This is a genomic window from Streptomyces sp. SID13666 (assembly GCF_010548325.1).
GTDB lineage: Bacteria > Actinomycetota > Actinomycetes > Streptomycetales > Streptomycetaceae > Actinacidiphila > Actinacidiphila fildesensis.
In genome coordinates this window covers 1-55,892 of the sequence record NZ_JAAGLX010000016.1, presented here as the reverse complement: position 1 = coordinate 55,892, position 55,892 = coordinate 1, and the positions used below count along the sequence as shown (strand labels likewise).

Annotated in this window: 59 protein-coding genes and 2 pseudogenes (1 of these 61 running past the window's edge); 24 read left to right on the top strand and 37 right to left on the bottom strand. The window is 69.1% G+C overall.

Going from position 1 to position 55,892, the window contains the following annotated elements; genetic code table 11:
• From leuS to G3I60_RS21430, 4 genes are all read right to left on the bottom strand, one after another.
• On the bottom strand, positions 1 to 2,207 hold the 5' portion of the coding sequence (gene leuS, locus G3I60_RS21445) for a leucine--tRNA ligase (RefSeq protein ID WP_164295036.1). 259 nt of this gene lie to the left of the window's left edge; the window shows 2,207 of its 2,466 coding nt (coding positions 1-2,207); the start codon lies at positions 2,205 to 2,207; its stop codon lies beyond the left edge, outside the window.
• A 54-nt stretch (positions 2,208 to 2,261) separates the two neighbouring features.
• Positions 2,262 to 3,347: a hypothetical protein gene (locus G3I60_RS21440; protein WP_164295035.1), complete on the bottom strand. Its 1,086-nt coding sequence runs from the start codon at positions 3,345 to 3,347 to the stop codon at positions 2,262 to 2,264.
• Positions 3,344 to 4,093 carry a class I SAM-dependent methyltransferase gene (locus G3I60_RS21435; protein ID WP_164295034.1) on the bottom strand — a complete coding sequence of 250 codons (750 nt, stop codon included), beginning with the start codon at positions 4,091 to 4,093 and terminating at the stop codon, positions 3,344 to 3,346. Before G3I60_RS21435 ends, G3I60_RS21440 begins: the two co-directional genes overlap by 4 nt.
• A 79-nt stretch (positions 4,094 to 4,172) precedes the next feature.
• Positions 4,173 to 5,618 (bottom strand): radical SAM protein, encoded by a 1,446-nt coding sequence (locus G3I60_RS21430; RefSeq protein WP_164295033.1) that lies wholly within the window; start codon positions 5,616 to 5,618, stop codon positions 4,173 to 4,175.
• 719 nt (positions 5,619 to 6,337) lie between these two features.
• Between G3I60_RS21430 and G3I60_RS21425 the strand changes: the two genes are divergently transcribed.
• The 12 genes from G3I60_RS21425 to G3I60_RS21370 all read left to right on the top strand — a co-directional run bounded on the left by G3I60_RS21425 (position 6,338) and on the right by G3I60_RS21370 (position 20,330).
• On the top strand, positions 6,338 to 7,594 hold the full coding sequence (locus G3I60_RS21425) for a helix-turn-helix transcriptional regulator (protein WP_343241250.1): 1,257 nt from the start codon (positions 6,338 to 6,340) through the stop codon (positions 7,592 to 7,594).
• 1,014 nt (positions 7,595 to 8,608) lie between these two features.
• Positions 8,609 to 8,803, top strand: coding sequence for a hypothetical protein (locus G3I60_RS21420; protein ID WP_164295032.1), 195 nt, complete (start codon positions 8,609 to 8,611; stop codon positions 8,801 to 8,803).
• Positions 8,804 to 9,205: 402 nt separating this feature from the next.
• Positions 9,206 to 10,132: a hypothetical protein gene (locus G3I60_RS21415; protein WP_343241249.1), complete on the top strand. Its 927-nt coding sequence runs from the start codon at positions 9,206 to 9,208 to the stop codon at positions 10,130 to 10,132.
• Positions 10,133 to 10,240: 108 nt separating this feature from the next.
• On the top strand, positions 10,241 to 11,758 hold the full coding sequence (locus G3I60_RS21410; protein ID WP_164295030.1) for an amino acid permease: 1,518 nt from the start codon (positions 10,241 to 10,243) through the stop codon (positions 11,756 to 11,758).
• Positions 11,758 to 13,185, top strand: coding sequence for a glutamine synthetase family protein (locus G3I60_RS21405; protein ID WP_164295029.1), 1,428 nt, complete (start codon positions 11,758 to 11,760; stop codon positions 13,183 to 13,185). Before G3I60_RS21410 ends, G3I60_RS21405 begins: the two co-directional genes overlap by 1 nt.
• Before the next feature lie 109 nt (positions 13,186 to 13,294).
• Positions 13,295 to 13,462 (top strand): hypothetical protein, encoded by a 168-nt coding sequence (locus G3I60_RS21400; RefSeq protein ID WP_164295028.1) that lies wholly within the window; start codon positions 13,295 to 13,297, stop codon positions 13,460 to 13,462.
• A 51-nt stretch (positions 13,463 to 13,513) separates the two neighbouring features.
• Positions 13,514 to 14,404, top strand: coding sequence for an aminoglycoside phosphotransferase family protein (locus G3I60_RS21395; protein ID WP_239070089.1), 891 nt, complete (start codon positions 13,514 to 13,516; stop codon positions 14,402 to 14,404).
• A complete protein-coding gene (locus tag G3I60_RS21390) occupies positions 14,401 to 15,192 on the top strand; it encodes a class I SAM-dependent methyltransferase (protein ID WP_343241248.1) in 792 nt (263 codons plus the stop codon). The genes G3I60_RS21395 and G3I60_RS21390 overlap by 4 nt, the downstream gene beginning before the upstream one ends.
• Before the next feature lie 46 nt (positions 15,193 to 15,238).
• The gene (locus tag G3I60_RS21385) at positions 15,239 to 15,679 is read left to right on the top strand and encodes an NUDIX domain-containing protein (RefSeq protein ID WP_164295026.1); all 441 of its coding nucleotides are present in this window, start codon (positions 15,239 to 15,241) and stop codon (positions 15,677 to 15,679) included.
• 359 nt (positions 15,680 to 16,038) lie between these two features.
• Positions 16,039 to 17,112, top strand: coding sequence for a phosphotransferase (locus G3I60_RS21380; protein ID WP_164295025.1), 1,074 nt, complete (start codon positions 16,039 to 16,041; stop codon positions 17,110 to 17,112).
• 322 nt (positions 17,113 to 17,434) lie between these two features.
• A complete protein-coding gene (locus G3I60_RS21375; RefSeq protein ID WP_164607645.1) occupies positions 17,435 to 19,330 on the top strand; it encodes an ABC transporter ATP-binding protein in 1,896 nt (631 codons plus the stop codon).
• 34 nt (positions 19,331 to 19,364) lie between these two features.
• On the top strand, positions 19,365 to 20,330 hold the full coding sequence (locus tag G3I60_RS21370) for an aminoglycoside phosphotransferase family protein (RefSeq protein ID WP_164295024.1): 966 nt from the start codon (positions 19,365 to 19,367) through the stop codon (positions 20,328 to 20,330).
• A 25-nt stretch (positions 20,331 to 20,355) separates the two neighbouring features.
• Here the strand turns inward: G3I60_RS21370 and G3I60_RS21365 are convergent, their stop codons facing one another.
• Complete coding sequence (locus tag G3I60_RS21365) at positions 20,356 to 21,738, bottom strand: helix-turn-helix domain-containing protein (RefSeq protein WP_164295023.1); 1,383 nt, start codon at positions 21,736 to 21,738, stop codon at positions 20,356 to 20,358.
• A gap of 901 nt (positions 21,739 to 22,639) precedes the next feature.
• Here G3I60_RS21365 and G3I60_RS21360 point away from each other — a divergent pair.
• From G3I60_RS21360 to G3I60_RS21320, 9 genes are all read left to right on the top strand, one after another.
• Positions 22,640 to 22,972 carry a transcriptional regulator gene (locus G3I60_RS21360; RefSeq protein WP_164295022.1) on the top strand — a complete coding sequence of 111 codons (333 nt, stop codon included), beginning with the start codon at positions 22,640 to 22,642 and terminating at the stop codon, positions 22,970 to 22,972.
• A gap of 1 nt (position 22,973) precedes the next feature.
• A complete protein-coding gene (locus G3I60_RS21355) occupies positions 22,974 to 23,993 on the top strand; it encodes a hypothetical protein (RefSeq protein WP_164295021.1) in 1,020 nt (339 codons plus the stop codon).
• On the top strand, positions 23,993 to 24,691 hold the full coding sequence (locus tag G3I60_RS21350) for an ATP-binding protein (protein ID WP_164295020.1): 699 nt from the start codon (positions 23,993 to 23,995) through the stop codon (positions 24,689 to 24,691). Before G3I60_RS21355 ends, G3I60_RS21350 begins: the two co-directional genes overlap by 1 nt.
• Before the next feature lie 119 nt (positions 24,692 to 24,810).
• Entirely contained in the window at positions 24,811 to 25,377 is a 567-nt protein-coding gene (locus tag G3I60_RS21345) for a WhiB family transcriptional regulator (protein WP_164295019.1), read from the top strand.
• A complete protein-coding gene (locus G3I60_RS21340; RefSeq protein ID WP_164295018.1) occupies positions 25,374 to 26,441 on the top strand; it encodes a DUF2637 domain-containing protein in 1,068 nt (355 codons plus the stop codon). Before G3I60_RS21345 ends, G3I60_RS21340 begins: the two co-directional genes overlap by 4 nt.
• A 103-nt stretch (positions 26,442 to 26,544) precedes the next feature.
• Complete coding sequence (locus tag G3I60_RS21335; protein ID WP_164295091.1) at positions 26,545 to 26,769, top strand: hypothetical protein; 225 nt, start codon at positions 26,545 to 26,547, stop codon at positions 26,767 to 26,769.
• Positions 26,766 to 27,431: a plasmid mobilization relaxosome protein MobC gene (mobC, locus tag G3I60_RS46840; RefSeq protein WP_164295017.1), complete on the top strand. Its 666-nt coding sequence runs from the start codon at positions 26,766 to 26,768 to the stop codon at positions 27,429 to 27,431. The genes G3I60_RS21335 and mobC overlap by 4 nt, the downstream gene beginning before the upstream one ends.
• A complete protein-coding gene (locus G3I60_RS21325) occupies positions 27,431 to 29,182 on the top strand; it encodes a mobilization protein (RefSeq protein ID WP_164295016.1) in 1,752 nt (583 codons plus the stop codon). The genes mobC and G3I60_RS21325 overlap by 1 nt, the downstream gene beginning before the upstream one ends.
• Positions 29,183 to 29,367: 185 nt before the next feature.
• Positions 29,368 to 29,691, top strand: a complete 324-nt coding sequence (locus tag G3I60_RS21320) for a hypothetical protein (protein ID WP_239070066.1) — start codon at positions 29,368 to 29,370, stop codon at positions 29,689 to 29,691.
• A gap of 100 nt (positions 29,692 to 29,791) precedes the next feature.
• On the opposite strand, the gene G3I60_RS21315 is transcribed toward G3I60_RS21320, so the two are convergent.
• The 7 genes from G3I60_RS21315 to G3I60_RS44635 form a co-directional block, all read right to left on the bottom strand.
• On the bottom strand, positions 29,792 to 30,022 hold the full coding sequence (locus G3I60_RS21315) for a hypothetical protein (protein WP_164295015.1): 231 nt from the start codon (positions 30,020 to 30,022) through the stop codon (positions 29,792 to 29,794).
• Positions 30,023 to 30,057: 35 nt separating this feature from the next.
• On the bottom strand, positions 30,058 to 30,294 hold the full coding sequence (locus G3I60_RS21310) for a MarR family transcriptional regulator (RefSeq protein WP_164295014.1): 237 nt from the start codon (positions 30,292 to 30,294) through the stop codon (positions 30,058 to 30,060).
• Positions 30,295 to 30,421: 127 nt separating this feature from the next.
• A complete protein-coding gene (locus G3I60_RS21305; RefSeq protein WP_164295013.1) occupies positions 30,422 to 30,751 on the bottom strand; it encodes an esterase in 330 nt (109 codons plus the stop codon).
• 92 nt (positions 30,752 to 30,843) lie between these two features.
• Entirely contained in the window at positions 30,844 to 31,056 is a 213-nt protein-coding gene (locus tag G3I60_RS21300) for a hypothetical protein (RefSeq protein ID WP_164295012.1), read from the bottom strand.
• A gap of 52 nt (positions 31,057 to 31,108) precedes the next feature.
• Complete coding sequence (locus tag G3I60_RS21295) at positions 31,109 to 31,378, bottom strand: hypothetical protein (RefSeq protein ID WP_164295011.1); 270 nt, start codon at positions 31,376 to 31,378, stop codon at positions 31,109 to 31,111.
• Between the two features lie 79 nt (positions 31,379 to 31,457).
• Positions 31,458 to 31,829, bottom strand: a complete 372-nt coding sequence (locus G3I60_RS21290) for a helix-turn-helix domain-containing protein (protein ID WP_164295010.1) — start codon at positions 31,827 to 31,829, stop codon at positions 31,458 to 31,460.
• 119 nt (positions 31,830 to 31,948) lie between these two features.
• On the bottom strand, positions 31,949 to 32,296 hold the full coding sequence (locus G3I60_RS44635; protein WP_164295009.1) for a DUF317 domain-containing protein: 348 nt from the start codon (positions 32,294 to 32,296) through the stop codon (positions 31,949 to 31,951).
• A 219-nt stretch (positions 32,297 to 32,515) separates the two neighbouring features.
• Here G3I60_RS44635 and G3I60_RS21280 point away from each other — a divergent pair, with 219 nt between their 5' ends.
• A complete protein-coding gene (locus G3I60_RS21280; protein WP_164295008.1) occupies positions 32,516 to 32,782 on the top strand; it encodes a hypothetical protein in 267 nt (88 codons plus the stop codon).
• Positions 32,783 to 32,900: 118 nt separating this feature from the next.
• On the opposite strand, the gene G3I60_RS21275 is transcribed toward G3I60_RS21280, so the two are convergent.
• From G3I60_RS21275 to G3I60_RS21165, 25 genes and pseudogenes are all read right to left on the bottom strand, one after another.
• The gene (locus G3I60_RS21275) at positions 32,901 to 33,275 is read right to left on the bottom strand and encodes a hypothetical protein (RefSeq protein WP_239070065.1); all 375 of its coding nucleotides are present in this window, start codon (positions 33,273 to 33,275) and stop codon (positions 32,901 to 32,903) included.
• A gap of 30 nt (positions 33,276 to 33,305) precedes the next feature.
• Positions 33,306 to 34,166: a DUF317 domain-containing protein gene (locus G3I60_RS21270; protein ID WP_164295007.1), complete on the bottom strand. Its 861-nt coding sequence runs from the start codon at positions 34,164 to 34,166 to the stop codon at positions 33,306 to 33,308.
• A gap of 21 nt (positions 34,167 to 34,187) precedes the next feature.
• Positions 34,188 to 35,042 carry a DUF317 domain-containing protein gene (locus G3I60_RS21265; RefSeq protein WP_164295006.1) on the bottom strand — a complete coding sequence of 285 codons (855 nt, stop codon included), beginning with the start codon at positions 35,040 to 35,042 and terminating at the stop codon, positions 34,188 to 34,190.
• A gap of 119 nt (positions 35,043 to 35,161) precedes the next feature.
• Positions 35,162 to 35,992: a helix-turn-helix domain-containing protein gene (locus G3I60_RS21260; RefSeq protein ID WP_164295005.1), complete on the bottom strand. Its 831-nt coding sequence runs from the start codon at positions 35,990 to 35,992 to the stop codon at positions 35,162 to 35,164.
• Between the two features lie 57 nt (positions 35,993 to 36,049).
• Entirely contained in the window at positions 36,050 to 36,589 is a 540-nt protein-coding gene (locus G3I60_RS21255) for a hypothetical protein (RefSeq protein WP_164295004.1), read from the bottom strand.
• A gap of 22 nt (positions 36,590 to 36,611) precedes the next feature.
• The gene (locus tag G3I60_RS21250; RefSeq protein ID WP_164295003.1) at positions 36,612 to 37,448 is read right to left on the bottom strand and encodes a large ATP-binding protein; all 837 of its coding nucleotides are present in this window, start codon (positions 37,446 to 37,448) and stop codon (positions 36,612 to 36,614) included.
• On the bottom strand, positions 37,445 to 38,113 hold the full coding sequence (locus G3I60_RS21245) for a hypothetical protein (protein WP_164295002.1): 669 nt from the start codon (positions 38,111 to 38,113) through the stop codon (positions 37,445 to 37,447). The genes G3I60_RS21250 and G3I60_RS21245 overlap by 4 nt, the downstream gene beginning before the upstream one ends.
• On the bottom strand, positions 38,110 to 38,598 hold the full coding sequence (locus G3I60_RS21240) for a hypothetical protein (RefSeq protein ID WP_164295001.1): 489 nt from the start codon (positions 38,596 to 38,598) through the stop codon (positions 38,110 to 38,112). The genes G3I60_RS21245 and G3I60_RS21240 overlap by 4 nt, the downstream gene beginning before the upstream one ends.
• Complete coding sequence (locus G3I60_RS21235; RefSeq protein ID WP_164295000.1) at positions 38,595 to 39,359, bottom strand: glycosyl hydrolase; 765 nt, start codon at positions 39,357 to 39,359, stop codon at positions 38,595 to 38,597. The genes G3I60_RS21240 and G3I60_RS21235 overlap by 4 nt, the downstream gene beginning before the upstream one ends.
• On the bottom strand, positions 39,356 to 39,961 hold the full coding sequence (locus G3I60_RS21230) for a DUF4913 domain-containing protein (protein ID WP_164294999.1): 606 nt from the start codon (positions 39,959 to 39,961) through the stop codon (positions 39,356 to 39,358). Before G3I60_RS21230 ends, G3I60_RS21235 begins: the two co-directional genes overlap by 4 nt.
• Before the next feature lie 158 nt (positions 39,962 to 40,119).
• A pseudogene (locus G3I60_RS44630) lies at positions 40,120 to 41,019 on the bottom strand (DNA cytosine methyltransferase); the annotation flags it as partial.
• Positions 41,020 to 41,140: 121 nt separating this feature from the next.
• A pseudogene (locus G3I60_RS46470) lies at positions 41,141 to 41,320 on the bottom strand (hypothetical protein); the annotation flags it as partial.
• A gap of 1 nt (position 41,321) precedes the next feature.
• Complete coding sequence (locus G3I60_RS21220; RefSeq protein ID WP_164294997.1) at positions 41,322 to 41,900, bottom strand: hypothetical protein; 579 nt, start codon at positions 41,898 to 41,900, stop codon at positions 41,322 to 41,324.
• A 72-nt stretch (positions 41,901 to 41,972) separates the two neighbouring features.
• Positions 41,973 to 43,145, bottom strand: coding sequence for a DnaB-like helicase N-terminal domain-containing protein (locus G3I60_RS21215; RefSeq protein WP_164294996.1), 1,173 nt, complete (start codon positions 43,143 to 43,145; stop codon positions 41,973 to 41,975).
• Complete coding sequence (locus G3I60_RS21210) at positions 43,142 to 43,387, bottom strand: hypothetical protein (protein WP_164294995.1); 246 nt, start codon at positions 43,385 to 43,387, stop codon at positions 43,142 to 43,144. Before G3I60_RS21210 ends, G3I60_RS21215 begins: the two co-directional genes overlap by 4 nt.
• Positions 43,388 to 43,424: 37 nt before the next feature.
• A complete protein-coding gene (locus G3I60_RS21205) occupies positions 43,425 to 43,697 on the bottom strand; it encodes a hypothetical protein (RefSeq protein ID WP_164294994.1) in 273 nt (90 codons plus the stop codon).
• 36 nt (positions 43,698 to 43,733) lie between these two features.
• A complete protein-coding gene (locus G3I60_RS46465) occupies positions 43,734 to 43,862 on the bottom strand; it encodes a hypothetical protein (RefSeq protein WP_275405946.1) in 129 nt (42 codons plus the stop codon).
• Complete coding sequence (locus G3I60_RS21200) at positions 43,859 to 45,646, bottom strand: type IV secretory system conjugative DNA transfer family protein (protein WP_164607643.1); 1,788 nt, start codon at positions 45,644 to 45,646, stop codon at positions 43,859 to 43,861. Before G3I60_RS21200 ends, G3I60_RS46465 begins: the two co-directional genes overlap by 4 nt.
• A gap of 139 nt (positions 45,647 to 45,785) precedes the next feature.
• Entirely contained in the window at positions 45,786 to 47,033 is a 1,248-nt protein-coding gene (locus G3I60_RS21195) for an ATP-grasp domain-containing protein (protein WP_164299324.1), read from the bottom strand.
• A 77-nt stretch (positions 47,034 to 47,110) separates the two neighbouring features.
• Entirely contained in the window at positions 47,111 to 48,385 is a 1,275-nt protein-coding gene (locus tag G3I60_RS21190) for an MFS transporter (protein ID WP_239070064.1), read from the bottom strand.
• Between the two features lie 6 nt (positions 48,386 to 48,391).
• Positions 48,392 to 49,144, bottom strand: a complete 753-nt coding sequence (locus G3I60_RS21185) for a hypothetical protein (protein ID WP_164299326.1) — start codon at positions 49,142 to 49,144, stop codon at positions 48,392 to 48,394.
• A 739-nt stretch (positions 49,145 to 49,883) separates the two neighbouring features.
• Complete coding sequence (locus tag G3I60_RS21180) at positions 49,884 to 50,381, bottom strand: hypothetical protein (protein ID WP_164299328.1); 498 nt, start codon at positions 50,379 to 50,381, stop codon at positions 49,884 to 49,886.
• Positions 50,382 to 50,409: 28 nt separating this feature from the next.
• A complete protein-coding gene (locus G3I60_RS21175) occupies positions 50,410 to 51,180 on the bottom strand; it encodes a hypothetical protein (protein WP_164299330.1) in 771 nt (256 codons plus the stop codon).
• A gap of 193 nt (positions 51,181 to 51,373) precedes the next feature.
• Positions 51,374 to 52,390, bottom strand: a complete 1,017-nt coding sequence (locus G3I60_RS45585; protein WP_239070063.1) for a hypothetical protein — start codon at positions 52,388 to 52,390, stop codon at positions 51,374 to 51,376.
• A gap of 350 nt (positions 52,391 to 52,740) precedes the next feature.
• Positions 52,741 to 53,901 carry an ISAs1 family transposase gene (locus G3I60_RS21165; RefSeq protein ID WP_203673445.1) on the bottom strand — a complete coding sequence of 387 codons (1,161 nt, stop codon included), beginning with the start codon at positions 53,899 to 53,901 and terminating at the stop codon, positions 52,741 to 52,743.
• A 237-nt stretch (positions 53,902 to 54,138) separates the two neighbouring features.
• Between G3I60_RS21165 and G3I60_RS21160 the strand changes: the two genes are divergently transcribed.
• A complete protein-coding gene (locus G3I60_RS21160; protein ID WP_164299333.1) occupies positions 54,139 to 54,561 on the top strand; it encodes a hypothetical protein in 423 nt (140 codons plus the stop codon).
• 208 nt (positions 54,562 to 54,769) lie between these two features.
• Positions 54,770 to 55,867, top strand: coding sequence for a site-specific integrase (locus G3I60_RS21155; RefSeq protein WP_164607637.1), 1,098 nt, complete (start codon positions 54,770 to 54,772; stop codon positions 55,865 to 55,867).
• Positions 55,868 to 55,892 lie beyond the last annotated feature (25 nt).

The following is a 55,892-nucleotide window of genomic DNA, read 5'->3' as shown; positions in this document are numbered from 1 at the left end:
TGGTAGACCTCACTGGAAACGTGGGGTGCGAAGGGCAGCAGGAGCGACGCTAGGGTGCTGACCGCCTCGGTCACCGTCTTCTTCGCGATGCCGTCCTGCAGGGCCCGACTGCAGTCGTTGGACAGCGCCATCAGCGCGGCGATGGCGGTATTGAAAGCGAACCGCCCGGACATGTCCTCGGTGACCTTCTGAATCGCCCAGGCTGTCTTCCGTCGCAGAGCGAGATCGCGTTCAGCGTCAAGCGCCTTCCCGATCAGGTCGGAGTTGGCGCTCGTGATCTCGTCGGTGTACCTCCAGATCCGCTTGAAGAATCTGTGAACGCCGTCCAAGCCTTCATCAGCCCAATCCGCGCCGTGCTCTGGTGGACCCATGAACAGGACGTAGCAGCGTGCCGTGTCAGCGCCGTACTTCTCGACGATCGACCGTGGCGAGACGGTGTTGCCCTTCGATTTGGACATCTTCGCGCCGTCTTTGGTGATCATCCCTTGGGTAAAAAGCGTCCCGAAGGGCTCCTGCACGGGGAGAAAGTCGAGGTCAGCGAGGGCCTTGCACAGGAAGCGTGAGTACAGGAGGTGCAAGATGGCGTGCTCGACCCCACCGATGTACTGGTCGACCGGCATCCACGCGCGCGCTGCCTCTTTGCTCCACGGCGCGCTTGTGTTGTCCGGGTCGCAGTACCGCAGGTAGTACCAGGACGAGTCGACGAACGTGTCCATGGTGTCCGTCTCGCGACGTCCTGGGCCGCCGCATTTCGGGCACTCGGTGTGGACCCAATCCTCGGCGGTGGCCAGGGGGGACTTGCCCTTTGGGGCGTAGTCCTCGACGTCGGGCAGCGGGACAGGAAGCTGGTCTTCAGGGACAGGTACCAGTCCGCATCCGTCGCAGTACACGATCGGGATGGGGCAGCCCCAGTACCGCTGTCGGGACAGGAGCCAGTCACGGAGCTTATAGCTGACGACTGCCTCGCCCAGCCTGAGATCGCCGAGCTTGGCGGTGACCCCGGCGCCTGCCTCTCGGCTGGGCACCCCGTCGAACTCCGCGGAGTTGATGGCGACACCTTCCCCTACGTAGGGGAGTTCAGGGGTCGTTCCGTCAGCAAGGCCGATGACGGGCTGGATCGGAAGGTTGAGCGCCTTGGCGAATTCGAAGTCACGATCATCGTGTGCGGGCACACCCATGATCGCGCCGGTTCCGTACTCCATGAGTACGTAGTCGGTCACCACGATGGGGATCTTGTTTCCGGTGAGCGGGTGGATCGCATGCCGGCCAGTGATGACGCCGGTCTTCGGCCGCTCATCACCCCCACGGTCACTGTGTCCCGCACGGCGAGCCGCGTTGGCGTACTCGCGGACCGCGGCTTCCTGCGGTGTCCCGCCGGTGAGACGCTCTAGGTCGGGGTGCTCTGGGGACAGCGCGATGAACGTGGCCCCGTACAGAGTGTCGGGCCGCGTCGTGAAGACCTGGATCTCGTGTTCTACCTCGGCGCCGCGGAAGGTGACGCTGGCGCCTTCCGAGCGTCCGATCCAGGCGCGTTGCATGGTCTTGACGTGCGCGGGCCAGTTGAGGCCATCAAGGTCGTTCAGTAGCCGCTCGGCGTAGTCGGTGATCCGGAAGAACCACTGCTCAAGCTGCTTGAGTTCGACGAGGCTGCCACACCTCTCGCATTGCCCGTCGACTACCTGTTCGTTCGCCAGCACCGTTGCATCGGACGGGCACCAGTTGACAGCGGACCGCTTGCGGTACGCCAGCCCGGCTTTGAAGAGCTGCAGGAAGATCCACTGCGTCCAGCGATAGTAGGTGGGCTGATGCGTGCTGATCTCCCGACTCCAGTCGATGGAGATGCCCCACTGCTTGAACTGCTCGCGGAAGGAGGCGATCGACTCGTCTGTGGAGACCCGCGGGTGCTTCCCTGTGCGGATCGCGTGGTTTTCTGCCGGTAGCCCGAATGCGTCGTAGCCCATCGGATGCAGCACGTAGTAGCCCTGCCTGCGCAGGAAGTGGGCTACCGCGTCGCCGACCGCGTAGTTCTTGAGGTGGCCTACGTGCGGTTCCCCGCTCGTGTAGGGCAACATCTCAAGGACGTACGCCCTCTTGTCGGCAGCAGACGTGTTCGACACTTCCCACGTCCGCTCCTCCCGCCATAGTGTCTGCCAACGCTCTTCGATCGCACGAGGATCGAACTGCGGCGATGGGTTGAGCTCGGTCATTGGAATCCTATTCCGCGACGAACCTACCGGGCTATATAGGTGGCGCGCATTCTATCACATCTGAGCAATGAGCGTCCGCAATAAGAGTGCCCCAAACATCCGGGCTCGATATTCGGTTACCGGCACGCCCTGGACAACCGCATTGGGATACTCGATGGTTAGCGCGATACGCGTATCCTTCCGGCTCCGGAGCCAAGCCGAGCAGCACCGTTGAGAGAGAGAAGAGGCGGAGTTCCAGTCGTGATCGAAGAGGAGTACTTCAGGCGCCTTGAAGTCACACCCGCCATGGAGAGAATTGAACGTTCCCAGGAACCCCTGGGCTGTTTCGTAATCTCCAGGATCCCCGGAGGAGACCACATAAGATACTTCTTCCATGGGTCCGCGCAGGCCAGGCGTATGAAGGTCCAGCGCGTACGTGTTTCGGCCGTCCGCCGCGAGTCTGTTGCGTAGCGCGGATACCGATCGGTACGTGCTCGAAACGCCGTAGTCTCGATTGTGATCCCACGGTTTTCGAGCCTTTCCTTGATCGCCGCGAGTGACGCCATCCATGTCCATGATGGGCGCCGCCATCAGTTCACAGCGAGAGACGGAAGGGTCACGTGCTCGCCTCAATTCAATGAACTCTTGGACTGCTCCTTCCAGGACATACGAGGCCATGGCCTCGCAGGCATGGTGCCGGGCAGTGAGCAACACAAGGTTCTCCGCTTTCGGATGGGGAACTATGATCACGGGGACATCGCTGCCGCCTTCACTGCCCGTCAGGGATTGCCACACCACCGATTCTCCCAACTTGGCACGGAACGCCTCAAGTTCCTGCAGCCCGTATGCCATGGTTGCGGAGAGCCCAACCGTCGTCCGGCCGGGCAGAGGGACGTCGAAAGCGGTGTCGGGTCCCGGTGACGCCCAGAGCCAATCACGTGTTCCGGCCCTGCTGACAACAGGTCCGAACTGGCCGATCAGCAGTGGGCGTGCCAGGCGAATCCGCACAAGGGCGTCGCGTTCCGCATGCAGCCGTACGTGCCAGTACCAGCGGTCCCCTGTGGAATCTCGTAAATCACGATCGACGACGAACTCATACGTCCCGACCTGGCTGATGAGCCCGTTCCCGGTAGGGAATTCTGAGCTAATCCACGGCGTCACGAACTTGGATCTTCATTAGCCGTGGCGACAAATATGAGATGGCCTTTCCCCAGCGGTGACGGATTCACCTTTTGGAAGCTTCCATATTCCTCGGTGACCGAGAGGCCAGCGTCCTTTAATAGCTGGCGAAGTTCCGGGGCCGTCAGCGCCAGCTGGTCGAAGAAGTTGTCGTACATTGAGACCTGCCCATTCTTCTCTCGAACAAGAATGGTTTCCTCGTGTCGCCAGTTAGCGGTGTGCGCATTCACCGCATGTCGGATGAGTCGAGTGATCAGGATTCCGTCGCTCCGGTGGTGGGCGACGATATACGGCTGGTAGTTGTCGACGAAGTTCAGCATGTGGCCGATGTCGACAACGAATCGACCGCCCGGCCGTAACCATTCGCGAGCCTTGGTCAGTAGCCTTCCGAGTTCGTCACGCTTGAGATAGTTGAGGGTGACGAATACGGCGTAGATGAGGTCGAATTTCCCCTCCGTCTCGTAGTCGGCGGCGCGGCAGTGGATGTACTGGATATTGCCGCCGGACTCTTTGGCGAACTCTATGAAGTTTTCGCTTTGATCCACGCCTGTGCAGGTGTACCCAAGGTTGCGGAGGGCGCGGAGGTTGGTTCCAGTTCCGCAGCCGAGATCCAGGACGCGGCCACCCGCCGGCAGGTAGGAAGCGAAGAAGGAGCTCTCTGCCTCCAGGTTGCGGAAGTCCTGCCTGATGATCTCGTAGTACTTGCCTGGGAATTCAAAGCTTGCCATCGTCTTCTCCTTACGCGGGGAGCCGCTGGCCCGGCGGGACGTGCCGTCCGGGCCAGCGACGAGGACAGCGGCTTCGGACCTACATGAACTCGTGGCTCGACCTCAGGAGCCGGTAGTCGAGGCTGTGGATGCGGCCACCACCGCCAAGCTCTCGCAACTGCGCCAGGTTCGGACTGTTGTCCCAGATGTGCGCGAGGGCGTTGTCCTGCAGGTTGTAGCCACCTGAGAAGTCAGAACCCTTCAGCTTTCCTGCGGTGTAGGAAGAACCTGTCGGGTCAAGGCGCATGCGGCTGAAGGGCCATTCCGTCAGGTACGGCAGCTTGTCGACGAGATCCGTCAAGTCAGCGAAGGGCTGGTTAGCCTGCCCGCGGCGGACGTAGTGGCTGTGGGACGGGGTGTAGTCGCCAGAACGTACGCCCTGGAGGTAGAGGTCGAGGCTGGCCCGGATCTCTCCATCGTCGAGGACGAGGTCACGAAGGTTGACGCCTCGGCCGACCGGCGAAAGGAAGCCGATGTCGAACCACTTCGCGCCGAACTCGGTTATCCGCCGTCCGATTTCCCGGACAGTGGTGTGGTTGTTCTTGTGGAGGGTGGCTCCTGCGGCCACCGGGATGCCGGCTGCGGCGAGGATGCCCACCCGCTCGCGCAGCATGTCGAAGGCTCCGCGGCCGCGCATCCAGTCGTGCGTCTGAGCGTCCGCGCCGTCGATGCTCGTACCGACGTGCCACAGGCCACGGAGCGCCTTGAGCCTTTCCACGCTCTGCATGTTCAACGCTGCCGTATCGCTGCGGATGTAGACGCTCAGCCCGGCCGCATCGGCTGCCTCCACGATGTCGAAGGAGTCGTCTCGGAACAAGGGGTCTCCCCCGGTGAGCTGAACGATCAGCACTCCGGCCTCAGCGAGCTTGCCGAAGATCGCGCCCCATTGCGGAGCGGTGAGCTCTCCTGGAATCCTCGCTTCAGGCGAGGACTCATAGGCGCAGTGGCGGCAAGCGCGGAAGCAGCCGTACGTGACCTCGACCTCGACGATGATGGGACTCTGCAGGTAGTTGAGCGAAAGATCGCGGGCTGCGAAGTGCTCGACGCTCGTGTCCGTGTCCGTGTCCCGTGGCCCCAGCAGGTTGTTCTGGAGCAAAGACCCGAGGGTCTGCCGCACTTCCGACGCATCGTTTGTGTGGTCGGCGAAGTCCAGCAGTTCTCGTCCGGTCCTGCGTCCCTGGGCCGCCTCGCGAAGGATTCCGTAGGCCGTGTGATCCACCATGAAGTGCCGGTGCTGATCGCGGTCAAACAGGATCCCGCCGAAGAACTCCTCCCGCAGCTTCGCGTTGAACGGGACACTGAGCGGGACGTCCAGGCCGGCGTCGATGTCGTTGCCCGCAGCCTTGTACGTCGCGAACTCAGGGGCGCAGGCGCAGTCCAGCATCGGGTGGAGGTCCCGGCTCAGGAAGAACGGTCCAGACCTCTCGAAGTTCTCCCGGATGATCTTTTCCTGGATGTTTGCCAAGCCTTCAGTTGTGACTGTCATGCTTGCTCTCCTTCCAGAGGCTTCGCCTCAACGTCCGGCTCGCCGTGTGATGCGGTACGGGATTGCGGTGACGACGTTGAGGGGGAGCACCCGGCCAGTAAGCCGTGTGCAGGAATCCGCCGAAGAGTGTGCGAAGTGCCCTCTGGGAGTGGCCACCGTTCTCTTCGTCGGCAGGACGCGTGCTGATCTGCGGGCTCGTTAGTACGGCGTTCTTCCAACTACAGATGGCTACGCGAGCCATGTCTTCGAGGCGCCAGGTCGCACAGGCGCAACCCCATCGAGAGTGATTGGGTGTGACCCTCTCGCAACTGGGTGTGAGGAGACCCTTCCATTGCGCGCGCTCTGTGAGCGGACATCTTGTCCGTAGGTTCCTTCGCGCGACTCCTTGACAGATCGGTGAGATGTGCTAAATGCGGACCGTCTCGATCTCAGGACGTTGATTCAGTTGAGTGGTCTCGTATTCGAGTGCGCGGCGAATGGTGCAGTGCCTTCAGCGGGCAGCTGGAGCAGCGCGCGGTGTGTGCCGACACAGTGCGTGTCCGTGAGCTCCACAAGGCCAGGACAACGCGGCGACGGAACGCAGGTGCCCGCGTGTCAGCACGCTGGTCAGCGGGCCGTGGGCGTTCCGCGTGGCGGAGGAGCCCCAACTGATGACCGGTTCCGTTAACACTTGGCGACCAGCTCGGCGGGACTGGACATCGTCCGTACCCTGAGCGTGAGTGCTCTATCGCGAAGGGAACGATCCGTCGATGAGTGAAACCTTGACGCTGGGAGACCGGCTCCGCATAGCCCGTCGGACGCGCAAGCTGTCGGCTGCACAACTGGCGCAAAAAGTGGCGATCTCGCCGAGCTATGTCCAGAAGCTGGAGTCAGGTGCCCGGAAGGCGACGCCGTCCCTGGTGCTAGCCCTCGCAGGGGCGCTGCACTTCGGTCCGGAGGTTCTGACCGGACAGCCGTACTACGGTGAACCGGAGGCTGAGGACGGGGTGCACGCGGTCATCCCCGAACTGCGTCGCTTGCTGCTGTGCTACGACATCCCCGAAGAGTTGGAAATCCCCCCGCGGTCCTTGGCCGTGCTCGCTTCGGAGGTCGACCAGGTCTCAGCACTGCGCCGCGACGCGCGCTACGCACCAATGGGTCCGTTGCTGCCCCCGATCATCAGTGAGCTGACACACGTGGCGCTCGATTCGCGCGATGCGGATCAACGTAAGGCGTTCTGGCACCTGGCTCGCGCCTACCGGGCCGTGAACTCTTTGGCTCACAAGATGGGCCACCACGACCTGTCCAACACGGCTCTGGACCGGGTGCATTGGGCTGCCGATCGATCCGGTGACCCCCTGATGCAGGTAACCGCCGCGTACCTCACGGCAGGGGCGATGCTTCGACAAGGGGCGTACGCGCCGGCCCGCCGGAAGCTGCTGGCCCTGCGCGAGGAGCTGGAACGGCTGCAGCCGGAGCGGTCCTTCACCCAAGATGCGCTCGCAGTCGACGGGGCGCTGCTGCTCAAGCTGGCCGTGGTGGAGTCGCGGGAGAACAACCCTGAGGCTGCCAACGCGTATCTGCGTGAGGCTGAGGATGTGGCTCGGATGGCAGGTAACCGTGACTCCCTGGCGTACGAGACGTCGTTCGGACCGACAAACATCAAGATCCACGAAGTGCACGCCATGATTGACCTGGGTGATAGCGAACAGGCGCTCGCCAGGCTTGCGGAATGGTCCCCGTCCAGCGGCGAGTGGTCACCGCCGATGTCGACGGTCGGCGAGCGGTCAAGCCATCACCACATCGACGTGGCGTCGGCGAAGCTGACAGTTGGCGATCGGCCCGGAGCCTTCGCCGATCTCCAGCGGGCGAGAAAGCTCGCGCCGAACCACACCCGGTTCCATCCGTCCGTGCGTGACACCGCCGCAGCACTGCTGCGCATGGACAGCCATCCATCCAACGAGCTGGCTTCGTTCGGGAATTGGGCTGGCGTCTAGCACAATCTGACTAGACGTCAAGGAACTTGGTCGGAGATTCCTGCGGACAGTCTGTCCGCTCACGGCGCTTGCACAATGGAATGGTCTCCTCACAGCCAGTCGTGAGGAGACCATTTCTATGACTTCCGAAGCCCGGCCGACCCCTGTAGCGCAACCGCCGAGGTGGATGCCCATTGGCGATGCTCCCGATGTCTGTACCGCAGGCCAGTGGTGGGACGCGATCCGAGTACCGGAAGCCATCGGTCGCCGCGCCATCGAACTGATCGAACAGAGCAGCAACCGGGTCGGCCCAGTGATTCTCGACCCCGATGGCCTCGAACCGAGGATGTACTTCCTCGTCCCGCCGCGAACCGCAGACAGCTGGGAAGAACCCGAAACCGTTGCGCTGGGCAAGAAGTGCCACGTCGTCGTACCGCCGGCGGATAGGACTTCCCCGCCCGGGTCGCATTGGCACCATTTCCCGCACGCCTCCCGGATTCTCACCTCCGCTGACGTCTTACGGCGCACCCTCGCCAAGGTGCGCAGAGAACGGCGTGGTCCCGCAGAGGCCCCAGAACCTGGTTCCTAGACGTCCTAGAACGGGGCGCGCAGGGGCGTTGACCTTCGGTGAATCTTCGGGCTTTGAGGGCTCGCTCATAGCTGAATGCCGATGGTGCCCCATATACCGCCCTGCTGCGTATGGTCCTCCGGCGAGTTGTGTTGTCGTCGCGCGGGCTCGCTGCGGGGTGCTTGACCGCCTTCCTCCTGATGGGGGAGGCGGAGGGACGCAGGTCTTGGGCGCTTCCCCGGCGCCTACCCCTGTAAGACCTGCCCCCTTCCGGCCGTCCCGTGACCCGCACTCTGTGGGGAAGCCCGGGTGCGGGGCGGCTATCCATGTGCCTGCCAGGTTTCGCGGGTTCCAGCACTCACCCCGCGCCCTGGCAGGTCTACGGCCCGGGTCTCGGCCTTGCGATCGTCCGCACGCCCCAACTCGTCCTGGGGCCGCTGATTGTGTACCCGGAAGGAGGCGCTCTTGTGGCGCTGAGCGTCTCGCTGGTCATTCTGTTGCTGATCGTTGTCGTCCTGCTGATCCGGCAGAAGGCCGTGAAGCCGGTAACCGCCGTGGTGTGCGTACTGCTCGGCTTCGAATTGGCCAGTTCCAGGGCTGCGCCGGCGATCACGAAGGGCGTCGCGAACCTCGCGAGCGTGATCGCCGGCCTGCACTTCTAGACCGGCCGCCCCCGGTGGGCCGGGCGCTCAATTGCTGGTGCACCCCCACGGCAGTAGTTGAGCGTTCGCCCCCGGGGACGGCCCCCTTTCTCCCCGACACCGTCTATCCGAGGACCCTCTGATGATGCAGATTCCGCAGCTTCTGGCTGCGTGCCAGACCAGCAGCTCGGCGGCGGGCGTGGCTGCGGCCTGTCTTGTGGACGGCGTTCGCGGACGGGTAACAGCACCCAGGACTTCGTGCTCCTCGTCCCGCTGGTTACGGCGAGTCGCCTCTGGCTGGGTGGGCTGATGCGGGGCGGAGGTGCGTCATCCGGCCGGGGTGAGTTCCGGCCGGTGTATCACCCGGCGGGCCATGATGCCGAGCTGCGGGTGGCGCTGGAGGAGGTAGGGACGGGTCGGTGGATGGCGATACGGGATCTGCTGGCGCGAACCGGGACCCAGTGGCCGTTGCGGACGTCGCGTTCCCAGGTGCTGGCGGCGGCAGCGGCGCGGTCGGGTGTGGTGCAGGCGTGGCTGGTCGAGGAGCCGGGGAGCGTGGACGCGCAGGTGATGCGGGCCCGGGTCGCGGTGGAGCGGGCCTTGCACGCGGGCCGGGCCGGCCATGGCAGCACCGACGCGCTGGCAAGGGAAGCGCGGGAGGCGTCCGTGATCGCGGCCGATCTGGCGCAGGCTGATCCGGTGCCATGGGTATGTCTGCTGGCTTTGGCGCAGCTGGATCGGGGGCTGCGGCGGGTGGAGCACCGGGTTCGGCCCACGGAGCCCATGCTGCCGCTGGGGCCGTGGCGTCTACTCGATCAGGTCAATGCCCGTGACCCGTGCAGTCGTGAGGCGTACCACCGGGTGCTGCAATTCCTGCACGCCCAGGCCGTGGGCTCGCAGGCAGTGGCGCTGGATTTCGCCCGCTGGGTGGGTTCATGGGCCCCGCCGGGGACCGCGCTGTCGGTTCTGCCGCTGTACGCCTATGCCGAGAACTACCGCAGCCAGCGGGCGCGTGGTGCGGAGGATCGGCTGATGCGCCGGCAGTGGGCCCAGGAACCCATCGCCCTCGATGTCCAGCGGGCCCTGAACGGCTGGTTCCGCCACCCGGTACCCGTGGCCCGGTCGGTGCTTGACCTCAACTACCTCGCCCATGCGCTATGGGCGTCGCACCAGTTCACCGACGCCGCAGAGGTGTTCACCGCGCTGGGATCGTACGCCGCCCGGCTGCCGTGGGCGTACGTCACCGATGACCCGGGCCGCCCGGATCTGGCGGAGGCGGAGTTCGTCCGAGCCCGCGGCCAGGCGCTGGCCGCCACTGGAGGCGCGGCCCGCGCCGGACCACACCGCTGACCCGCCGCCCGCCGTAAGCACGACCGCACCCCGATCGCCCCAGCTCAGCGCCTCTTCTCTCCCTATTTTCGTCACCACTCTTGTTCCGGAGGTCCTTCCATGTCCCGCATGCCACGATCCGGCCCTGCCCGGTTGTCGGATGATGACGCCCTGTTGCGCGATCTCGGCTACGAACCGGTCCTGACCCGGCGGATGGGTGCGTTCGGCAATTTCGCCATCTCCTTCTCCGTCATCTCGGTGCTGTCCGGGTGCATGACGCTGTACGGGTTCGGGATGGGCGCGGGCGGCCCGGCGGTGATGCTGTGGGGCTGGATCGCGGTCGGCGCGATGGTGATGTTCGTCGGCGCCGCGCTGGCCGAGGTCACCTCCGCCTACCCGACCTCCGGCGCCCTGTACTACATGGCGGACCAGCTCGGCGGCCGCCGTTGGGGCTGGTACACCGGCTGGCTCAATCTCCTCGGGCTGCTCGGGGCGATCGCCGGGATCGACTACGGGTGCGCGTTGTTCATGGGGGCGTTCGCGAACCTGCAGTGGGGCTTCGAGCCCACCCCGCGGTCGATCATGGTGATCTACCTGGTGATCCTGGCCCTGCACGCGACGCTGAACCTGTTCGGGGTCCGGCTGGTCAGCGTCCTGAACTCCATCAGCGTGTGGTGGCATCTGGCCGGTGTCGGGGTGATCGTCACCGCGTTGACGCTGGTGCCCGCCCACCACCAGTCGGCGCACTTCGTGTTCACGACGTTCGTCAACGGCACCGGCTGGCACTCCAACCTGTACGTGGTGATGATCGGGCTACTCCTGGCGCAGTACACCTTCTGCGGCTACGACGCCTCCGCGCACCTGTCGGAGGAGACCACCGATGCCCAGACCAGCGCCCCGCGCGGCATCGTCCGCTCGATCGCCTGGTCCTGGCTGGCCGGGTTCGTGCTGCTGGCCGGTCTGACATTCGCCATCCAGGACTACGCCGGCACCCAAGGCTCGGCGACCGGGGTGCCGCCCGCGCAGATCTTCCTCGACGCCCTGGGCACCTCCGGCGCCAAGGGCCTGCTGCTGATCGTCATCGTGGCCCAGCTGTTCTGCGGAAACGCCGAGGTCGCCGCCTGCTCCCGGATGGTCTTCGCGTTCTCCCGCGACGGCGCCCTGCCCGGCTCCCGGCACTGGCGGCGGGTGAGCTCCCGTACCGGGACCCCTACCCGGGCGGTGCTGCTGTCGGTGACCGTCGCCGCGCTGCTCGCCCTGCCCGCCTTGTACAGCACGGTCGCGTACGGGGCCGTGACCGCGATCAACGTCATCGGCATCACCCCCGCCTACGCCATCCCCATCTACCTGCGGCTGCGCGCCGGTCGCCGCTTCGCGCCCGGCCCGTGGAACCTGGGCCGCTGGGGGGTGTTGGTCGGCTGGGTCGCCGTGATCTGGGTGGTCTTCGTGACCCTGCTGTTCTGCCTGCCCCAGACCCGCCCCGAGCACGGCCTGGTCTCGGTGGCCTCCTTCAACTACGCGCCCATCGCGTTGGTGGTCGTCCTGGTCCTGGCCGCGATCTGGTGGCGCATTGCCGGGCGCAGCTACGAGGTTCCTACCGTGGCTGCGGACCGGGAGATGGCGAAACTGGAAGCGGAGATCGTCTGATGGCCGGCACCACCGCGCGCACCGGCCCCGCCTCCCGCCCCGACCTTCTGCCCCAGACGGCGGGCGGGCGCCGCCCGACCGGCCAGCTCACCCTGACTCAACTGCACGACCACGTGGCATCGGGCCGGATCGACACCGTACTGCTCGCCCTGCCCGACCTGCAGGGCCGACTGAAAGGCAAGCGATACCACGCGCGACACTTCATCGACCGCGTTGCCGAGGGCGGCGCGGAGGTCTGCGCCTACGTGCTGGCCACCGACATCACCATGACCCCGGTCGAAGGGTTCGAGCTGGCCTCCTGGCAGACCGGCTACCAGGACCTGCGAGTCATCCCCGACCCGTCCACCGTGCGGGTCCTGCCCTGGATGCCGGGCACCGCGCTGGTCCTGGCCGATGCCGTCGACCCCGACGGGCAGCCCGTCGAGGTCTCCCCGCGCCGGATGCTGCGCCGCCAGCTGGCGCGGCTGGCTTCCTACGGTCTGCACGTCAAGACTGGCCTGGAGAGCGAGTTCGTCCTCTACCAGGGCAACTATGCGCAGGCCGCCGCGTCCGGCCACCATGATCTCCAGCCGATCACGCCGGAGAACCTGGACTATGCCCTCGACCACGACCCGGGAACCGACCGGTTCTTCCGGCGCCTCCAGGCCGCCCTGGCCGGTGCCGGCCTGCCGGTCGAGGCGATCAAGACCGAGGGGGCCGCAGGGCAGGTTGAGGTCACCTTCCCCTACGGCGACGCGCTCTCGGCGTGCGATGGGCACCTGGTGTTCAAGCACGCTGTGCGGCTGATGGGCCAGCGCGCCGGCATGGCGCCGACCTTCATGGCCGCCCCCGCCACCGGCACCGCCAGCGGTCTCCACCTGCATGTTTCCCTGTGGACGGACGGTAATGCGGTATTGGCCGGCTCCGACGGCAACCTGTCGCCGCTGGCGGAGCAGGCCATCACCGGGCTGCTCGACGCGCTGCCCGCGCTCGCACCGCTGTACGCGCCGAACGCCAACTCCTACAAACGGTTCGCACCACGCTCCTTCGCCCCGACCCGCTTCACGTGGGGCATCGACAACCGCACCTGCGCGGTGCGCGTCGTCGGCCACGGCGACGGCCTACACCTGGAGATCCGCCTGCCCGGCGCGGACGCCAACCCCTACCTTGCCCTCGCCGCCGCCCTGGCCGGCATCACCCACGGCCTCGACCACGAGCGGAAGCCCCCGCCGGCGTGCACCGGCAACGCCTACGACGCCACCGATGCGCCGCCGGTCCCCACCACCCTCGATCGCGCGGTGACCGCCTTTCGCCACAGCCCGGTCGCCCAGCGGGCGTTCGGCGCTGACGTCGTCGAGCACTATGCCCGCCTGGGACAGATCGAAGCCGCAGCCCACCGCTTCGCCGTCACCGACACCGACCGGCACCGCTGGTTCACCCGCGCCTGAGCAGGCGCACCGCCGTAATACCACCCCAGCGTCGTTGCCACGAGCAGCGTAGGAAACCGATCCCCATGTCTGGATCTCCCAGCACGCATCGCACGAAGGAGGTTGATGAGTGAGCCGTGCTGAGGTCACCGCGGTGGTTTCCAGCGTCGCGTTCGCCGCTCTGGCGCTCTTCGCCACTGTCAGCTACTTCGCCCAGGACCCCGGCCCTCCCACACCGCCCGCCGAGGACTCCGGCGGCGAGCAGACCCACCCGTCGGAAGACGGCCCACCCCCATGAGTACTACCCCGCCCCTCCACCCCTCATCGACCAAGGACCCTTGTGACCGACATGCCAGATCCGGTGCGACGATTCGTCGGCTCCGCCATCGGATCGTTCACGATCACCGCCGAGCACTCCTGGGCCGGACCGGGTCGGCCGGCGGTGTGGGAAGTCGAAGCCGCCGGCAACCGCCGCCTGTTCGTGAAACACCATGCCGGCCCGAAGGGCTACAGCCGGGAAACCTTCTCCTATCAGTACTGGACGGCAGCCCTCGGCGCGGGCCGGGCCCCGACCCAGTTGGCCGCCGACCCCGTTACCCGGGCCATCGTCCTGACCCCCGTCCCCGGTCGCAGCCTCCACGACCATCCGCTGGGGCTGGACATCGAGTGGGTGGCCTACCGGCAAGCCGGAGAACTCCTCGCCCGGCTCCACACCGTCGCCCTGCCCGCACCGGCCGCCCGCGCAACCCAGGCCGGTTGGGATGCGGAGGCGGCCACGATGCTCCGCAACGCGGCGCTGATCCTGCCCCCGCACGACGTCGCCATGCTGCGCGCCCTCACCCAGCAGCCACCGCTGGCCCTGCCCAAGGTCGTGGCCCACGCGGACTACATGCCCCGCAACTGGCTCTGGGACGAGCGCACCGAACGCCTGCACATCATCGACTTCGAGCGGACCGGCATCGAGAGCGCCGCCCGCCGGGATCTTTCGCGGCTGGAGTACCGGGTCTTCGGCCGGCGACCGGATCTGCGCTTCGCGTTCTACCAGGGCTACGGGCGGGCGCTGAGCGACGGCGAGCGCCGGGCGTGCTCCGCGTACGCCGCCCTGGACGCCGTGAGCGCCCTGCGCTGGGGCCTGGATCATCACGATGATGAAGTCGTCCAGCAGGCCCGGACCATGCTCGACACTCTGCGCGCCGAGCACACCGCCAGCGGCAGCGAGGGGGAGGTGACCTGCGGGTGAATGTCTTCGAAGGCACCGCTGGGTACTACGGCCGCTACCGGCCGGGCCTGCCAGCCGAGGCCATCGCCCTGCTGGCGGGGGCGGGCTCCCCTACTTCCCGGCCGCGACGGCTCCTGGACATCGGCACCGGCACGGGGCTGGTGGTGAAGGCCCTGCTGGACCGGTTCGACGACATCATCGCCCTGGATGCCGACGCGGAGATGCTGGTGGTCGCCGAGACGGATCTGCGGCCACGCCTTCCCCCCGGCGTCCGCCTGTCCCTGCGCCACGGTGCAGCCGAGGAGTTCATGCCGCCGCAGGGTTGGCGGGCCGACCTGGTGACGTTCTGCCGCGTCTTCCACTGGCTCGACCGACCCGCCGTCCTGGCCCGCCTCAACCAGCATGTGGCGCCGCACGGGGCGGTGGCTGTTCTGGCCGACCGCAGCCTGTGGACGTCCACCAACCCCTGGCAGCAGGCCGTCCGCAGCGTGGTCCAGGACTTCCTCGGAACACAACGACGCGCCGGCAACGGCGCTTTCCCCGCGACGTCGGAGCCATTCGGGCAGACACTGCGGGCCTCAGCGTTCAGCGACGTCACCGAGACCTACGTGCCGGTGCGCCGCGCCTGGTCCGCCGACAGTGTCCTGGGCTATCTGTACTCCACCTCCTTCGCCGCGCCGCACCTGTTCGGCGATCGGCGCGACCGGTTCGAGGCGGCGGTGAAACAGATCCTGGCCTACTTCAGCGACACCGACACCTTCGTCGAGGACAACACCTTCGTCATTCACCTCGGCCGCCGACCGGCCTGAGCGGCCCTCGCCACGGCAACGACCCACCACAGGAAGTAGGGAAGCGATGGTTCACCGCACCACGATCCGCGTCCACCTGATGATGATCCACGCCAACAGGGTGCTGCTCGGCCGCCGCACGGCGACCAGCGGGGAAGACGGCAGCTGGCACGCGCCCGCCGGGCACTTGGAGCGGGGCGAGTCCGTACTGGCGGGCATGGCCCGGGAAGCCAAAGAAGAACTCGGCATTGTGATCGCCGAGAAGGACCTCAACCTGGTCCAGACCCTGCACCTCTGCGACGCCGAGGACGGGCAGGGCCGATTGCAGCTCTTCTTCCAGCCACAACGCTACGAGGGCAAAGCGGCCAATGCCGAGCAGCACAAGTGCGCAGAGCTGCGATTCTGGCCCCTGGACGCGCTGCCCGTCCCAATCGTTCCGTGCACGGCCGTGGCATTGGCTGCGATCCAGGGCGGACGGTCTCTGTCCGTGGCCGGGTGGCAGGGATGAGCGACTACGCCGACGACCAGCAGCAGTTGGTGGAGATGCTCGCAACCCGGTACGGAGTGCGGGCTGGTCCCGGTGATCGGGAGAGAGGCGCTCGCACTCGCGTGCAGCATCGCCTTGGTCGGCCTCGGGCTGCATGCCGTGCTGCGCTCGTTTGGTACCGGCCGCGACAGGATTCCGCCGGGCGAGGACGAGCGGCAACCACGGCCGTAGCAACCAGCTTCGGTCGAACGCCCGGGGCTTACGCCGCCATGCCAACCTTCCCCCCACCCTTCGGAGGCACCATCGATGACCCAGACTCTGCCCGAGCGCATTTCGAGGACGGCGATCTTCCCCGACACCGCCCAGGTCGGGTGGCGGCCGTGAGTGACTTCGCCGAGCGGGTGACACGGATGCTGGCCGCCCGCTACAACGTGCTGGCAGCAGGTGTGGAGCCGGTCGCGGAGGGGACGGAGACCCGCAACGGGCGCGCCACCCTTAGCGGGGGCAGCCGGGTTTTCGTCAAGGGCTACCTGCCTGACGCCGACACGATCGCGGTGCGCAGCGCGCTGTCGCTGGCGGCGTACTGCCGTGATGGTGGAGTCCCGACACCGGAGCTGTGGGTTGATCTGGACGGGGAGGTCGTGACCTGGCATGACGGTGTGCCCTGGTGCGTGATGGACGAGGCCGATGGTCACCCCTCGGACAGCATCACCGCCGTGCAGGCGGAGAGCATCGGTACCGCGCTGGGGCTGCTGCACCGAGTGACTGCGGACTATGCCGGACCGCTACGACGGCGCACTACCGGGTGGCGTACTGGCGACCCACACGCGGTCGTTGACCGCTGCGACGGCCTACTGGACCGGATCCGCTCCGAACAGGGAACTGAATGGGAGCTGCGCCGGGAGCAGCTGTTCCAGCGCCGTCGTGATCTCCTCGCTCATGCCCGCCGGGTGCAGCAGGGCCTGCCGGCAGTGCTGGCGGACCAGCCACTGCATGGCGACTGCACCCGCCCGAACATCCTCATCGCCGGGGACCGGGTGAGCGGCATCGTTGACTTCCAAGCACTGGCCGGTGTGCCTGCCTGGGAATTGGCCAGAATCGCGTTCGACCCCCACACCACTGCCCGCAGCGACACGTGGCAGCACACCACTCTGACGATGATCAGCGCCTACCGCGCGGAGAACCCGAACGTCCCCACCGCAGACCTGAACGCCACCGCGCGCATCGCGTTGCTCTATCTGTTGTTCAGCACCTTCGGGGCGGTACCCGGTGATCTCGACCGGCCGCACGAGGCCCACGCCTCGATGACCGAGTACTGGAACGACAAGAACCTGGCCATCGCCCGGCTCCTCGATGCATTCGACGACATCGAGACATCCCTGCGCGATCTCCTCACCCCGCACAGCCCACGCACGACCACCGCGCTCCCACCACTGCCGGAGGCCACAGGATGATCAACCGCAACGCGTCACCCGAGCCGACGGCAGACACCTACCAATCCGCCGTGGATAGGCCGGGCAGTCCTTTCGAGCCACCCGAGCCCCAGATCCAGGGACCGCCGCAGCAGTTACCCGAAGAACTGGGCCTGGGCGATGTGCCGGTCCGGGCGCCTCGTGCCGAGACGACGCTTCGGCTGATCAACGGCGTACCCCATACATCCGTGGGGACCCGGACGGGGGTGACCCGGTGAGGCAGTGGCTTCGGCGTCCGCGGTCGGTCGAGACGACGGTGTCGGACAGTGAACGCGAGCTGTTCGGCGGACCGTTGCGTTATGACATGGGCTGGAACCGGCACGAGGGCGCGGTACTGAAGCTTTCGCCCTGGTCGATGGCGCGCTCCGCGCCGCAGCTGGTAGGCAGTACGGTGCGCTTGGCTTGGCGGGCCGACCGGCCGGCGCTGCTGACCGTGACGGTGTGCGAGATCGGTCAGGCCATCGCACACGCCATCGGCCTGCTGGTCACCAACAGCATCCTGGGCGCACTGTTCGGCGGTGGGGATACCGTTGCCCGCCTGCACTCCGCCCTCCCCGCCCTGATCGCCGCCACCGTGATCGCGGTGCTCTCCGCGCTGCTGGCGTCACTGTCGACGGCAGCCACCGGGCGGCTGGAGCCACGGGTGGAGCGGGCAGCGATCCAGCTGTATGTGGAGCGGGCCGCGCGGGTGGAACTGGAGGCGGTCGAGGACGGCGACTACCGCAAGCTGCTGGACTCGGCGCAGTACGGAGCGGAATCCGCACGGCAAATGATCGGCGCCTGCGTGGGCGCGCTGAACGGCTTGTTCTCCCTCATCGCCGCCGCCAGCGTGCTGACCGTGCTGCACCCCATCCTGCTGCTCTTGCTGATGCTGATCTGCGCCCCGCGTGGCTGGGGCGCCTTGCAAGTCGCGCAGCGCCGGTACGTGTCCCGGATGAACATGATCGAGCACGAGCGCGCCAGCCGCCTGGTCCGTGGTCTGATCACCGACCGCGCTGCCGCCCAGGAGGTCCGCGCCCATGGCGTCGGCCCGTTCCTGATCAGCCACTTCGAGCAGATGGCCCAAACAGCTGAGACGGAGCAGACCCGGCTGGCCAAGGACAAGGCCGGAACCGAACTGCTGGCCGCCGCTCTGTCGGGTGTGGCGACGCTGCTGGCGTATGCGGCGCTGGGCTGGCTGCTGCTGACCGGGCGGATGAGCATGGCGGTCGCCGGGACCGCGGTGATGGCCGTGCGCACAGGGTCGGCCACGCTCGGCGCGCTGGTGCAGGCGATCAACCGGCTCCACGAAGAGAGCTTGTATGTGCAGGATCTGGACCGGCACAACGAGGAGGCCACCCGCCGCGCCATCCCCACCGGCGGCGCAGCGGTGCCCGAACATCCGGCCGAGATCCGCCTGGAGCAGGTGACCTTCGGCTACCCGGATAGGGACGCACCCGCCCTGCAGGACGTGTCCTTGTCGATTCCGGCCGGGACGGTGGTGGCCCTGGTCGGAGAGAACGGCAGCGGCAAATCCACCCTGGTCAAACTCATCTCCGGCCTGCACCTCCCCGATTCAGGCCGCGTCCTATGGGGCGGCATCGATCTCGCCGAGGCGGACCGCGACCAGATCTTCGACAAGGTCTCCCTGCTCAATCAAGACTTCCAGAAGTGGCCGTTCTCCGCCGAGACGAACCTGGTGATCGGCCGACCCGGCGTGGCTGCCGATGCGGACCAGTTGGCCTCGGCCGCCGCGTTCGCCGGCACCGATACCGTCATCGACGGCCTGCCCCGCGGTTGGCAGACACTCCTGGCCCGGCACTTTCGCGGCGGCTCGGAACTGTCCGGAGGGCAGTGGCAGAAAGTGGGCCTGAGCCGCACCCACTACCGCCGCGCCCCGCTGGTCATCGTGGACGAGCCGACCAGCGCCCTGGACCCAGCCGCGGAAATCGCCGCCTTCGCGCGGATCCGTGAACTCGCCTCCCCGGACACCGCCGTGGTGCTCGTTACCCACCGGATGGCGGCCGTCCAGCACGCCGACCACATCTACGTCCTCCACGAAGGCCGCCTGGTGGAATCCGGCAACCACTCAAAACTGCTCGCTGCTGAAGGCCGCTACAGCCGCATGTTCCAGATGCAGGCCGACCAATACGCGCCGCTCATCCCCGCCCAAACCGCCAGCGACGACGCCGCCGCGCACCAGGACGCCGTCCTGTTCTGAGCCCATCCGCCACTGCCGCAGGAAGCCGATCACGGTGAACCGCAACAACTCGAACCCGACGACTTACGCGGACAGCAGCGTGCTGCCGCCGGACCTGGCCACGTTCGCCGAGCAGGCACTCGGCCCGCTCAAGGACGCCTGCGACACCTCGGGGTCGCGAGAGAACTCCAGCGTCTGGCGCATCACCACCCGCAGTGGAGCCGCCTGGTACCTCAAACGGCACCCGTCGGTGAAATTCCACACCCGGGAGGTCACCGCCTACGCCCAGTGGACACCCGCGCTGGGGCCCGGCCGGACACCGGAACTGGTGGCCGCGGACCCGGCACTGTCCGCGGTCATCCTCACTGCCCTGCCTGGCAACAGCCCCTCCGACCGACCACTTCCACGAGACCAGGAGCGGGAGGTCCATCGGCAGCTCGGACTACTGCTGAGCCGCTTCCATGCCAGCGACCCGCCGCGCCCTCCGGTGGGCGCGGGTGCCGCGACGAGCACCGTCGAGCGGAATCTGGCCGTCGCCCGACTCCACCTGGTACCGGGCGACGAGACCCTCATCCGGCAGCTCGCCACCCGCCTCACCGCGCTGCCACACCTGCCGCAGGTACCCACCCACGGCGACGCCCAACTCCACAACACCGTATGGAATGCCGAAACCAGGACTCTGGGCATCGTCGACTTCGAAAGGGCCGAGTACGGACCTGCAACCCGCGATCTCATCCGCCTGGAATACGGCCCATGGGACGGCCGCCCCGACCTCCGAGCCGCCTTCTTCACCGGCTACGGGCAGGGCCTGACAAGGCTGGAGACAAACGTGCTGAACGCGATGACCGCCTTGGACGCACTGAGCGGAATCGCTTTCGGCATCACCGCCGGTGACACCGAAGTCATCGAACGCGCCCACCGCACCCTGCAGCGGCTGCGTAGGGAGAGCGCGGCCTGTGACCCGTCCGCCGACAACGAGAGGCCGAGCGTGGGACGGCGCGATCTGCCTCACCGCAGGTAGCCGACCAGGCGATTTGCTGATGGGCTCAGCTTCGCATGGGGCCGCCGCCGATTTCGTCGACCGGATCCCAGACGTAGTCCACGGACTCGGGATTCTCTTCCCATAGGTCGCGCCTGGTCTGTTGCAGGGCTTCGAGCCGCCGCGACAGCTGCAGGGTGAGTTTGTCGCATTCCTTGGCGGCTTCCGCCGGGTCCGGAGGAAGGACGGCCCGGATGAGAGACCGGTATTCGAGGCGGGCGCCCTCGACGACTGAGCCGTGCGGGATTCTGACGATGACAGCGTAGGGGTCCAGTACCGATATGCCCCAGCGGCCGTCGTCCTGCTGGACCGCCCAAATGACGCTCTGCGTGGAGGGGGAGATCGTCAGTCGGCACTGTTTCCCGACCAGTTCACTCAGCAGGGGGAGTGGAATGGCATCGGGGCCGGCGAGCGCGGTGGCTTCTTCCAAGCTTTCGACGGACAGGTGCTGGCTGAGCTGACGCGCTACAGCTTCTCGCCTGCGGGACTCCATCGGCGCCGCCGACTCGGTCTCCTGCCCACGGGCGATGGCTCCGGTGCCGGTGTCACTGTGTTGTGGGTGGATCTCCGGCTCGGTGTCGTCGCGCAGCCAGGTGATGACAGTGAGACGGCAGTCGGGGAGGCTTGCTGGGTACAGAACGTGGCTGACCACTTCGATGATCTCGAACTTCAGCGCGGGCAGGGCCACGCGGAAATGGGCGCCGTCCCGGTTTTCGGACATGCTGACGCCGTCGTCCCAGATGCGGGCACATTCTGGGTCGCGCCGTACGTCGGCGATCAGCGCGGCCAGCTCGGTGTCGTGGGGGTGCCGGGCGCTGGCGAAACGCAACAGTTTGAGGTACTCGGCCGCGTGCAGGGGCCAATCGACGAACTGGGTGCGGGCTTCCTTGGTGAGGCAGGCCCAGCGGATGAGGTTCGCGCCCGGTTCCATGACCCAAGGCCACCAGGCGGCCATCGCGGGGTTGTACCCGATGATGTTCCACCTCGCGTCGGTGAGGTAGGTCGGGCTGGGCATCTGGTGATCGAGCAGCAGCTGCAGCATGCGCCGGGTGGGGTCGTCCGCCCGCGGTGCCGGAATCGTGGGCAGAGCGCCATCGACCGCGTAGAGCAGGAGGGCCTGACGTTCGTCGCGGCCGAGCAGTAGGGCATCGGCCAGGGCGTCGAGGACGGGCCTGTCGAGCTTGGGCTTCGCTCCGCTTTCCAGTTGCTGGTACCAGCGCAGGCTGCGTTTGCCGCCGACCGCGCTGACGACCTCTGCCTGGGACATGGACCGGCCGAGGCCGCGTTTCTCGCCGGCCACGGCGCGCCAGGCGCGCAGAAGGCCGGCGAGGCCCATCAGCTGGCCGGGAGTGAGTGGCTCGTCTGCGGGTCCAGGCATTGCGGTGCCCATAGTTCTGAGGTCCCTCCGTCTGTTTCATAGCGACCCGACTGTGGCCAGGTGCGAAGGACCGGCGCGGCTTGCCGCCGCCTTACCCGAGAAGTCCCGTATGTCGACTTTACCAGTCGCGATTGTGCCCCTCTGGAGGTTCGCGGTCACTCTGTGGGTGACTTGGGTCCCAATCTGTTTGTACATGATTCAACTTTATGGCCCGCGACGGCTGGAGCAGAAGGCTCGAACGAGTCGAAGAAGGGCAAAGCGGGCCGCACTTTTCTGCGTATGGACCTGATATGCATTTTTTTGCGGCTCCCAATTTCGACACCGGATTGGCGACTCGGGCTCAAGGTAGCCGCCCGTAAGCCAATGATTACAAGATCTTTAAAGGGTGGGATCGGCGGGCAACTTCCTTATGGGACAACGGCTTTCGCGTTCTGTTGGCCGACGTGCGTTTGGCCTCCCTGGGGTCTCTGAACAGCAGGTTTGTGCAGTTCCCAGTTAATTGACGAAGTGATGCTGTCCGGCTTAGATCACTGAGGTCGCAATTCGTTCCGCCCCGAGAAGAGTCACGAGACGTGAGAAGGGGCCGGGGACGTTCGCCGCGTCTGAGATGCGCGCGAAGGTGCAGGTCGCACCCTGCTTCAGTCAGAGGGAAAAGGTCTGGAGGCGGGGGTGGATCTTCGCCGGGGGTTTGCATATGTTGCTGGTCGCTCGGCGCGCAGCCGACCGACCGGGAGCGCAGAGAGGGGGGAATGCGGAACGGATCGCCCTAGAGGCGCAAATGGGACCGGCGTCCGGGAGCTGCGAACTCCTGGACGCCGGGCTGGCACCCCGAAGGGGCCAATTCACACCGCGGGCGGCTGGACTTTTCCACGAGGACAGCCGCACCGCGCTCCTACAAGCAACGGAGTATCGCATGCCTGCCATGCCCAGCGACACCCCCGCCTGCCCGGATACAGCAGACCGCCAACACCGTCTGGCAGCCCTGCTCGCCGACATGATCCCGGGCGCGGCCACCATCCGCGTCAGCCTCAACGATCCGAAGCAGGAGTGGCCCCACCCGCACACCGTCGTCAAGGACGAGGGCGGGGAGACGATGGAGCTGGGTCGGACGACCGCCAGGGTTGCAGCCCGCTGGATCCTGCGGGTCTGGCCGGACGCGGACTGGAACCGGCCCCACACCTTCGACCTCGCCGACGCGACCCTCACCCCGAGGGACAACCTCACCGCCGCCGGTCGGGGCCGCTGACATGGCACGGATACGAACCATCAAGCCGGAAGCGTTCGTCTCCGAATCGCTTGCCGAGGTGAGCGTCGAGGCCGAGCGGACCTTCTTCGGGCTGCTCACCCAGGCCGACGACCACGGCCGCCACCGCGACAACGCCGCCATCATCGCGGGGCTGCTCTGGCCGCTTCGGGCCCAGCACACCTCGGTGCACGTCGAGGACGACCTCCAGCAGCTCGCGAACGCGGGCCTGATTTGCCGGTACACCGGCTGCGACGGCCGCCGCTACCTCCACATCGTGACCTGGTCCGAGCATCAGAAGATCGACAAGCCGAGCCAGTCCCGCCTGCCTTCCTGCCAGCACCACCACGCGGCCGACCGGTGCGCCCCCTGCAAGGGCACCTGTGCCAAGCAAGCCGAGGAGTCGCCAACCCCTACCCGAGGGCTCGCCGAGGGTTCGCCGAACGCTCCCCGAGCCCTCGATCTGCCCGCGCAGCCCGCTGCGAGGCCTCCCGCCCACCGAAGCGCGCCTGCGGCCGCCCAGCAGGACACCCTCGACAGCATGGCCGGCACCCTTAGCCACGTGCACAAGAAAACCGCAGGTCAGGGCGCATTCGCCGAGGGCTCCCCGAACCTTCCACGAAGCCTCGGCGAGGGCTCGGCGCCTGGATCTAGGATCTTGGATCCTGGATCTTCTTTCCCTACGGGGCGCACAGCGCCCGCAGCCACCGTCTCCGCCAACCAACTCGTCGGCGAGTACGTCGCTGCCTGCGACGAGCGCCCGCCCAGCGACGTGATCGGACACCTGGGGCGGATCGCCAAGAAGCTCCTGGGCGAGGGCATCGCCCCGGAGCACATCCGGGCCGGGCTGCAGCACTTCGCCGCCAACCCCAAGCACCCGAGCGTGCTGACCAGCATGGTCAACGAGGCGATGAACGCCCCCTCCATCGGTTTGGCGCGGCCGGGAATCCGGCCTAACGTGCCCGCTCACACCGCGTGGACCAACCCGGTCGATGCTGCCGCCGCCTACGCCGAGGAGCTGTGATGCGCACCCGTGAACCGCAGACCCTCGGCGGCGGGGGCACCTTGGACCGGATGACCCGGATCCTGGCTGCCCGCAACATCGACCCGGCAGCCGTCGGCCCGCTGGCCGCCGAGCCCGAGCCGTACTCGGCGCTGGACACTCTGATGGCCGGGCTGCCACCCCGCTACCGGGATGCGGTGGCGGACCATCCGCAGGTCCTGGCCTGGGCCCGGGACGTTGCCCGCCAAGCCGTTGCCCCGAGCCTCGGCGCTCGGCGGCAGGTCACCTGCGGCCCGAGCCTGCTGATGGCCGGGGTGGTCGGTGCGGGCAAGACCCACCAGGCGTACGGGGGGATCCGCGCCCTCGTTGAGGCTGGCATCGGGGTGCGCTGGCGTGCGACCACTGCCGCCGACCTGTACGCCGACCTGCGCCCCCGGGCCGGGGTGGACAGCGAGCGGGAGCTGGCGGCCGTCAGCCGGTGCCCGCTGCTGATCATCGACGACCTCGGGGCGGCCAAGTCCAGCGAGTGGGTCGAAGAGGTGACCTACCGGCTGATCAACCGCCGGTACAACCACATGCTCCCGACGCTGGTCACCACCAACCTGGCGATCAAGGACCTGAAGAGCTACCTAGGCGACCGGGTCACCTCCCGGCTGGCCCAGATGACCACCCGGGTCGAGTTCGAACCCGTTGACCGCAGACGCCTGCGCGCCGCCTGACCAGCAGCAGGCCGCCCCGCCGGGCCGCGCCTCCAGCGCGCCGCCCCAAGCAACACCCGACCCAGTGCACCTCTCCGCCGCCGCCAACCGCGCGCGAAGAGCGATCGGAGCAACCCCGCATGAGCACCACGACGATCAGCCCTGCCCACCACCGCTCGCTCGGCGACCACACCTGGCAGGACCAAGCGGTCTGCCGGAGCACCGAGTACCACCCGGTCGACCCGGACATCTTCTTCCCCGAGCCCGACGAGACCGACAAGATCACCACCGCCAAGGCCCTGTGCGGCCAGTGCCCGGTCCGCCGCACCTGCCTGGACGTCGCCCTGGAGACCGGCGAAACCGAGGGCATCCGGGGCGGGAAGACCGAGGAGGAGCGCGAGCTCCTTCACGACAAAATCGCCGGGCGCTTTGACTACAGCCGCGTCAACGCCGTCATCGCCGGACGCGACATCCACCTCACCAAAGGCGAGCGCCGAGCCGTCGTCCACGCCGCCTACCGCCACGGCATCGCCGAGCAACGCCTGGCCTGGCTGCTGCAGTTCAGCGAGGAACACGCCCAAAAGCTGTACCGGGCCCTGCGCCGTGCCCATCGCAACCGCGACCTGCAGCAGACCACGAAGACCACCGAGCCCGCCGAGACGACCGGTGAGCCTTTGGGCCGCGACGACTTCGGGACGGCGGCGTGAGCATGACAGCAGCACCGAGCACCGCGCGCATCAGCACTTGGGACCGCGCGGTCGTCATCGCGCTCGGCGGCGCCGGATGCGCCCTGTCCTACGACGCCCTGCAGCAGATGGCCGTCGCCATCCACGTCCGGGGCTTCCTCACCTACCTGTTTCCCCTGGTGATCGACGGCTTCATCGCGTACGGGGTGCGTGCTCTGCTGGTCCTGCGCGACGCCCCGCTGCGCGCGCGGCTGTATGTATGGCTGCTGTTCGGAGTGGCTACCGCTGCCAGCATCTGGGCCAACGCCCTGCACGCCGTGCGGCTCAACCAACAGGGCTCCTCCAGCGGGCTGCGGCTCGGGGACACCGTGGTGGCCATGCTGTCCACGCTCGCCCCGCTGGCCCTGGCCGGAGCCGTCCACCTCTACATCCTCATCGCCCGGGGGCCGGTCAAGGACAGTGACCGGGGTGACCTCGCACAGCCCGGTCACTCCGGTCAGAGGGAGCGCATCGCGGTCACTCGCGCTGACCGGGCCGGACAGCACCAGCCGCAGCCCGGTCAGATGGGCGCCGGTCACCCGGTCACCGCACTGACCGACCGGCCCCGGCTGTCCCTGGACACGCCGCATCCGGACACCCGGACAGCGACCGGGAACAGCGCGTCGGCGGACAAGAACGGCCGGGACACCGGAACGGTCGCCGCTCACCGCGACCGGGCTCCTGAGGGCGCTGACCTGGTCGGACACCCGGACACCACCCCGGCGGGCGGTGACCGACCGGTCGGCACCGAGCCGGTCACCAGCCATCTTGACGGCCTCCCGCCGGTCACTGACGTCCCGGCCACCGAGCCGCCGGTCAGTGACCGGGGCCCCCGGCCGTCCGGTGACCGGCTCCCTGACCCGGACACCGAGGAGCTGCTGGAGATCGCCCGGTCAGCGGTCAGGGCCGAGGACAAACTGACCCGCAAGGTGGTCGCCCAGGCCATCCGTGGTCAGAAGATCCCGCTGTCCAACGACACGCTGACCGCCCTGATGGTCCAGCTCCGCGAGCAGCCCGGACAACCGGTCACCCCTTTCCAGGACTGACCGACAGCACCCAGCGCGGGTGACCGAGCCGGACATCCAGGCCGGTCACCCGCCCGGCACCCCATACCCCACGATCTCCTCCAGCGATCCGGAGAGCACCGTCATGCGCACCACCCCCGCAACCCCAGCCGAAGTGAACACCTGGCTGAACGTCCTGCACCAGCGCGGGCACCTGCACCACGCCGCATCCGTAGCCGACGGCACCTGGACCGTGCAACGACGCCGACACAGCCGCCCCTGGACCCTGCACCACCCGGTCCTGGCCATGGACTGGATCGAGGAAGTCGTCCGCGACGTCCACCAGCACGACGCGGAGACGAGCCAGTGACAGACAACGACCCGGCTGCCACCACCCACGGACAGGAGCGTGAGTCCAAGACGGCTCCTGGCGGAGCAAGTTGTCGCATACGACGGTCCTACGGCCCGTCGTATGCACTTGCCCCCGCCCCGGAGGGCGGGGGAGGCCCGGTTGGTCCCCGCGCGAGGGCGCACGGGGACCAACCGGACTCCCGGCACCAGGGGGCACCGGTCGCAGGGGGAGAAGCACACGACCTCGACCCGCGCGAGCAGCCGACCACGAGCACCACCGCGTTTCCCGACCGCAAGCCGCGCCGCCGCACCCGCAACCCAACCGAGCGCACCCACAAGACGACCACCCGCCTGTCCGACACCGAGAAGACCGAGATCACCGCCGCCGCCAAGCAGCGCGCCGTCACGGTCGCACGCTTCCTCGCCGCAGCCGGCCTCGCCGCCGCCCGCGGTTCGGTGACCGTGCACACCAACGAACAACTCGACGCCGCCATCGACGAGCTGGCCGCCCTCCGCGCCCAGGTCTCCCGCGTCGGCAACAACATCAACCAGATCGCCTACGTCTACAACTCCGCCGGGCAGGTACGACCCGGAGAACTCGACCAGGCCCTCACCACCCTGACCCGCACCCTGGCCCGCGTCGACGACGCGGCCGATTCCCTGGCAAAGAAGCTAAGCTGATGATTCCCAAGATCCGGTGCGGCTCGCGCACCCACGGCCTGCTGGCCTACCTGTACGGACCTGGCAAACGCGACGAGCACACCGACGCCCACCTCGTCGGCTCCTGGGACGGCTTCGCCCCCGACCCCGGCCGCGACCCCGAAGCCACTCTGTCCCGGCTCGCCGCCGCCCTGGATCTCCGCGTCAAGCAGGCCGGCACCAAAGCCCCGGCCCAGCACGTCTGGCACTGCTCGGTGCGGACCGACCCCGGCGACCGACCCCTGACCGACGCGGAATGGGGCACCGTGGCCCGCCGCCTGGTCCAGGCCGTCAACCTCGCCCCCGACAATGACCCGGACGGCTGCCGATGGGTCGCGGTGCGCCACGCGGAGGACCACATCCACATCCTGGCCACCATGGTCCGAGGCGACCTGCGCCGTCCGAGGATGAACTACGACTTCAAGAAGGCCCAGGCCGAATGCCGTCTCATCGAGCAGGAGATGGGCTTGCGCCAGCTCAAGCCCGGCGACGGCACCGCCGCCAAGAACCCCACCAGCGCCGAGCGCTTCAAAGCCGAACGCACCAACCGCTCCGAGACCCCGCGCGAGACGCTCCGCGAGGCCGTCCGCCAGGCCGTCGCCGGAGCCGCCACCGAAGCCGAGTTCTTCACGCGGCTGCGCGAAGCGGGCCTGCGCGTCAAACTGCGGCACGCCCCCTCCGGGGACATCCTCGGCTACACGGTCGCCCTGCCCGGCGACCGCAATCGCGACCGTGAACCAGTGTGGTTCGCGGGCTCGACCCTGGCCCCCGACCTGTCCCTGCCGAAGATCCGCCGCCGCCTCGCCGACGGAACCGCAGACGAGGCCACGCCGCCGGAGGCTGCCAGCGCGCGATCGGACTGGTCGCCGCCCGCACGGGAGCGACGCACCGCCACCGGCATCGCTGAGCGCGCCGCGACCCTCCTGGACAGCGACGACGACGAGGCCGCCGCCCAACTCGTCGGAGTCGGCGAACTCCTCGACGCCCTCGCCCAGACCTCCCCGGCCGCCACCCGCGCCGAGCTGGGCACTGCCGCCCGCACCTTCGAACGCGCCACCCGCAGCCACATCCGCGCCGAACACGCCGACATCGGAGCACTGCGCTCGGCAGCCCGAGGCATCATCCAGGCCGGCGGTTCGCTCGGCCGGGGCGAGGACGGCGGCACCACCGCCATGCTCGTCTCCACCCTGGTCCTGGTCGCGCTGGCCGCCGCCCGCTGGCACTCCGCCCACGGTCACGCCCAACAAGCCGAAGCCTCCCGTCAGACAGCCGAACATCTGCGCGCCGCCTACCACCAGGCCGCCACCGCGCCCATGCAGGCACTGCGCGACCACGGCCGTGCCCTGCCGGAGCTCGATCGCCGCAAACACGAAGCCACCATCCGCGCCGCCCTGCCCACACAAGGCAGCCGCGTCGACGCCGCACCGACCCACGACGCCTTGGTCGCCACTCTTGCCCAGGCCGAGCAGGCAGGGCACGACCCTGAAGCCCTGCTTCAGCAGGCCATCGGCCTGCGCGAACTGGACAGTGCCGACGACGTGAACGACGTCCTGGTCTGGCGACTGCGTCGCCTCGCCCAGCTTCCTGCGCACCCGGGCGGGGCGGCCCGTCGCCGGCAGGCCGGCACCGGCCGCACCCAGCCCGCGCCCAACCGGGCCGGTGTTCGCACCACGCTTCCGATCACACCTCGCCCTGCCGTAGCCGACCCACGCAACCGGCCACCGCGCCGATGACCCGCAGCCCGGCAGGCCCAAGTACCGGCCTGCCGGGCTGCCCGAAACCCCTGGACAGCCGGTCCCACCAGGTGCTACGGATGAAGAGAAGGACCTTGAACGGGAGATGACGCTTGCTCAGAACAACCGACCACCACGTAGAGCATGCCCCCGCCCTGCCCGCCGCCCCCGCCGCAGGCGATCCAATGCTGCAGCTTCAGTACGAGACGCAGCCGCCCAGCGGACCGGCCGCCATCCGTTGTGCCGGTTACCCGCGAGAACTCGCGATGCGGGGCATCCCCGTGCTCTGCTCGGCCTGCCGTGCACGTCGGGACTGGCTCCTGATCAACCAGGGCCGCAACGTCTGGATCCGCTGCCGCTGCAGCAACCAGTGGCTCGAGCCCGAAATCACCCGCGCCGACTTCGACGCCATGCTCACCGACCCGCACTGGACGACCTACCCCAGCGTCGAGCAGGCCCTGATCGGGCTCGGATTCGACGGCGCGTTCGCCGGTGCCTACCTCGAGTAGGTGAGGGGAGATCGCTCCCTGCTCACAGGACGCCGGGGAACGCGAAACGCCGAGGAGCGCCACCGACACATCGGTGACGCTCCTCGTTGCTGGGCACGGGTCAGCCGCGGTTGCTGAGCTTGGGGAGGTCTCCCCGGAAGTCGCAGCCGGGGCACTCGTCTTCGCCTTGAATGTGGCCCTCGTACCAGCCGTGGACGGCGGCGTGGAGGATCGCTCCGCGCCAGTCGCTCTCACCGCTCTCGACGGAGGCGATGGCGTTGCCGACGATCACGCGCAGCACGGCCTCGTCGGGTGAGGGGAACGGCGGGGACGGCATCGGCGAGTCGGTCATGGGCTGAGCCTAGGGGCGGCGCGGTCCGGCGGCGGTCAGCCGGTTGCTGCATCGGCCTGTTGGCTGGTGTTGTGCAGGTCACTGCGGAATCCCCGGCCGACGGGCGTCCAGTGGTGCAGGGTCGCGGGCCTCCACCTGGGCCGGTCCGGCACGCTGGTGTCGTCGGGCTCCGGCAGGCTTCCCCTGCTCTTGCGGCTGCGAGCTGCCTGGACGCTGATGCCCAGGTGGGCGGCGACCTCCGGGTACCCCCACAGTTGCTGGTCGTCGGCCATCGTCTCCTCCTCGTGCGTTGTCGCTGACGAGCGTACGCAACTGCCCGGTGGTCGGGGATATGGCAAGGCCGCCCCTGCCGGTCCTGGGAATCCAAGGTCGGCGTGGGGCGGCCTTTTGCGGTGGTGGTCAGAGCTCGGCGAGGCGGTTGGACAGGTTCAGGGCGGCGGTGGCTACGGAGAGGGCGGCGCACAGGCCGATCACCTCGTAGACGGTGGGGCGGACCAGGCGGGGCCAGTCGTCGGGTGCGGCGGGCCAGGAGGCGAGGAGGACCTCGGTGGTGGCCAGGCCCAGGTGGGCGGTGACGTTCCAGCCTGCGTGGGAGGCGGGCTCCCAGTGCAGGCGGATGCGGCCGAGGGGGAGTCCGGGGGTATTGGCCGGGAGCAAGGAGACGTCGAGCGGTCCCTCGGGGCGGGCGGAGATGCGCTGGACGAGCACGCCGCTTACGCCGTCCGGCATCGGCCGCAGGGCGAGGCTGTGCAGTGGGCTGGTCGCGGAAGGTCGGGGTCGGGTCGGGATACGGGCCTCCTGGTTGGGTCGGTACGGCGGGGTCAGGCCCAGGCGAGGGCGTCGCGGACCGCTGCCGGGAGGTAGTCCTCCTGGCCGTCCTCGGCGATGAACGCCATGCCGTCCCGCACGACCACGTCGGTGCCGAGGTAGTGGGTGAAGGGCCAGTCGGGGTTGACGGCGAGGCGGATCGGCAGGTTGGGGTCGAGGTCCTGGAGTTGGCGGAGCAGGTGGCCGACGGTCAGGTATTGGGGCACGGGAACCTCCGGGGAATGGGAGAGGACGGGGAAGGCGGTCGTGGCGGGTGCGTCAGTGCGTGTCGAGACGGAGTAGGTCGCGCAGGACCTTCGGCCCCGGCGGGGTCGGCTTGGGATGGCTCGCCAGGTGCCGTCTACGCGATTCGTTGACGTAGCCCTTACCGGCGTCCTTCATCTGCCAGTTGCCGCACGAGCAGTGAGCCTGCGCGTAGGCGCGGCCGGGGCAGCCCTCTGTGAGTGGCTTGCCCGAGGTGGTGTGCTTGTGTTCGGGCGGGCAGGCGGAGCCGTCGGCGTGGTGGGAGGTCAGCGGAGCGCGGTGCATCGTGGATCCCTTCCGAGAGGGGCGAGGGGGATGGGGGCCGGTCGGCCCGAAGGCCGGGCCGACCAGTGGAAGGGTGGGATCAGGAGGACAACCGGTAGGAGCGGGCGAACGGGATGGTGTCGCCGGTCTCCACGACCACCAGGCCATCCAGGGCAAGACGCTGAAGGGAGCTGGCGACACGCTCCTCGTTAAGACCGGTGGCCTTGCTGATCTGAGGGACGCGTGCGCCGGGGTTCTTCGCGAGGTGGGCGACGACCTGGGTGTCGCGTCGGCGCAGGTAGTCCTGGAAGCTGCCTGCGGTGTAGGCCAGCGCCGCACCGCAGCAGGCCAGAGTGAAGCTGCGCGAGAACATCTCCGGGCCGGTGACGGCCTCATAGACACCGAACGCGCCGATGGCCAAGCCGCCGATCCAGTTCGTAGTCCTGACAAGGTCGTCGGAGTAGAGGGTCATCAGCGGTGACCTTTCAGGTGCATGAGTGGAAGGGGCCGTCCGGCCCGGATGGCGGAGTTGGTCAGCGGCAGGTGAACAGGGGAGGCGGGCCGGTTGTGGTGGCCCGCCTGCCGGACGGTTCAGCGGGAGGGGTTGGCGACGAGGGCGGAGATGAACCCGGCGACGGCCTCGGAGGGGGTGTAGAGACCGAACTCCTGGACCCAGGGCTCCCCGTCGGTGGGGATGACCCGGACCTGCCAGACGATGCCGCGTGTCCAGGCGGCGGTGTCCTCAGGGAGCCAGCCGACGTAGACGTGGCCGTCCGGGCTGACGGCGTGCACGTTGGCCTCCGGGGTATCGACGACGGACCACCTGAGAGCGTGGAGCAGGTCGAGGACGGGGCTCGCGCAGTGATCGCTGGCAAGCCAGTCGCGGTCTTCGACACAGGGGCGGACGACAGCGGGGAGGAGGGCGGTGGAGGCATGCACGGTTGGACGATCCCTTCGTTGAGCTGCGGTTTTTCCCGACACCCGTACGTTGACATGCAGTGTGCCGAAGTACGTAGTCAATTCCCCGGAGACCGTGTCTGCCGTGGGCGAACTGGCCGCCGAGGACGGTGTACCGGCGGGCGGGAGGAATGGATCGGCGCGGCCGGTTGTCGTAACTAGGTCGCGGCGCAGGGCCGTACGGGGCCGAAGGGGACAGGCGTGGCGGAGCCGGGCAGACATGGGGACGGTGCCGGGCTGGAGCGCAAGATCCGCGCGGCCGGTAGGCCGTGGACGGTAGGCGACATCGCGATGGTCGCCGACGGCCAGTGGGCCGTCGGCATGAAGCCCGACGCCGCGCGTGACGGGGATGCGGTGGTGGAGCGTCGGGTGTCGGACGGGCGGCGGGTGGAGATGACGGTGGAGGAGCTGGCCCACGTGGTGGGTTCCCGGGTTCGGGAAGACCACGGCGAGGAGGACACGGACTGACCGGCTACCTGCGAGGCCCGGCCGTGGCGACCGTCGGGCCGGCACCGACCGATGGGGCTGCCTGGTCGGGGGGTTGGCCCAGGGCGCGCGGTGCGTGCGCGGAGCGGGCGACGGCAGCCTATGCGAGGCGGACCGCCGGTGCCCGGTCCGCGGTCACGGCGGTTTCGCGGGCCTCGATCACGTGGCTGATCGCCTGCAGGCCCGTGCGGCTCTCGGCCTGCGCGACCCGCAGATCCACCGCCGAGCTGGTGATGCGGCCCAGGTCGTAGAAGGCCGGCACATGGCCGGGCCGGGTGAGGGCGTGCAGACGGTCCTGTTGGACGGCGACGGCGTTGTCCGAAATGACGAGGGACGAACGGATACGCATCACCGCTCGCAGGAGCGGGTCCTGTACTGGGCGGCGGGCCGCGAAGTCTTCCAGTGCGGTGATGGGGCGGCCCCAGGCTTTCTCGATCATCGCGTCGGCCTGGTCGAGGGCTGTGGCATCGGACATGGCTGGCTCCGAACGTGAGGCGGGCAGTGGTCAGCGGCGGTGTCCCGGGCGCGGGAGCTGCGGAGCGGTGGGCGCGCGGGGAGCCGGGATGACGGGCCGCGCGCCGGCGGCCGGGGACGCTACGGTGGAGCGGGCAACGGCGGCCTGAGCGCGACGGACGTCCAAGGGAGTCGGCAGCGGCGGCTTGATCGCAGTCACGGTCGCCTGCGGGGGAAGGTGGCGCAGGTCGCCGCCGTAGCGGATGACCGGTGCGGGGTCGGTCAACGCGGTGTTCATCGCGGCCACCAGGCCCTCGGGGGTGAACGACGAGGCGGTGGCGTACCACTGGCTGCCGGGTGGTCCGGCCAGCATGAGCCACCGCTCTTGATGCCCCGTCATTTCCGCTGTGTGGTCGAGGCGGTTGCGGCGTAGGTGGACCTCGGCCAGCCCGTCCGGGGAGCGGAAGGAGACGTTGGTCGTGGCGAAGTAGTGGCTCCAGCCTGCTGCTGCCAGCGGGGTGCCGACGTCGAGCGCGGCCAGCGTGCTGTTGCCGTAGTAGAGGTAGGCGTCTGGGCCTTCGGTATAGGCGGTGGCGAGCGCGGTGGTGAACCCGGCGACGATCTCGGTGGGGGTGCTGTCCTGGTAGGTGACCTGCCAGCGGGGCATCGCGAAGGGGTCGGAGTACGCCGTGATCTTCCACAGCGCGTCGTCGTCGCCTTCGGGCAGGTAACCCAGGCGGACGGTCTGGTCCGGGGCGTTGACGTACACGTTGCCCAGATCGTCTCGGGTCGTTGTCCAGCCCAGGGCGAGGAGGGGCTGGAGCGCGGGATCGCCCGTGAAGGTCGATCCAGCCAGATAGCGCGGGGTGACGTGGTACTCGCGCCACCACTCGGAGTCCTGCTGGTAGGGCACGGCTTCTCCCAGGGAAATTGGTCAGCGGCGGCGTGACGGGGCGGACAGGGACGCGTTCGCGGGGGACGACCCTGCAGGCGTGGACGGGCGGCTTGGCGGGGTGTTCGGCGTGCGGGCAAGGGCGGCCGACCGGCGCGGATCGCGGGCCTCATCAGCGGACCGGGCGGTGACGTACGGCAAATTCCGTTCGGGGACTTCGCACAGTGGCCGCTGAACGGGTTCGGTGCTGGTGAGGGCGAGTACGGCCTCCCGCACCAGGTACAGGGGGGTGGCGCTGGTGAAGTCGGCTTGCCAGTGCTCGCCGTTGACCTGGTCGAAGCCGCCGTGCATCGTCCACAGCGCCGGGGCCGCACCTTCGAGCTCGGCGTACTCGTCGAGGTGGTTCTTGCGCAGCGCGAACGAGGAGTGTCCGTCCGGGGAGCGCTGGTAGAGGTACTGGGCGGTGTCATCGGTCTCCCATCCGCGGTCGGCCAGCAGGCCGGCAGGGCTGCTCGGTGGCCGGTAGTGGGGGCCGCCGGACAGGAAGTCCCGGTGCCGACTGGGCAGACTGTGAGCGAGGGCGGTGGTGAAGGCGGAAGTGATTTCGGCAGGAGTGGTCTCGGAGAAGCTGGCTGACCAGACGGGCATGCCCAGCGGCTCGCGGTACTCGGTGACCTTCCAGCCTCCGTTGGGGCTGGCGGGCAGGTAGGCGACCTGTGCGTTCTGGTGGGGGCTGGTGAACATCAGGCCGCTGTTGGTGGCCGCGTTGCCCCAGCCGCGCTCGGACAGCGCGTCGTAGATCGCGGCGGTGTCGCCTCGCCCGGCGAGGTACACGGGACGGACCAGCAGAACGGTGTCGGGCGCGAGGTTGCCCGGAAGGGACAGGGTCACGGACACGGGGGAGGGCTCCTGGAGGAGGTGGGGAACGGGCCCGCGCGCAGTCGGCGGCGGACTGCGCGGCGGCGCGCGGGCACGGGGGCAGCGGAGATGCGGATCTGGCGCTGGGGGCATGCCGGTCACCGGCCGCGTGAGGGGGTGGACCGGACGGTGAACGCCGTCTCCACCCGCGGTTGCGGGGCGTGGCTGAACAGGTCCCCCGGTGCGGCGGGGCTTCGCCGCAACGCTGCTGCGGTCCGGATGCCGTCCGACCCCAGCGGTGCCCCGGTGTGGGTGCGGATGGCCGTCGCGACCGGGGTGGCAGCGGGACGCGGCACGGCGCCAGGGTTGTTCCAGTGCTCGACGGCGGCGTAGACGGGGCCCAGCGCTTTACCGGCGTCGGTCAGGACATACGGGTCGCCCCAGCGCGGGCCGGTGCGGGTCACCAGGCCGTCGCGCCGAAGCCGGTTCAGGCGCAGCCTGGTGAAGCCGTTGTCCAGCCCGGCCTCCTCGGCGATGTGGACGAACCGCATGGGCCCGCCCGCGTTGAGGACCTGGATCACGGTGGTCGAGTGGCGCAGGTGCAAATGGCGCACGGCATCCTCGACGCGCTCGGCACCGGCCACCTCGTCGAGCGACAGGTGCGCCTGGGACCACTCGGACAGGGCCTGGTGCACCGGGGAGAGCGAGGTGCCGAACCCGCTGAGCTGGTACCGCCTGCCGTGGCGATCGCCGGCACGGGTCGCCAGCCCGTCGGCGTGCATCTGGGCCAGCCGTTTGCCGACGAGCTGCCCGTTGACGAAGGGGAGCCGGGCGGCGACGTCGCGCACGCGCAGGGGGCCGCTCTGCTGGGCCAGGGTCTGGACGACCCAGGTGGTCCACTTCGGCGCTATCAGAGCGAGCGCGTCCTCGACGCGCTGGGCGTCGACGGCACCGATCGGCGAGGTGCCGGACTGCACAAGGGAGGGCATGGTGATAACTCCGCGGGGTAGAGGGGCGGTTCGAGAGAGGGGGGTCGTGGAGGCTGGTCAGCGAGGGGCGCGCTCGGCGCGAAGATGCTGGAGCACCATGCCGAGGCGGTGATTGCTGACGTGGATGCCGCGGTCGCGCAGGCCCTGGCGCAAGGCGTCGCGGTTGAGGCGGGACAGGCCGGCGGAGACATGGCGGGCGGCAGGCATCAGCTCCTCGACGCCCAGCTCGGTGGGTGCCCCTCGGGCGGGAGCGGGGCGTGCGGGCCACTCCAGCAGGAGGCGGACGTCCAGGAGGTCCCACAGAACCTCGGCTTCCGACTGCTCCTGCCGTTCCAGTTCTGCGACCTCGGTGGCGAACAGCACCACGCGGTCGTCGAGGGTGTGCTCGCCGGTGCGGCACTGCTGCCAGGCCGTGTCGAGGTGGCGGCGGGCCGCGCGGGTCCGCCCGCTTGTCGCGGCGAGGCCGTCGAGCCGACGCAGCACGATCGGCAGAACAGGATCGCCGGGGCCGCCGTGCGCGCCGTTCCGCTGCAGTTCCTCCAGCGGGCGGCCGTAGCGGTGCTCGACCAGAAGGCGGGTGTAGATCGCGGTGGACATGAGGGGCTTCCTTCCTGGGGATTCAGCGGGAGCGGGAGGGCTTGGAGGCCGTGCCGCCGAGGGAAACGGGGGCGGTGTCGGTGACCGCGACTCCTGGAGCCGAGGCGGGGTGGCTGCGGCTGAGGGCAGCGGATACGCGTGGTGCGGCTGTTCGGGCGTCCTGGAGCGCTGTTTCGCCGTGCGGTGTGAGCGACAGGAGCTGGCCAGGCCGGTACAGCGACGTGCTGGCGTCCTTCTCCAGCAGCCCGTCTGCCATCAGCCGTTCGGCTGTTTCGGCCAGCACCTTGGGCCGGTTGCCCTCTCCGTCGCAGAGCCAGGTGTCGCCGTAGACCGCACTCTGGTGGAAGCGCAGGCCGCCCGCCTCGACCGCCTGAAGGGCCGCGAGCTGGCGACCATCCGCGATAGCCCAGTCGTCGTCCCGCCCCGGCTCCGATTCATGCTCCGGGGCCGGCCCCAGGTTCTGCCCCGGTGCTTTCAAGGCCAGCGCGGTGTCCGGTTCGGGCAGAAGGCGGTGGTAGGTGGACATGGCGCGGGTCAGGTGTTCGTAGGCTGCTCCCCGGCGTGCGACGAGCAGCTCGATCTGCGGACCTGCGGTGCGCAGGATGCCGTACCAGCCGCGCATGCCGGCGTGTTCGCCCCGCCCGATGGGCTCAAGGAGTTCGATCGCGGACTGCGCAGCGCGGGTCAGCTCGCCGTGCAACTCGTCTACATCGCGGGCGGCTTCGGCGACCATCCTGCCGACAAGATCGAGCGGGTCGCGGAATGGGTGGCCGTCGCTCAGTTTCCATGGGTCCTCGACGCCGAACTCCTCGGTGACCGCGTGCGCGCCGGGCCGCCTGGCCGGGTCGTGGGGGTTCATGTGGTCGTTTCCATCCGGGCGAGCAAGGAGCGGACCAAGGTGGGCAGGCTGTTGGGTCCTTCGCCGATCCAGACGTGGTCGGTGGCTTCACCGAGGACGTACTTGGCGTCTTCGTCCAGGCCGCTGGCGATTTCCATGCAGGCGTCGGTGATGCGGGCGGCGGCGAGTAGCGACTGGGAGAGCACCTGGACGTACTCGTCGGAGGCCAGCCCGGCTGCCTCGGCGGCGGTGCGGATGGCCGCCAGTTCCAGCGCGCTGAACCCGAAGTCGAACCCTTCGCCGTCCTCTTCCTGCGGTGACGGTGCGAGGACGGCAGGATCCGGTGGAGTGGCGGGGATACCGACGTGGGTGCAGATCTGGTCGACGGTGGAGGTGAGTTCGGCCAGGGACTCCGTCAGCCAACCGAGTGCGGAGGCGTAGGAGGCGAGGGTGAACAGACCGATGCTGCTGGCAGGGAGGGGTTCGTCGAGGAACCCTTCGAGCCGGTCGGTCAGCTCCCCGACCACTCGGGGGCCGGCGGACAGCACCCCGAGGACGGGGTGGAGGTAGGACCGGCTGGCCGGGGTGGGGTACTCGGCGAGCAGGATGCCGGAGATGCTCTGCCCCGCCTCGGTGAGCAGACCGGCCAGTTCGGTGCGGGCCACCGGGGTGCGGTCGTTGGTCATCGCAAGGAAGCCTTTCGGGAGTCGGCGGGCACATTGGTGCTGGCCGCCGCAGAAACGGCAGGCGGGACCCTCGGGGAGAGTGCGCCTGCGTGGGGGGATCGGGACCGGGCGGCTTGGATACGGGCCTGGGCTGCCGGATCGGTCTCGTCGGCCTGGGTGATGCCGGTGCGGAGCTGGGCGGTGCGGTAGACCGCGTAGTCCTTGCGGGCACCGGCCGCGACCAGATACACCTCGCGGGCGTGCGTTGAGTCGGGTGGCGCGCTGCGGAACTGGACCACCAACCGGTGGCTCGCGAACGTGGTGCCGGTGCCGAGGTAGACCTTGTGGAAGCCGTCGAGGCGGCCCTCAAGGCGCTTGGCGACGCGCTCTCCGTGGACGAGGTCCTGCAGGTGCAGCAGCGCCTGGTCCCGGATCGCGTCGGGCAGTTCGCGCAGGTCGGCGATGGCGTCGGGGTGCGCGGCGAAAGCGAAGCGGGCGCGGCTCACACCGACCGCCCAGACGTCGGCCGCTGGCTCGCGCTCGCGGACGGCACGGTGTCGGTGTTGAGGCCGCCCTGCGGGTCCACGGCGGGTCCGGTGGAACGGCTGAGCGCCGCACGGGTACGCAGGGCTGTCGCATCGCGGCGGTATTCGGGCGGCTCGGGCAGGGGTCCGTCGCGGTTGTCCAGCCACTCCTGGGCGGGTTCCCGGTCGGCGAAGGCGCCCTCGCGCACCGTGTAGGTGTTGGCTTTCAGATCTCCCTCGTCGAGGAAGACCCGGACCGGGGCCTGGGCGGCGCTGGAGTCGTGGACCATGGTCCACGACTCGCACGGGTCGTAGTCCCAGGATCGGGAGTCGAGGACCTCGTAGCGGTCGCCCGAGGCGCGGATCTGCTCCTCGACGCGGACCGTGAGGTCGTCGGCCGCCGCGATGAAGTCGGTTCCCTGCGCGATCGATTCGGGCGGGCAGCCGCGTTCGATCAGCCAGTTCTGGGCGAAGGACACCGTGGCGTGGCTGGCGGACTCGAAGGTGTACGTCCGGTTGCCGGGATCCCGTTCGATCTTGATGGCGACGAGCTGTGGATCGCCGGGGACCCCCCAGGTCACCGAGCGGTCGTGGGCGACGAGATAGCTCTGCGAACCCGTCGGAGCGGTGTGGTGCTCGGCCAGCACGGTCAGGTCGGCGGCCCACAGGTTGCTCTCGGCGCGTGCGGAGGCGGCGTCGGCGGGCTCGAAATCATCCAGGCCGAAGTCGGGTTCCCTGTTCACGAGGTGGCCTCTTCCATCTCGGGCGCCGGGGTGGCCAGCAGCCGGTGGTTGGGCCGGTTTGGGCTGGTGGTGCACGCGGCGAACGGCCCATCGGGTGCCCGCAGGTGGACCAGGGCCTGGTCGAGGTGGTCGCGGTGCCAGGTTGAGGGACCGGACAGGCCGGCCTCGGCATCGGTGAGCTGCTGCCATGCGAGCCACAGCGCGTGCAGCCGGGCGACGGCCTCAAGGTGCTCGTGCCACTGGTCGCACCACGGGCGGGTGGTACTGATCTCCCGGCCGTAGACCGGCAGGAACAGGCAGTTCACCCAGGCGCTGAGCGCGCCCAGCTCGACGGCGTACGCCTTCTCGCCCAGGGCGAGGATGAACACGGACATCGGGCCGCCGGCCTGATCGGCGGCGGCAGGCTCGGTATCGGGGTCGGCTTCGGCGGGCTGCGGGGGAACGGGTGCAGGGCCGGGTTCGGAGTCGAGGCGGTCGAGGATGACACCGTGCTGGCGGACCTCGGCCATGGTCTTGGCAAGGTGGGTGACGAGGTCGTCGAGGTCCTCGTCGGATACGCGGAACGGCTCGGGTTCGGGGGTGGCCGGGGTGGGGTCTGACATGGCGGATCCAAGAGGTGGGAGCGGGTAGGGCGAGGCGGGCGCGCGGCGCTCTTCTGCAGGTCACGGCAGGTCTCCATCGGGGGAAGGGGGCGGGCATGGGGATGAGGATCCGGAGATTCCACGATTTGGCACGGCCGGAAAATGGCGATAGAAGGCGGCTACGGGGCGGTGCAGCGGGGGCAGCGGGGGAACGGTGGCGCCAGCAACTGGATTGCTCGGGCCGCCTGTTGGGAAACCACGCCGTTGCCGAGGGCGGTGAGTTGAGCGGGCCGGCCGAGTCCGGGGGTGGCGGTCACCCAGCCGGCTGGAAGTCCTTGCATCCACTCCACGAAGTCCGCGCGCAGGCGTCCGGCCGCGTCGGTGGGCGGGGGTGCCGGGCGGGTGAGGGTCTCCCATCGGGCGATGGCGGCGCCGTACGGTCCCCACCGCCCGTCGCTTCCCCGGCCTCCGGGTTCGCCTCCACCCACAGCGGCAGAACCGCCGCCGACAGAGGCGGGCGCCAGCCCTTGCCGGGACGGCGCCCAGAGCTGCCCGTATTGCTGGCCCTCGGGGTGGGCAGCAGTGAGGCTGCTGCCGAGGGGAGGGTCAGGTCGCCGTTGCCGTGCCGCTGGTTCGGCGAGCCCTTGATCCCGTCCGACGCTTTCGGGGTAGGGAGCAGCAGCCACTCCACCTCGTCGGCCAGATTCGGGCCATGGCCGCCCTGCTTGCGTTTCGTCGGGTGCTGGCTGCCGCCGTTCTTGCCGATGTTGCTTGTCGGGGTCTTGAGCAGCGTCTTCGGCGGGCCAGGCGGTGAGAAAGGCCCGTTCGCGTCGGTGTGGGGCGCCGATGTCGGAGGCGCGAAGCACGAGCCATCGTGCGTCGTACCGGAGGTCGGCCAGGGAGCCGAGTACGGCACCGAGTGCTCGCAGAGGAGGCTGGCCTGGGGTGTCTCCCAGACACCACGGGCAGAATTCCACGTCGCCAGGGGAACCGGCGGGGGAGGTGAGGAGGCCGCGGACATTCTCGATCACCACCAGGCAGGGGCGGAGGGCTTCGACCGCACGGGCGACGTGCAGCCAGAGCCCGGAGCGGGTGTGGGCGTTGAGTCCGGCTCGGCGGCCGGCGACCGAGACGTCTTTGACAGGGGAAACCGGCCGTCAGGATGCACACCCGGGGAACGTGGGCCCAGTTGACGGTGGTGATGTCGCCGAGGTTGGGGACGCCGGGCCAGTGCCGGGCCAGGATGCGGGAGGCGTCGGGGTTGATCTCGGCGTGCCAGGCGGTCCGGCCGCCCAGGGCAGCCTGGACCCCGAGGTCCAGACCGCCGTACCCCGAGCAGAGCGAGCCGATCAGCGGCAGTCGCAGGGTTGTGGTTTCCATGTCACCGGCCCCGTACGGCTCGGCCCGATGGGGCCAACGGCATGGAAGGGCTGGCAGGAGGCAGCGGGCCCGGGCCGGGGGCGGTGGTGGTGGACCGGCTACGGGCGGCCTGGAGCCGGATGGACGGGGGAGCGATCGCTGCCGAGGCGGCGTGCAGCGGAGACGCGGCGTCCCACAGAGCCCCTTCTGCGGCCGTCAGCGCGTCCTTGACCGCATGGATGGCGGTGTCATGGGCGTCCCTGGTGTCGGGCTTGTGACGGTAGGGCCAAGCCTGTTGGAGAAGGGCCAGTTGGTGGCTGACCGCGCCCAGTGCGGCGGCGGCCTCGCACGCGGGCTCGATAGCGGAGGCGAACGCGGTGACGACCCGGGGGGTATGCGCCGCGGTGTCGTCGGCGCCGACGCGGAACAGGACCTCGTCGCTCAGGTCGGTGATCAGTTTGCCGAGTTCGGAGATCTGGCGGCAGACGGCGATGGGTTCGGGGGAACGGTGCGGATCGTCGAGCACGGGCAGCTTGCCGCGCTGGGCGTCGAACGCGGAGGCAGTGGCACGCAGGGCCAGAGCGTCGGAAATGGCGGTCACGGGATGGCTCCAATGGTGCGGGACGGACAGACGAGGGGGATGGCGGGGGTCCCTCTCACGGGTGGGGACCTTTCAGGTATGGGTCCGAGAGGAGGGGCGCGCGGCCGATGGCGCGGAGACAGTGCCGGGACGTTCCGAGGGCTGTGCGGCTGGTCGCGGCGTGCTGCGCGAGAGTGCGGCCTGCACCCGAGCTGCCGGGGACGTCTCGGTCGGCGGCGCGGGGGCCGGCGGCGCCGGGGCGGGCTGGCTGGTGACGGTCTGCCATCGGGCACGCACCTCATCGAGCGGACCCAGAGCGTGCAAGGCGTGGCTGATGAGCCGCCCAGGGGCCAGGGCTTCGTTCTCGGCCAGCGCCCGGATGGCGCGGGCAGACGCGGTGGCCGTGCGGGTGACGGAGGAGCGCATGATCCGCTCACCGAGCCACTCGGCACCGCCGGCACCCCCGCCGTCGCAGATCCCTGTGACCTGCTCGGCGCTCAGCGTGCCGTCGGCCAGCAGGCCACGACGCTGGGCCTCCCACAGCGCGGTGATCCGGTCGATGGGCTCGCCGCGGTGGTGCAGGGCGCCCAGGCACCGGTAGAGGTGACCGTGGGCGGCGTCGGCGAAGTCGCCCGGCCGCAGCCACCCGACCACCTCGCCCATCTCCTGTGGCCGCTCGACCAGGACCGCCAACAGGAATCGTTCCTCCTCGGCGACATGGTCGTCCCGGACCGGGGAGAGTCCGACGGCGGCCGTGGCCGGTGGTGCGGTGGGGTTAACGGGGCGCGGTTCGGATCCCCAGCGAAGGGCGAGGTCGCCGAGGACCCCCGCCAGCACGTCCGCCTGGTGCAGCGCTCCCTCGACCTGCCCCTGTAGGGCGTCGGCACGGGCAACCTGCTGCAGGCGGATCGCGTGTTCGGTGACGCTGCGGTGGATCGCACCCTCCAGCACCATCCGCCCGTAGACCGGAGCATGACCGGGGCGGGGGCAGGCCGCGATCAGGGTGTGCGCATAGGCCACCGTGAGCCCCCGGACGTGGTGGCTGGCCTCGTCGACCGCGTCGCTCACCCACGACAGCGGCACCGCCTCCTGGTCCGCGAGCGCGGGGTGGCCATCGGCCCGGAGCTTGCGCAGCGAGGCGAACAGCGCCTGGTGGGCATGCCGATAGAAGCAATCCGGTGCGAGCCAATCGAGGTGCGCGAGCTGGCCCGGGTCGAGCAGCACAGCGCCGAGTACCGCCTGCTCGGCACCCAGCAGCGGGTTCATCGCCGCCCCCGGGGGCGAAGGTCCGAAGGCTCGTCCGGCTGGGCGCGCAGGGCGGCGACCGCCTGGTCGGCGGCAGCCATCGCGGCGGCGAAGCGGTCCAGTTCACCGGTGAACGTCGGGTCGGTGGCGAGGATCGAGCCACCGCGGTTGACCAGCCACCACTGGCCATCGCGCCGTACGACCGGCGAACGGGCGAGTCGCCCGGAGCACGGCGCCGAGGAGGATGGGCCGGGTGAGGTCATGAGGGATCTCCTGAACAAGTAGAGGGGACAAGACGGTTCACATCGCGAGGTCGAGGTCGGCTTGGACCGGGGCACCGGAGCGGCCGGACCATTGGGAGCAGCCCTCTGGCTCGCCTAGTTCCAGTTCGGCGTCCGCGGCGGCGTCGAAGACGTCGCCCTGGCGGCCGGACCGCTCATGGGCGGTGACCCGGTCGATCGGGGCCTTATCCAGCGGGCGCCGGGAGCGGTGCACGTACGCCTGGCTCAGCAGCGGGGTGCCCTCCGCGGTCGCCGACGCATTGCCCGCACGGGTCGCCGCGTCGAACTCCATTCGATCCGGCCTGCATGGGAGTAGACGGCGGCGGGTTCACATCCTGGGTGCCGGCAAGATCGCCAGGTCCAGCCCCGGAAGGTGGCCTTCGGCTGCCATGAGCAGCAGGCTCCTCGACTGGACCGCGGCACTGAGCGACAGCACCTTGAGGGTCGGGTCGTTCATGCCGACAGCTCGAAGTCGTCGCGGCCAAGAGTCTTGGCGAGGGCCCGCTCGGTGATGGCTTTGGTCGCGCGGGCGGAGGCCGGGCCGACCGTTTTGGCGACGGGTTCCTTGTACCAGGGCTGGAGGTTGAGCATCGCGGCCCGGATGCCGGTAGCGAACAGCAGTGCCTGGCCCTTGGGCAGCGCGCGGATCGCGTCCGGCGGCAGGATCCGCTCGGTGCGCATCGACACGGAGGTGGACTTGCCGCCATCGGACGTGGATACCGAGGTGGTCTGTACGTCGTGGTCGCCGATCAGCCGCGAGAGCCGGTCGGCGAAGTCGCTGTCGTCGATACCCGAACCGATGATCTTGACCGTGGCGGCGGACCACAGGGCGTCCATTCCGGCCTCGCCCCAGCACTTCTGGCCCTGCCGGTAGGACTGCAGGATCGTCATGGGGATCACACCTCGGCTGCCCAAGTGCGAGTACAGGTCCGGGAGATCGGAGATCCGGCAGACGTTGGCGGCCTCGTCCAGGACACACAGGCACGGCGGGTCGAGGCGTCCTCCGGAGCGCTCCGCGACGACCACGGCGGCGCGCATGACCGCGTCGGCCGAGGCCGCGATGATCGCCGAGGCGGATCCACCGCCGTCCTTGCTCAGCAGATACAGGGTGTCGCGGGAGGTGGCGAAAGCGGAGGGCTTGAACTCGGGCAGGCCCTTGGTGGGAGTGACCCAGGCGGCGACGTCCGGGTCGAGCAGGCAGCTTGCGTACTGCCGCGCTGTCTCATAGATGCCGTCACGGGTTTCCGTGGCCCCGCTGACGGTGCCCTGGAGCTGGGCGGCGACCGCGTGGTGGCCGGCATCGGTGAGCAGGTCCACTGGGGTGCGGTCTGCTGGGGAGGCGAGCCAGGCGAGCACGTCGGTGATCGGACGGCGGTTGCTGGCAGCGGCCAGGAACAGTGCTCCGAGCGTGTTGCTGGCGGCGGTGGACCAGAAGTCCGAGCCGTTGGATTCGTCCACGCTTGCCGCGACGAAGTGACCGGCCAAACGTTTGGCCCCGGCGAGATCGCGGGCGTCGGCCAGGATGTCCCACCACATCTCGCGCGGGTGGTGGGCGATCTGCTGCGGATCCAGCGTCCAGATCGTGCCAACCTTGGCGCGGGCGTCGACCGTCGCGGTGAACGCGTCGTTCGCGGCCTTGTTGCTGGTCAGCAGGACCGGGCCGGGGGCGGCGAGGATCGCGGGGATGGCCAGGCTGGTGGTCTTGCCGGACCGTGGCGCCATGATCGCGACGATCACGTCCTCCCACGAGGCGCGAACCTTGGCGCGGCCAGGCGAGAGCGTGCCGACAAGGACCCCGCGGTCGGCCGGGGCGATCTCCTTCGCCTTGAGGTCGGACAGGCTCGGCCGCAGGCTCTTCGCCTTCGCGGTGATCTGCCTGTTAAGCAGCGGGGCGAGGTCGGCCTTGCGGGCGAGGCCGTTCTTCGCGCCGCCGCGTATGCGCAGCCACAGGACCACGCCGGTGAAGGTGAGGCCGAGGGCGAGCAGGCCGGGGATGACCCGGGCGCCGATCAGCAGGGCGGTAGGACTCAGGTGAGGCCACAGCACCTCGGGGTGCAGCAGTGCGTCACTGGCCGTGAACGGCACCCAGGGGCCGTCGCCGACCAGGGCGTTGGTGAGGTTGCCGGTCAGCCAAGCCAGCGAACCGAAAGCGAGGGCGGCGCCGAGCACACCGAACAGGAGGTAGAGGAGCGCGTCGGTCCCGGTGGTGGTGGAGGGCGCACGGGTACGAGGGGAGGGCATGGCGAATCCAAGGAGGGAGAGCGGGTGGGAAGGGGGTGGGGCGCGCGGCGCTCTTCTGCTGGTCATGGGGCGGCTCCTGTTCAGGTGGTGGGTCGGACTGGGGAGTCATCGGGTGCCGGGTGGCCGGGCCGGCGGCGGTTCACGCTGTGGCGGGGGGTCCGGCGACAGTCAGGGTGAGTTGGTTGCTGAGGGCCGTCAGGCGGCTCCGGGCATCGGCGGGGCTGTCGGCGGTGACGATGAACAGGCCGATCCGCGCGCTGTCGAGGTCTCCCTCGGGCGGCAGGGCGACCCGGTCCCCGACATCACGCAACCAGGCCACCTGATGCAGCCACGGATGCTGCGGGCCGGGCTCGACCGGGAAGTGGCAGGCGGTGAGGGTGCCACCGGCCGGGGGATACAGGACCTCGATCGCGGCGGTGCTGTGCGCGGTGGGGGCGAGATCGGGAATCTTCCCGCAGGCGAGGTCGGCGGCGATCCGGGGCAGGTCGAGGCCGGTCGCGAGGCGGACGAGTGTGCCGATCAGGTCGCCACCGATCCGGGCATTGACCTCGATGATCCGCGGACCACTGACGGTAAGGCGCATCTCCACGTGCTGCACGCCGTCGGTGACCCCCAGGGCTCGAACCGCCTGGACGGCAACGGGAGCCGCCTCGGGCAGGAGTGGGTCGTCGGCGGTAACTGTGTGGCCGACTTCCTCGAAGTACGGTGCGAAGGCGACCTCCTTGCGGGTGACGGCCACCGCCGTGGTGACGCCGTGCTGGGTGACGCACTCCACTGATATCTCGGGCCCGTCCAGGTACTCCTCGACCAACACGCCGCAGCCCTCAGGTCCCTGCTCCCCGGCCCCGGCGCCGGCGAACTCCCACGCGGCGGACAGCTCTTCGGGACGGTCGACGCGGATCACGCCGATGCTTCCCGCGTGCGAGGAGGGCTTGAGGACCACGGGGAAGCCCGTGCGGTGCGCGGCAGCGGTCGCCTGGGCCAGGGTGTCGACGCGGGTGGATCCCGCGGACGGGACGCCGTGCTCTGCGAAGAGCCGGCGGCTGGTCGCCTTGTCCCGGCAGGCGTTCATCGACGCCACCGTGTTGCCCGGCAGCCCGAGACAGGCGACGAGTTCTGCGGTCGGGACCAGGGCGTACTCGTCCCAGGTGACCACCCCGGCGATGGCGTGCCGTTCGGCCAGCGCCAGGCCGGCGGCGATCACGGCGGCCGGATCGCGGATGTCGGCGATCTCGTGGTCGACTACCAGGCCCTGCGGCCAGGTCGGCGGCTTGGCGTCGATCAGCACGATCGGATACGCGGCGGCGGCCTGCTCGACGCAATAGCGCCGAAAGACCGGGTCTGTACCGCCGACGATGATCAGAACCGGAAGAGAGGATCGAGACATGGCAAAGCCTCCGTGGTGAGGGAATCGGATGAGGAAGGGAAGGAGAGGCAAGGCCGGCCAGGGTGGTGAGCCGGTGGTCATGGGGCGTCCATGGGCGCGATCGGTCCACTGCTCTGCAGCGCGAGGGCCGGAGGGTGCGGCATGTCGCAGGCGGCGCGGTGGCGCCGCAGGCCGGTGAAGCACGCGCCGAGCACCGCGCCCTGCAGGACGGCGCACACCAGCAGCAGGTGCGGAAGGTCGGCGGCGGGGACGGCCGCGACCAGGGCTCCGGCCAGGGGCAGCGGCAGCAGCACCAGGATGATCGTCACCGACAGGGTGGAGCCGAACGCCCGCGAGGGGATGAGACGGCTGCGCAGCGTGCGCAGGACCACGGTCAGCGCTCCGTCGGCGGCCATCAGTAGCGCGATCGCCGCGGTGTATGCGGGGAAGCCCGGGGCCAGGGCGGTAGCCAGGCACGCTGCGGTGGAGAGGGCGGTGGCGACCGCGCCCACCGGCCACACCTGCCAGCGGTCGATGGCTCGGCGGGTGGCCCACACGGCGAGCAGGGAGGCGACGGCTGCCGCGCTCCACACCGCGCCGACGGTGGCGGGGGAGTGGTGGAACTGGTGGATGACCGTGATCGGCGCGGCGGCCTGCAGGACACCGAAGGCCAGGTTCGACGAGGCCAGGCCGCCGATCAGCCAGGCCAGCGCAGGGGTGCGGCGCACGGTCCGCCATCCGCACCGCAGACTGCTGGGCACCGGAGGATGGTCGGCCGGGGCACCGTCGTCCCGCGCGGTTGCGGCTGCTGCCAGGGCCAGCGCGGCGACGACGGCCAGCAGTACGCTCGGGCCGGCCAGCAGCAACAGGCCGCCCAGGAGCGGACCGATGAGCAGGGCGCCTTGGTCGATGCCGGTCTGTGCGGCCTGGATTCGGTGCGCTTCCTGGCCGAGGCGGCGGCTGGCTTGGGCGCCGAGTGTTTCCACTGCGACGTAGGAGATCTCCGTCAGCAGCCCGGAGGCAGCACCGAAGGCCATGACCACGCAGGTGGTCGTCGTTCCGGTGGGGGAAAGGGTCAGCAGTATCGCACCGGTCAGGGCGACCACGGCGGTGCGGGCGAGGTTGGCCGTGCGGAAGATGCGGCCGGCACCCCAGCGGTCGGCCAGCGATCCGGCGAAGGTGAAGGCGGCCAGGCGGGGCGTCCATTCCAGTAGGAAGGCGAGGCCGGTCAGGGCGGTGGACCCGGTGGTGATCAGGACCAGGAGCGGGATCGCGTAGGTGGCCGTCGCGCTGGCCAGGGCATCGGTGGCCCGCATGAGGTAGGTGCGCGACAGACGGGGAGAAGCGCTGCGGGAGGATGGTGTTGAGGACATCACTGGTCACCGGGCCCGGGGGCGGGGGCCCTGCGAGGGGGTCGCGGTCGAGGGCGGGGCGGTGTCCGAGGCTGGCGCGCGGAGGGCCGCCGATGCCTGGGTCGCGGCCGGTGAGGTGGCGCGGGCCGCGCTCGTGACAGCGGTCGCGTAGTAGGTGGCTGTCTGGGCCTGGTAGATGTCGTCCCGCCGCTGGGACGAGTCGCCGAGGCCATGCAACTGTGCAGGAGCCCCGTCCAGTTCCTCAACGGCGGCGGTGAGGTGTTCGGAGGCGGCGGTGAAGCGGTCGGCAAGATCGAAGGCGTTGTCGTCGAGGTCGGTGACCGTCTCGGCGGTGGCTTCGAGTGCTTCCTGGAGCCGGATCAGGACGCCGTGGGTGGGGTCGAGGAGCTGGTCGACGGCGTGGGCGGCCACGGCGGCATTCGCCGCGCCCTTGATCTGGTCGGTCAGGCGCAGGACCTGGCCGCCGGCTACCTGCAGCCCGCGCGGGTCGGTGGGGGTGGTCAATTGGCCGGTGTCGAGGTCGGGGTCGAGGTCGACGGCGTACCGGGCGGCGCGGAGCATGTCCGCTGCGTGGGAGGCGATGGCGGAGCGGTCCGCCTGCGGGGTGGTGGTCGGCAGCCGGTGTCGTCGGCCGTACCAGTCCTCGATCTGACGAAAGCCCGCGTGCTTGAGGAGCGTGGCGGACAGGTCATCGGTGGCGCCCTTGGCCGAGACACTGCCGCTGGGCTCGATGTTGATGGTGATGTACGGGGCAGGCACAGGGACTCCTGGGCGTCGAGCGTGGGACACGGGTGAGTGGGGGAGCCTGGTTTCGGGCTGCCAGGGCGAGGATCCGGAGAATCCGCGGTTTGGCCCGGCCGGAGATAGGTGCTAGACGCGCGGCGGGCAGGCGGCGTGTTCGCTCGCCGCCTGCCCGGCGGCAAGTCGTGCCCGCCCATGCCGAGGTCGTGCGCGAAGTTGCCGCAGGCGGACCGCGCGACGTAGGCGTCGTTGTGCAGACGGGCCCAGGAACCGTCCTCGCGGATGACCGTGGCGACGATGTCGAGCCCGTCTGTGCTGTTGCGCAGGGCCACCCACCGGCAGGCCGTCGGGTCGTCGTCCGGCTCGATGCCGGTGGCGTCCAGGACCTCGCGGGTCAGCTCGAACGAGTCGTCGTCGTCCAGTTCCATGCCGGTGGTGTTGCGGATCGCGCAGTGCCAGGTGAGCCGTCGGGAGGGGGTGTGGCCGGTTCGTGGTTTCTGCAGGGCCAGCGGTTCGTCGAGCAGCGCTGCCAGGTGGGGGAGCAGGACGGTGTCCTGGGCGGTCAGTTCGGGCGACCAGGCGGTGAGCAGGTAGGGGGCGAAGCCGGTCTGGCTGCGGTGCAGTTCGGCGAGCAGCTCGGTGGTGCTTTCGGTGCGCCTGGATGTCGCAGTGCAGGGGGTACGTGGGCATGGGGTATCCGCTTCGGTGGCTGGTGAGGGTGGGGGCCGGTGCTCCGCTGGGGCGGGGCACCGGTGGTTCAGAAGTGGGGGTTTTCGGTGGGCCGGTCGGCTGCGGTGGCGGCCTGGAGCAGTTCGCTGAGGTCACCGGGCTCGGAGGAGCGTTGATCGAGCCACCACCCGGCGCGGGTGATGGTGCGGGCCGCGTCCTCGATCCCCTCCCAGGCGGCCTCGCTGGTGCCGCCTTCCAGGACCAGGGCGGTGTAGGCGGCGGCCAGGACCTGGTGGCGGCAGCGCACGCCCCACGCGACGGCGCGGGCAGCGCCCTCCATTGGCGGCATCCGATACCGCTCGGACCAGGCGTCCGATTCGGCCTGCTCTTCGGCGCGCTTGGCCTCCAGCCAGGCGGCATTGTCCTGCTCGTCGCCGTCCTTTGCGGCCCTCCAGCAATCGGAGCATTCCTGCTTGGCGAGCCATTCCGCGAAGCCCGCCCGGCGGTCGGCCGCCCGATCGGACAGATTGCGCTCCGCCGGGTGCCCACACGAATGCGTGATTTTCCAGATCGTCTTCACAGCCATGAGAGCTGCCCTGCTTTCTTGTCGGGTGTCAGCGATTGCGGGAGAACGCGACGCGCGGATCCACGGGGCGGGCCGCCGGGGAGGAAGCGGCGGGCGTGGGGACCGGCGCCTTGCCAGGTAGGCCGGTGCGGGCGGGACTGGTGGCGAGTGCGGCAGCGTTCATGACCGGGAACCTGCGAGCGGCGCCACTTTGGCTGCGCTCGTGGCGCGCTGCGGCGGTGGGAGCGGGTGGGCGGCGCGCGGCAATGTCCCGGGCAAGGTGTGACTGCACGGCCACCCGGAGATCGGCGCGGTTCATTGCCACTGTGGCCCGTGCCACCGCGCCCAATGCGTCACCGCGGTCCGTGGCGCGGGGCAGCGTATAGATGTCCAGGCGCTGGTCGTGCTGCCAGCCGTGCTGTTCGAGGAGCTGACCGCCGTGGACCGCGCCGTCGGCGGTGGCAGCGACGATGCCGAGCTGGGGGTGCTCCGCGAACGCCACGTCGGGCTCGGCGCGCTGGGAGCGGTCACGAACGCGCGGCGCGTCGGCGGACAGCGTGGGGTCGAACGCGGCATCCACGTCGACCTGGTAGCCCGCCTTGCGCAGGATCGCGACGGCCCGGGTCGCACGGTCCTGGCCGTCACGTTGCTGATCGGCGAGCGCATACAGGGTGGGCTCGCCGGGGACAGGGTGGAAGTCGAAGCCGTTCAGCATCCACGCACTGGCGGCCAGTTGCTTGGGGTTGCTGGCGACGATGCCGAAGTCGGGGTGGTGGCCGACCGCGATGTCGGGGAGAGAGTTGTGCTTGGAGGTAGGCATGGCAGATCCATCCGAAATGGGTTTGAACGAGGGGGAGTTCGAGATCGGACCGGGTTCTGCGGGCGCAGGTCATAGCGGGATCTCCAGGAAGGGCAAGGTCAGCGACCGGGGGCAGATGGCGGCGAGGTGATGTGGGTCGAGGATGCGGCGACCGGGCGGTTTGGCCCGGCCGGACAGCAGTGATATCCGGGAGTCAGCGGGAGCGGCGTGCAGCACCTGGAATCGAGGTGCCTGGTGCGGCCGGATCAGCAGCCGACGCGCTACGCAGGCCCATGGCGGAGCGTTGAAGTGCTGCCTGAATGCGCCGCTCCGGCGCCCCGGGTGGGATGCCGAGCCGTCCGGTCAGGGGTTCGGCGGCACGGACCAGGGCCTTGCCGCTGCCTGCCAGTTCGTCGGCGTGGTGCCAGCCTTCGGCATTGCGCAGCTCCCGCGTCTGGACCTCGTAGATATCCCGTGAGCCGTGCGTGGAGGAAGTGACCAGGGCGATGGCCTCCTGCCACTCGCGCCGGATCTCGGCCGCCCGTGTGAGGTCGGTGTCGATGCCGTGCAGTCGCCGCAGGTCGCTGCTGATGGGACCGTCGGCGTAGTCGGCCCCGGTTGCCGCCGCGCGTACGCCGGCGAGGACTGCGGGTCCGTGCGCGAGGAACGTCTCGACGTGCTCCCAGGCAGCGGCGTCGCGTGCCACGTTGCCGTCGGCGTAGTTCTCTTCGTCGATCGGCCAGCCGTCCTCGTCACATAGGGAATCGGATACCGCGTCCCACCGGTCGGATGCCTGCCGGATGCCGTCGGCTGCGGCAGCCAGGGCCTGGATGCGTACCTGCCACACAGCCTGTTGGTAGCGGGGCAGGTAGCGGCGTGCGATTTCGGTCGCGGCTCGGACGGGCTCGGCGCCGACCAGGATGGCGCGGGGGGCGTTCGCGTCGCCGACCGGATTCTTGACCAGGCGGGCAGGGGCCAGTGCTCCGACGATGAAGTCGGTGTCCCGCTGCGGATGGGCCATGACGAGCAGGCAGTCATCGCTGCGGCTGGTCAGGATGGCAGCCTTGCTGCGGCAGTGCTCGGAGGTGGCCCACTCCAGCATCTGGTCGTCCCATACCTCGTGGAACGGGCCCGGTTGGCTGGGGTCGAGGCGGTGGGCGACGGCAGTCCAGGAGTCGGGCAGGCGCGAGGCGACCTGGACCGCGAAGGAGTAAACGCTCGGTCGGGGCATGGGTGATCTCCAGTCTCGGAATGACCACCGCCGGCGCTGGGGGCCGGGGTGGTTTGCGGAAGGGGGAGGATGGGCGGGATTCGCACGCCGGGAAGGACTTGCAGGACGGCACAGGGGCCACACGGGACAGACAGACCGGACACCGCGACGCCGACTTCGCCGTGCTGCCTCAAATGCAGCTCAGAACACGGTCGTTCGGGTCTGCCGCATGCCAGGGTGATGTCATCGCAAGATGAGGACGGGGGAGTGGGATCAATGAGCGCAGCTGCGTACATCGCGGCGTTCGCGGCGGCGGTGGCCTTGGGCGCTGCCCAGGGCTTCGGCGTGAAGTCGGTATGACCGGTTCGCGATCATGGAATGTCCAGAATGTGCAGCGGTCGGGTGGCGTCGCGGGCGTTTCTCCGGAGGGCGGCGGCGATGCATTGTCGGCCGATGAGGCGGAGTGCTCCGATGGCGAGGTTGCGCCAGGTGGCCATGGCGCGGGGCGCGTTGCCCGACCGTAGTTGCGATGCGTCCTCGGCGAAGGTGGTGTCTCGCACGTGATGCAGAGCTTCCACCGACCAGTGCCCGCGGATCAGGGCCGCGAGCTCGGTCGGGTTGGCCTGTCCGGCGTTCAGGCTGGTAACCGCGTACACCGTCTTGATGCTGATCTTCCCGGTCTTGCGGTTCACCCGCCGACGTTTGAGCTCGATGGCCTGGGCTGCTCCGGGAAAGAGCAGGCCGGCGACGGTGCAGACCTTGATGCGGCGGATCTCGCCTCGGCCGTGTCCCTTCTCGGTAGTGCGGTTCTGTAGCGGGATCTGCTTCCAGGGGAGGGACTTCATCTGCTTGCGGAGCTTCTTCTGGTTGCCCTTGACGATCACGATGTAGTGGGCTCCCCGGCCGGTCAGGTACTCGGCGTGCTCGCGCTGGGTGTGCATCGCATCGCTGGTCACGACCGCCCCGCGCAGATCGATGTCGTCCAGCAGGGGCTGGAAGCATGTGATCTCATTTGTCTTGTTCTCGACATCAACCTGCCCCAGGACGACGGAGGTTGCGTGGTCGACGGCGGACAGGAGGTGGATCTTCCGGCCGTGCGCGCGGGCGGCTCCGCGCAGGGACTTGCCGTCCACCGCGATCGCCCGCAGCAACTTCCCGGCGCTCTGCGGGAGCCGGGAAGACAGCCAACCGCCGACGGCCCGATCCAGCACATCGCCGTCGACCTGGGTCAGGACCCGGCGGATCGTGGTCTCGCACGGGGCCTGGTGACGGCCGGTGAAAGGGTCGCGACGGGCACCGAGCCGAGCCAGGACCAGTTGCGGTGCGTCGGCCGCCCACTCGCTGATCGCCAGCAGAGAGGTCGCACCAGTGAGCACCGCGGCCGCACAGATGGCGAGCACGCCGACCAGAGGATGCAACCGGCCCCGTGGATCACGGGGATCAGTCACCCTCGCGAGACAGACCAGCAGGCCGGGACACTCCTGAGCCGCCAGAGACGGCGAGGCGGTGAGCTGGTCAAGCCCGGCGGGCATGGGAGATGATTCAGCGAGAGCAGGCACGGTCTTCCAGCAAGGATCATGGGACGTAGACACTCACATGATCGCTGGCAACCGCGCCTGCCGCATGTTGCCACCTACCCCACCAGCAAGGCCAGTTGGGGCGAACCCGCTCAAGTCGACTTCACGCCGAGGCCCTGGGGCGCTGCCCTGTTGTCCTGGCGAGCCGGGAGGGGGATCGATATCCGCAACTCTTTCGATCTGGCACGGAGCTTGTACAACGAGCTGACCTCCGAGAAGGCCGCCGCGTCCCGGAGTGCTCTGGAGTTCTACCGGCGGTCCGCCACCCGGAGCGAGGAGCAGACCAAGGAGATACTCGACCACTATTTCGCGTTGCTGTGGCGCTTCGAACACGTCCTTGCCGGGCGCGAAAGCCTCGACGCCCAGCGCCGTCTCAACGGGACCAAGCCAGCGATCGACTACCTCGATCGAATGATCGCGTGGCATGTCGAGGAATGGGCCGCGCGGAGGCAGGGACTCCGGGACCAGATCAAGGAGCACATCCCTGAACTGGACGATCTCCATTCCCTGACGACGTTCTGTGTTCTGGCCGATAGGTTCCCGCAAGCCAAGACTCCCGTGCGGGATCTGCGTGCGGCGCGTGGCATCCCGGTTCAGACCAACCCGAGGTCGTGACGCGCTGGGTCTCCCTCCATGAGGGCGCGGTGATTCTTCATGTCTCTATGACCGTGTGTTCCAGTGCGTTCTTGGGGACTGTCTGACCTGGCAGGGCAGGCCAAGGGGGGTTCACTCGGTGGGGTGAATATTTCGCTGTTCCGTCGGGATTCCTGACGTTCAGTCGGTATCCCAGACGTATGCGGTGGATCCCTGAACCGAGGTGCCCATGACCCTGGCCGTGGTGCGCAACCTCTCCTCTCCGCGGGGGACTCTGACCCAGCTGGAGCTCGAGGACTTCGAGCAGGAGATCGTCGACCAGTACGCACTCGCCATGGCCTCGGCTGGCCTGACCGACGGTCACGTGGGGAACACCCGGTCGACGATCATTGACTTCGCCCGCTCGCTCCCGGGGCCGCTCTGGGCGGCCGGTTGCGAAGACGCGGACCGTTTCCTCACGGGACTGCGGCACGAGGGGCGCAGCGCCAACACCCGAGCCGGCAAGGCCGGAACGATCGCCCAGTTCTACGACTTCATGACCGCCCGCTATCAGGGCGACATTCGGGCCCTGACCGGGTGCATCGTCGAGCAGCCCATCGATGAGTTCAACCGGCCGCCGGGCAGGAACAAGGGCGCGGTCCGCGTTCCACCCTCCGACTCGGAGATTGATCACCTGTTCACGCAGTGGCGTGGATCGGTTCTGTTGGCGCGGAAGTATCTCCCCGCAGCCCGGAACTACTTCGCCGCCTCGCTGTGGCGTCGACTCGGGCTCCGGATGAACGAGACGATCATGCTGGACATCCGGGACTGGCGCCCGGACCTGGGTGACTTCGGCAAACTCCACGTCCGCTTCGGCAAGGGAAGCCGCGGACGGGGACCCAAGCCCCGCCTTGTGCCGGCGATCAACGGGGCGGACCGGCTCATTGACTGGTGGCTGGCCGAAGTCCGCCATCAATTCGGCGACGACTGGTCCGACCCCGACGCCCCAATGCTGCCGAGCGAGCGGAACGACGACTCCGTTGGGCGTTGTCGCCGGGTAGGAGACGACGCACTGCGCACCGCGTTGACCAGGCAAGCCGAGCTGCAGCTGCCGGCTTGGGCTGGGCGACTCACGCCGCACGTCCTGCGTCATTACTGCGCTTCCTCGCTGTATGGAGACGGGATGGACCTCAAGGCGCTGCAGGAGCTCCTGGGGCACGAGTGGTTGTCCACTACGACCGGATATATCAACCCCCGGGAATTGCATCAAACGGGCGAGAAGTCGCAGGTCACATGGTCACGGCGGGAAACGGAAGGGTTCCTCAGCCTCTACAAACTGGCAGCCTGAGCAGGGCTGTTGCCTAGGTGAGCCC

Excerpts from the sequence above, each read along its gene's own strand:
- G3I60_RS21435 (WP_164295034.1), bottom strand. The coding sequence starts at position 4,093 with ATGGCAAGCTTTGAATTCCCAGGCAAGTACTACGAGATCATCAGGCAG.
- G3I60_RS21430 (WP_164295033.1), bottom strand. The coding sequence starts at position 5,618 with ATGACAGTCACAACTGAAGGCTTGGCAAACATCCAGGAAAAGATCATC.
- G3I60_RS21415 (WP_343241249.1), top strand. The coding sequence starts at position 9,206 with ATGGCGATACGGGATCTGCTGGCGCGAACCGGGACCCAGTGGCCGTTG.
- G3I60_RS21410 (WP_164295030.1), top strand. The coding sequence starts at position 10,241 with ATGCCACGATCCGGCCCTGCCCGGTTGTCGGATGATGACGCCCTGTTG.
- G3I60_RS21405 (WP_164295029.1), top strand. The coding sequence starts at position 11,758 with ATGGCCGGCACCACCGCGCGCACCGGCCCCGCCTCCCGCCCCGACCTT.
- G3I60_RS21395 (WP_239070089.1), top strand. The coding sequence starts at position 13,514 with ATGCCAGATCCGGTGCGACGATTCGTCGGCTCCGCCATCGGATCGTTC.
- G3I60_RS21385 (WP_164295026.1), top strand. The coding sequence starts at position 15,239 with ATGGTTCACCGCACCACGATCCGCGTCCACCTGATGATGATCCACGCC.
- G3I60_RS21375 (WP_164607645.1), top strand. The coding sequence starts at position 17,435 with ATGGGCTGGAACCGGCACGAGGGCGCGGTACTGAAGCTTTCGCCCTGG.
- G3I60_RS21365 (WP_164295023.1), bottom strand. The coding sequence starts at position 21,738 with ATGGGCACCGCAATGCCTGGACCCGCAGACGAGCCACTCACTCCCGGC.
- G3I60_RS21360 (WP_164295022.1), top strand. The coding sequence starts at position 22,640 with ATGCCTGCCATGCCCAGCGACACCCCCGCCTGCCCGGATACAGCAGAC.
- G3I60_RS21355 (WP_164295021.1), top strand. The coding sequence starts at position 22,974 with ATGGCACGGATACGAACCATCAAGCCGGAAGCGTTCGTCTCCGAATCG.
- G3I60_RS21350 (WP_164295020.1), top strand. The coding sequence starts at position 23,993 with ATGCGCACCCGTGAACCGCAGACCCTCGGCGGCGGGGGCACCTTGGAC.
- G3I60_RS21345 (WP_164295019.1), top strand. The coding sequence starts at position 24,811 with ATGAGCACCACGACGATCAGCCCTGCCCACCACCGCTCGCTCGGCGAC.
- G3I60_RS21335 (WP_164295091.1), top strand. The coding sequence starts at position 26,545 with ATGCGCACCACCCCCGCAACCCCAGCCGAAGTGAACACCTGGCTGAAC.
- G3I60_RS21325 (WP_164295016.1), top strand. The coding sequence starts at position 27,431 with ATGATTCCCAAGATCCGGTGCGGCTCGCGCACCCACGGCCTGCTGGCC.
- G3I60_RS21320 (WP_239070066.1), top strand. The coding sequence starts at position 29,368 with ATGCTGCAGCTTCAGTACGAGACGCAGCCGCCCAGCGGACCGGCCGCC.
- G3I60_RS21315 (WP_164295015.1), bottom strand. The coding sequence starts at position 30,022 with ATGACCGACTCGCCGATGCCGTCCCCGCCGTTCCCCTCACCCGACGAG.
- G3I60_RS21310 (WP_164295014.1), bottom strand. The coding sequence starts at position 30,294 with ATGGCCGACGACCAGCAACTGTGGGGGTACCCGGAGGTCGCCGCCCAC.
- G3I60_RS21305 (WP_164295013.1), bottom strand. The coding sequence starts at position 30,751 with ATGCCGGACGGCGTAAGCGGCGTGCTCGTCCAGCGCATCTCCGCCCGC.
- G3I60_RS21295 (WP_164295011.1), bottom strand. The coding sequence starts at position 31,378 with ATGCACCGCGCTCCGCTGACCTCCCACCACGCCGACGGCTCCGCCTGC.
- G3I60_RS21290 (WP_164295010.1), bottom strand. The coding sequence starts at position 31,829 with ATGACCCTCTACTCCGACGACCTTGTCAGGACTACGAACTGGATCGGC.
- G3I60_RS21275 (WP_239070065.1), bottom strand. The coding sequence starts at position 33,275 with ATGTCCGATGCCACAGCCCTCGACCAGGCCGACGCGATGATCGAGAAA.
- G3I60_RS21260 (WP_164295005.1), bottom strand. The coding sequence starts at position 35,992 with ATGCCCTCCCTTGTGCAGTCCGGCACCTCGCCGATCGGTGCCGTCGAC.
- G3I60_RS21255 (WP_164295004.1), bottom strand. The coding sequence starts at position 36,589 with ATGTCCACCGCGATCTACACCCGCCTTCTGGTCGAGCACCGCTACGGC.
- G3I60_RS21250 (WP_164295003.1), bottom strand. The coding sequence starts at position 37,448 with ATGAACCCCCACGACCCGGCCAGGCGGCCCGGCGCGCACGCGGTCACC.
- G3I60_RS21245 (WP_164295002.1), bottom strand. The coding sequence starts at position 38,113 with ATGACCAACGACCGCACCCCGGTGGCCCGCACCGAACTGGCCGGTCTG.
- G3I60_RS21230 (WP_164294999.1), bottom strand. The coding sequence starts at position 39,961 with ATGTCAGACCCCACCCCGGCCACCCCCGAACCCGAGCCGTTCCGCGTA.
- G3I60_RS21215 (WP_164294996.1), bottom strand. The coding sequence starts at position 43,145 with ATGAACCCGCTGCTGGGTGCCGAGCAGGCGGTACTCGGCGCTGTGCTG.
- G3I60_RS21210 (WP_164294995.1), bottom strand. The coding sequence starts at position 43,387 with ATGACCTCACCCGGCCCATCCTCCTCGGCGCCGTGCTCCGGGCGACTC.
- G3I60_RS21205 (WP_164294994.1), bottom strand. The coding sequence starts at position 43,697 with ATGGAGTTCGACGCGGCGACCCGTGCGGGCAATGCGTCGGCGACCGCG.
- G3I60_RS46465 (WP_275405946.1), bottom strand. The coding sequence starts at position 43,862 with ATGAACGACCCGACCCTCAAGGTGCTGTCGCTCAGTGCCGCGGTCCAG.
- G3I60_RS21200 (WP_164607643.1), bottom strand. The coding sequence starts at position 45,646 with ATGCCCTCCCCTCGTACCCGTGCGCCCTCCACCACCACCGGGACCGAC.
- G3I60_RS21195 (WP_164299324.1), bottom strand. The coding sequence starts at position 47,033 with ATGTCTCGATCCTCTCTTCCGGTTCTGATCATCGTCGGCGGTACAGAC.
- G3I60_RS21190 (WP_239070064.1), bottom strand. The coding sequence starts at position 48,385 with ATGTCCTCAACACCATCCTCCCGCAGCGCTTCTCCCCGTCTGTCGCGC.
- G3I60_RS21180 (WP_164299328.1), bottom strand. The coding sequence starts at position 50,381 with ATGGCTGTGAAGACGATCTGGAAAATCACGCATTCGTGTGGGCACCCG.
- G3I60_RS21175 (WP_164299330.1), bottom strand. The coding sequence starts at position 51,180 with ATGCCTACCTCCAAGCACAACTCTCTCCCCGACATCGCGGTCGGCCAC.
- G3I60_RS45585 (WP_239070063.1), bottom strand. The coding sequence starts at position 52,390 with ATGCCCCGACCGAGCGTTTACTCCTTCGCGGTCCAGGTCGCCTCGCGC.
- G3I60_RS21165 (WP_203673445.1), bottom strand. The coding sequence starts at position 53,901 with ATGCCCGCCGGGCTTGACCAGCTCACCGCCTCGCCGTCTCTGGCGGCT.
- G3I60_RS21155 (WP_164607637.1), top strand. The coding sequence starts at position 54,770 with ATGACCCTGGCCGTGGTGCGCAACCTCTCCTCTCCGCGGGGGACTCTG.